General features: G+C 46.5%; 46 protein-coding genes and 3 pseudogenes. 19 read left to right on the plus strand and 30 right to left on the minus strand.

The genetic code is table 11. The features are described 5' to 3' along the window. Window positions 1-72: 72 nt before the first annotated feature. Genes QUA74_RS20895 through QUA74_RS20905 form a run of 3 tightly spaced genes read right to left on the minus strand, consistent with a single transcriptional unit; the run spans window position 73 to window position 1,594 of the window. Window positions 73-573 carry an ABC transporter ATP-binding protein gene (locus tag QUA74_RS20895; RefSeq protein WP_333333094.1) on the minus strand — a complete coding sequence of 167 codons (501 nt, stop codon included), beginning with the start codon at window positions 571-573 and terminating at the stop codon, window positions 73-75. Between the two features lie 29 nt (window positions 574-602). Then, on the minus strand, window positions 603-1,073 hold the full coding sequence (locus QUA74_RS20900) for a hypothetical protein (RefSeq protein ID WP_333333096.1): 471 nt from the start codon (window positions 1,071-1,073) through the stop codon (window positions 603-605). Window positions 1,074-1,090: 17 nt separating this feature from the next. After that, window positions 1,091-1,594, minus strand: a complete 504-nt coding sequence (locus tag QUA74_RS20905; protein WP_333333097.1) for a hypothetical protein — start codon at window positions 1,592-1,594, stop codon at window positions 1,091-1,093. A gap of 256 nt (window positions 1,595-1,850) precedes the next feature. Here QUA74_RS20905 and QUA74_RS20910 point away from each other — a divergent pair, with 256 nt between their 5' ends. Then, the gene (locus QUA74_RS20910; RefSeq protein WP_333333099.1) at window positions 1,851-3,227 is read left to right on the plus strand and encodes an ATP-binding protein; all 1,377 of its coding nucleotides are present in this window, start codon (window positions 1,851-1,853) and stop codon (window positions 3,225-3,227) included. 60 nt (window positions 3,228-3,287) lie between these two features. Here QUA74_RS20910 and QUA74_RS20915 read toward each other — a convergent pair whose 3' ends face one another. From QUA74_RS20915 to QUA74_RS20945, 7 genes are all read right to left on the minus strand, one after another. Continuing rightward, the gene (locus tag QUA74_RS20915; RefSeq protein ID WP_333333102.1) at window positions 3,288-3,521 is read right to left on the minus strand and encodes a hypothetical protein; all 234 of its coding nucleotides are present in this window, start codon (window positions 3,519-3,521) and stop codon (window positions 3,288-3,290) included. A gap of 176 nt (window positions 3,522-3,697) precedes the next feature. Beyond that, window positions 3,698-4,474: a DUF6816 family protein gene (locus QUA74_RS20920; RefSeq protein ID WP_333333104.1), complete on the minus strand. Its 777-nt coding sequence runs from the start codon at window positions 4,472-4,474 to the stop codon at window positions 3,698-3,700. A 253-nt stretch (window positions 4,475-4,727) separates the two neighbouring features. Then, the gene (locus QUA74_RS20925) at window positions 4,728-5,135 is read right to left on the minus strand and encodes a ChuX/HutX family heme-like substrate-binding protein (protein WP_333333106.1); all 408 of its coding nucleotides are present in this window, start codon (window positions 5,133-5,135) and stop codon (window positions 4,728-4,730) included. Between the two features lie 161 nt (window positions 5,136-5,296). After that, a complete protein-coding gene (locus QUA74_RS20930; RefSeq protein ID WP_333333108.1) occupies window positions 5,297-6,250 on the minus strand; it encodes a PhoH family protein in 954 nt (317 codons plus the stop codon). 357 nt (window positions 6,251-6,607) lie between these two features. Further along, on the minus strand, window positions 6,608-7,129 hold the full coding sequence (locus tag QUA74_RS20935) for a KH domain-containing protein (RefSeq protein WP_333333110.1): 522 nt from the start codon (window positions 7,127-7,129) through the stop codon (window positions 6,608-6,610). Next, complete coding sequence (rpsP, locus tag QUA74_RS20940; protein ID WP_333048223.1) at window positions 7,101-7,385, minus strand: 30S ribosomal protein S16; 285 nt, start codon at window positions 7,383-7,385, stop codon at window positions 7,101-7,103. Before rpsP ends, QUA74_RS20935 begins: the two co-directional genes overlap by 29 nt. A gap of 81 nt (window positions 7,386-7,466) precedes the next feature. Then, window positions 7,467-8,801, minus strand: a complete 1,335-nt coding sequence (locus QUA74_RS20945; RefSeq protein ID WP_333333113.1) for a D-alanyl-D-alanine carboxypeptidase — start codon at window positions 8,799-8,801, stop codon at window positions 7,467-7,469. Between the two features lie 362 nt (window positions 8,802-9,163). On the opposite strand from QUA74_RS20945, the gene plsX reads away from it, so the two are divergent. From plsX to QUA74_RS20970, 5 genes are all read left to right on the plus strand, one after another. Then, the gene (plsX, locus tag QUA74_RS20950) at window positions 9,164-10,213 is read left to right on the plus strand and encodes a phosphate acyltransferase PlsX (protein ID WP_333333115.1); all 1,050 of its coding nucleotides are present in this window, start codon (window positions 9,164-9,166) and stop codon (window positions 10,211-10,213) included. 164 nt (window positions 10,214-10,377) lie between these two features. Next, complete coding sequence (locus tag QUA74_RS20955; RefSeq protein WP_333333117.1) at window positions 10,378-11,379, plus strand: beta-ketoacyl-ACP synthase III; 1,002 nt, start codon at window positions 10,378-10,380, stop codon at window positions 11,377-11,379. Window positions 11,380-11,782: 403 nt separating this feature from the next. Beyond that, window positions 11,783-12,664, plus strand: a complete 882-nt coding sequence (fabD, locus tag QUA74_RS20960; RefSeq protein WP_333333119.1) for an ACP S-malonyltransferase — start codon at window positions 11,783-11,785, stop codon at window positions 12,662-12,664. A 243-nt stretch (window positions 12,665-12,907) separates the two neighbouring features. Beyond that, window positions 12,908-13,621 carry a PspA/IM30 family protein gene (locus tag QUA74_RS20965; RefSeq protein WP_333333121.1) on the plus strand — a complete coding sequence of 238 codons (714 nt, stop codon included), beginning with the start codon at window positions 12,908-12,910 and terminating at the stop codon, window positions 13,619-13,621. A 10-nt stretch (window positions 13,622-13,631) separates the two neighbouring features. Continuing rightward, the gene (locus QUA74_RS20970; protein WP_333333123.1) at window positions 13,632-14,576 is read left to right on the plus strand and encodes a phosphate ABC transporter substrate-binding protein; all 945 of its coding nucleotides are present in this window, start codon (window positions 13,632-13,634) and stop codon (window positions 14,574-14,576) included. A gap of 336 nt (window positions 14,577-14,912) precedes the next feature. Here QUA74_RS20970 and QUA74_RS20975 read toward each other — a convergent pair whose 3' ends face one another. Then, complete coding sequence (locus tag QUA74_RS20975) at window positions 14,913-15,608, minus strand: metalloregulator ArsR/SmtB family transcription factor (protein ID WP_333333125.1); 696 nt, start codon at window positions 15,606-15,608, stop codon at window positions 14,913-14,915. A 115-nt stretch (window positions 15,609-15,723) separates the two neighbouring features. Here QUA74_RS20975 and QUA74_RS20980 point away from each other — a divergent pair, with 115 nt between their 5' ends. The 6 genes and pseudogenes from QUA74_RS20980 to QUA74_RS21005 all read left to right on the plus strand — a co-directional run bounded on the left by QUA74_RS20980 (window position 15,724) and on the right by QUA74_RS21005 (window position 22,312). After that, window positions 15,724-16,626: an AraC family transcriptional regulator gene (locus QUA74_RS20980; protein ID WP_333333127.1), complete on the plus strand. Its 903-nt coding sequence runs from the start codon at window positions 15,724-15,726 to the stop codon at window positions 16,624-16,626. Window positions 16,627-16,912: 286 nt separating this feature from the next. Next, entirely contained in the window at window positions 16,913-18,052 is a 1,140-nt protein-coding gene (locus QUA74_RS20985) for an MFS transporter (RefSeq protein WP_333333129.1), read from the plus strand. A 69-nt stretch (window positions 18,053-18,121) separates the two neighbouring features. Continuing rightward, a pseudogene (locus QUA74_RS20990) lies at window positions 18,122-18,757 on the plus strand (FMN-dependent NADH-azoreductase). 181 nt (window positions 18,758-18,938) lie between these two features. After that, entirely contained in the window at window positions 18,939-20,576 is a 1,638-nt protein-coding gene (locus QUA74_RS20995; RefSeq protein WP_333333131.1) for an iron uptake porin, read from the plus strand. A gap of 409 nt (window positions 20,577-20,985) precedes the next feature. Then, window positions 20,986-21,624, plus strand: a complete 639-nt coding sequence (locus QUA74_RS21000; RefSeq protein ID WP_333333133.1) for a lysophospholipid acyltransferase family protein — start codon at window positions 20,986-20,988, stop codon at window positions 21,622-21,624. Between the two features lie 154 nt (window positions 21,625-21,778). Next, window positions 21,779-22,312 carry a hypothetical protein gene (locus QUA74_RS21005; protein WP_333333135.1) on the plus strand — a complete coding sequence of 178 codons (534 nt, stop codon included), beginning with the start codon at window positions 21,779-21,781 and terminating at the stop codon, window positions 22,310-22,312. A 267-nt stretch (window positions 22,313-22,579) separates the two neighbouring features. Here the strand turns inward: QUA74_RS21005 and QUA74_RS21010 are convergent, their stop codons facing one another. The 10 genes and pseudogenes from QUA74_RS21010 to QUA74_RS21055 all read right to left on the minus strand — a co-directional run bounded on the left by QUA74_RS21010 (window position 22,580) and on the right by QUA74_RS21055 (window position 34,481). Continuing rightward, a complete protein-coding gene (locus QUA74_RS21010) occupies window positions 22,580-23,125 on the minus strand; it encodes a GAF domain-containing protein (protein ID WP_333333137.1) in 546 nt (181 codons plus the stop codon). Between the two features lie 175 nt (window positions 23,126-23,300). Further along, window positions 23,301-23,891 (minus strand): YdcF family protein, encoded by a 591-nt coding sequence (locus QUA74_RS21015; protein WP_333333138.1) that lies wholly within the window; start codon window positions 23,889-23,891, stop codon window positions 23,301-23,303. A 722-nt stretch (window positions 23,892-24,613) separates the two neighbouring features. Then, window positions 24,614-25,444 carry a GUN4 domain-containing protein gene (locus QUA74_RS21020; RefSeq protein ID WP_333333139.1) on the minus strand — a complete coding sequence of 277 codons (831 nt, stop codon included), beginning with the start codon at window positions 25,442-25,444 and terminating at the stop codon, window positions 24,614-24,616. A 152-nt stretch (window positions 25,445-25,596) separates the two neighbouring features. Continuing rightward, window positions 25,597-26,739, minus strand: a complete 1,143-nt coding sequence (locus QUA74_RS21025) for a hybrid sensor histidine kinase/response regulator (protein WP_333333141.1) — start codon at window positions 26,737-26,739, stop codon at window positions 25,597-25,599. Between the two features lie 151 nt (window positions 26,740-26,890). Further along, window positions 26,891-29,557, minus strand: coding sequence for a GAF domain-containing protein (locus tag QUA74_RS21030; protein ID WP_333333143.1), 2,667 nt, complete (start codon window positions 29,555-29,557; stop codon window positions 26,891-26,893). 581 nt (window positions 29,558-30,138) lie between these two features. After that, entirely contained in the window at window positions 30,139-31,272 is a 1,134-nt protein-coding gene (locus tag QUA74_RS21035; protein WP_333333145.1) for a glycosyltransferase, read from the minus strand. A 693-nt stretch (window positions 31,273-31,965) separates the two neighbouring features. Next, on the minus strand, window positions 31,966-33,114 hold the full coding sequence (locus tag QUA74_RS21040) for an NAD-dependent epimerase/dehydratase family protein (protein WP_333333147.1): 1,149 nt from the start codon (window positions 33,112-33,114) through the stop codon (window positions 31,966-31,968). A gap of 110 nt (window positions 33,115-33,224) precedes the next feature. Further along, window positions 33,225-33,815 (minus strand): chromophore lyase CpcT/CpeT, encoded by a 591-nt coding sequence (locus tag QUA74_RS21045; protein ID WP_333333148.1) that lies wholly within the window; start codon window positions 33,813-33,815, stop codon window positions 33,225-33,227. 223 nt (window positions 33,816-34,038) lie between these two features. Beyond that, a pseudogene (locus tag QUA74_RS29920) lies at window positions 34,039-34,161 on the minus strand (helix-turn-helix domain-containing protein); the annotation flags it as partial. A gap of 107 nt (window positions 34,162-34,268) precedes the next feature. After that, window positions 34,269-34,481, minus strand: a complete 213-nt coding sequence (locus QUA74_RS21055; protein WP_333150720.1) for a helix-turn-helix transcriptional regulator — start codon at window positions 34,479-34,481, stop codon at window positions 34,269-34,271. Window positions 34,482-34,613: 132 nt separating this feature from the next. On the opposite strand from QUA74_RS21055, the gene QUA74_RS21060 reads away from it, so the two are divergent. The 3 genes from QUA74_RS21060 (at window position 34,614) to QUA74_RS21070 (ending at window position 35,648) form a co-directional block, all read left to right on the plus strand. Then, window positions 34,614-34,847 (plus strand): hypothetical protein, encoded by a 234-nt coding sequence (locus QUA74_RS21060; RefSeq protein WP_333333150.1) that lies wholly within the window; start codon window positions 34,614-34,616, stop codon window positions 34,845-34,847. 109 nt (window positions 34,848-34,956) lie between these two features. Continuing rightward, entirely contained in the window at window positions 34,957-35,277 is a 321-nt protein-coding gene (locus QUA74_RS21065; RefSeq protein WP_333333152.1) for a hypothetical protein, read from the plus strand. 29 nt (window positions 35,278-35,306) lie between these two features. Then, window positions 35,307-35,648 carry an HNH endonuclease gene (locus tag QUA74_RS21070; protein ID WP_333057379.1) on the plus strand — a complete coding sequence of 114 codons (342 nt, stop codon included), beginning with the start codon at window positions 35,307-35,309 and terminating at the stop codon, window positions 35,646-35,648. Window positions 35,649-35,799: 151 nt separating this feature from the next. Here QUA74_RS21070 and petL read toward each other — a convergent pair whose 3' ends face one another. Next, a complete protein-coding gene (gene petL, locus QUA74_RS21075) occupies window positions 35,800-35,901 on the minus strand; it encodes a cytochrome b6-f complex subunit PetL (protein WP_333139216.1) in 102 nt (33 codons plus the stop codon). 77 nt (window positions 35,902-35,978) lie between these two features. Here petL and aroB point away from each other — a divergent pair, with 77 nt between their 5' ends. Further along, window positions 35,979-37,073: a 3-dehydroquinate synthase gene (gene aroB, locus QUA74_RS21080; protein WP_333333154.1), complete on the plus strand. Its 1,095-nt coding sequence runs from the start codon at window positions 35,979-35,981 to the stop codon at window positions 37,071-37,073. 96 nt (window positions 37,074-37,169) lie between these two features. Here aroB and QUA74_RS21085 read toward each other — a convergent pair whose 3' ends face one another. After that, window positions 37,170-37,940: a tetratricopeptide repeat protein gene (locus QUA74_RS21085; protein WP_333333156.1), complete on the minus strand. Its 771-nt coding sequence runs from the start codon at window positions 37,938-37,940 to the stop codon at window positions 37,170-37,172. Between the two features lie 191 nt (window positions 37,941-38,131). Between QUA74_RS21085 and QUA74_RS21090 the strand changes: the two genes are divergently transcribed. Further along, entirely contained in the window at window positions 38,132-38,971 is an 840-nt protein-coding gene (locus tag QUA74_RS21090; protein WP_333333158.1) for a stomatin-like protein, read from the plus strand. Here the strand turns inward: QUA74_RS21090 and folP are convergent. The 4 genes from folP to QUA74_RS21110 all read right to left on the minus strand — a co-directional run bounded on the left by folP (window position 38,962) and on the right by QUA74_RS21110 (window position 41,584). Next, window positions 38,962-39,828 carry a dihydropteroate synthase gene (gene folP / locus QUA74_RS21095; RefSeq protein WP_333333159.1) on the minus strand — a complete coding sequence of 289 codons (867 nt, stop codon included), beginning with the start codon at window positions 39,826-39,828 and terminating at the stop codon, window positions 38,962-38,964. The two genes, QUA74_RS21090 and folP, sit on opposite strands and share 10 nt — an antisense overlap. Before the next feature lie 93 nt (window positions 39,829-39,921). After that, entirely contained in the window at window positions 39,922-40,482 is a 561-nt protein-coding gene (locus QUA74_RS21100) for a Uma2 family endonuclease (RefSeq protein ID WP_333333161.1), read from the minus strand. A gap of 122 nt (window positions 40,483-40,604) precedes the next feature. After that, a complete protein-coding gene (gene tpiA / locus QUA74_RS21105; RefSeq protein WP_333333163.1) occupies window positions 40,605-41,330 on the minus strand; it encodes a triose-phosphate isomerase in 726 nt (241 codons plus the stop codon). Between the two features lie 68 nt (window positions 41,331-41,398). Beyond that, the gene (locus tag QUA74_RS21110) at window positions 41,399-41,584 is read right to left on the minus strand and encodes a PCP reductase family protein (protein ID WP_333333165.1); all 186 of its coding nucleotides are present in this window, start codon (window positions 41,582-41,584) and stop codon (window positions 41,399-41,401) included. A 1,345-nt stretch (window positions 41,585-42,929) separates the two neighbouring features. Here QUA74_RS21110 and QUA74_RS21115 point away from each other — a divergent pair. Both QUA74_RS21115 and QUA74_RS21120 read left to right on the plus strand, forming a co-directional pair. Beyond that, window positions 42,930-43,943 (plus strand): PleD family two-component system response regulator, encoded by a 1,014-nt coding sequence (locus tag QUA74_RS21115; protein ID WP_333333167.1) that lies wholly within the window; start codon window positions 42,930-42,932, stop codon window positions 43,941-43,943. 242 nt (window positions 43,944-44,185) lie between these two features. Continuing rightward, complete coding sequence (locus tag QUA74_RS21120; RefSeq protein WP_333333169.1) at window positions 44,186-50,200, plus strand: PAS domain S-box protein; 6,015 nt, start codon at window positions 44,186-44,188, stop codon at window positions 50,198-50,200. A gap of 318 nt (window positions 50,201-50,518) precedes the next feature. Here the strand turns inward: QUA74_RS21120 and QUA74_RS21125 are convergent, their stop codons facing one another. The 3 genes and pseudogenes from QUA74_RS21125 to QUA74_RS21135 all read right to left on the minus strand — a co-directional run. Beyond that, a complete protein-coding gene (locus tag QUA74_RS21125; protein WP_333333171.1) occupies window positions 50,519-54,376 on the minus strand; it encodes a GAF domain-containing protein in 3,858 nt (1,285 codons plus the stop codon). A gap of 567 nt (window positions 54,377-54,943) precedes the next feature. Beyond that, entirely contained in the window at window positions 54,944-56,323 is a 1,380-nt protein-coding gene (gene psbC / locus QUA74_RS21130) for a photosystem II reaction center protein CP43 (protein ID WP_333333173.1), read from the minus strand. Window positions 56,324-56,480: 157 nt separating this feature from the next. Then, window positions 56,481-56,612, minus strand: a pseudogene (locus QUA74_RS21135) (photosystem II D2 protein (photosystem q(a) protein)); the annotation flags it as partial.

The following is a 56,612-nucleotide window of genomic DNA, read 5'->3' on the forward strand; positions in this document are numbered from 1 at the left end:
TTTTTGGCTGGCATTTTTGTAAAAATTGACTAAACTTAATTTTTATTATACCCTATTTAAAGGTACAACAGCTTAGCCTTTATCGTCTAAGTTCCTCGTTGGCTCGTCAAGGATGAGAAGTTGAGGATTTCCTGCCAAAGCTAGGGCAAAGTAAAGTCGCTGCTTTTGCCCCCCAGATAAATCAGTCGCCCAAGCATCTTCCTTGTGTGCGAGACTAACTTTATTCAGGATATCTTCGCTGGAAAGAGGGTTGGGGTAATAGCTTCGCAAGAGATTAACTAATTCTTTGACTTTGACTTTTCGGGGAACTTGAGTGTCCTGCAAAACTACCCCCAAACCAATTTTAGAAGAAGAGTTATCTGGGGGAAGTCCCATAAGTTTAATCTGCCCACTACTAGGTTTTAAGACTCCTATAATTAGATTAAGTAATGTAGACTTACCAGAGCCATTTTCACCGCGCAAAACAATGAAATCGTTTTGCTTTACAGTTAGATTGATATTTTTAAGGACTTGAGAAACGCCAAACCCTTTATAGAATGATTTAGAAACCTGAGCGAGTTCGACGAGATTCATATTATGCAAGTGATTTAAAATGTCAAAAACTAATGAAGTGAAATTTGCATCAAGAACCAAATTCCCATTGCCACAGCAACAGCAGGAATGAGCGGGACACCAAGCACGTTTGTGAGGATTATTAGAGTTGCTGCACCTCCTAAAGTTCCCCAAAAATTAATAGCAATAGATGCCGTAGAATCGGTCGTAGTACAAGTGCTGAAAAAGCAAAATTCGCTTCCTTTAGTTAAGAGAAAAAATGTACACGCAGTAGCAACTACTACAATTCCCAGCACAGCCCATTTACCGACTGAAATTTGCGAGCCTAAAAAGCTTAAAGAGAACGATGGGGGTTCTGGGCTGTTTGAATTTTGCTGAATTTGCTCAGTGCCAGAAGGAACAACTTGCGACTCACTATTTAAGGGACTATGCGCTAGGTTGGAAGATTGTTGAGATTGATTAGAAACAGGTTCCATTTTCAGTAAATTGCTGCTTAAAGGTATGGTGAGTAAGTTAGACAAGACTTTGATTTAGCTTTCTAAAGAGAAAGAGCTGTTCTGATAGCTAACCACAGAGCAATGCCAATTCCTACAGTAACAACTAAGGGTGCATTAGCGATAGCTGCACCAGTGGCAAAAACAATTCCAATAGTTGCTCCCGTAATATCGGGATGCTGTTTGGCAGATTCTTCAATTTCTTTTAATGATTCCTGAATCGGTTTGTTGGGTTGCTCCTCCCCTGGAGGAGGAGTTTTTTCCGATGGCTTCTGAACCCAATCAGGTTTCTTCGCCGGAGGGGAAACTTTGGTCTCGGTAATCACAGGTTTATTAACAACTTTGAGCTGCTTAGGTTGTTTAAATTGGCATTCTGGTGGTAACTCCTTAGACCAATCAATCATGGGATGACAGGAATTTTGAACCTGCAAAGTTTCCACAACTAGGAGCGGTGTCCAAAGGAAGAAACATATTAACAGAATAGCTTGAAAGCGATGGTTGCGCCATTTCTCAAGCCAAGGTTGGTAAAATTTTGTGATAACTTCCATGATCGTTAGAGCTTCTATTTACAGAAATTACGCACACTATATAGATATGAGGAAAACTATAGATAGAATTATTATAGCAGATTATATGATTTTATTTCGCAATACTTTCGATCAAATATGACAACTCAAAACGGTCGGATTTAGCATCCAATTTTTATAACCATCCTGAACCAATTTAGTATAATTTGGTAAAATTTACTTGACAAAGTAGGATTTAGTAGGATATAGTACAATCAACCTCACTCAACGCTGACCCATGAATGTTGAAGATGTTGTACAATGGGCGAATAATTCGATTTTTAATAAAACCGGAGAACATCTTACACCCCTACAGGAAGCAATACTGACGGGTGTTTGGCAAAGGCAAAAATATCCTCAAATAGCTAAAGAGTTTAAGTGTAGTGAATCTCACGTTAAAAAAGAAGCGGCTAAGTTATGGGAAAAGTTGCGTGAGGAATTAGGAGAAGACCTTAATAAATTTAATTTTCGTTCTAAAGTAGAAAAAAAATATAGTATTTCTCAAGTTTCTAATTTTGTTCAATGTGTAAAAGGCAATATTAATATTTGTAATGAATTTGTACAAACTAATGAAGATACAAAAACTCGCTCGCCCTTTCCCCCTGAATCTCCCCAAAATCAAGATCGATCGCCCATAATCGATTTAACAGACGCACCCGAACTCCCTTACTTTTACGATCGCACTTCAGAACTCTCCACCCTCAAACAATGGATTTTACAAGCCCACACCCGCTTGATTACCGTCTACGGCTTAAGCGGAATTGGCAAAAGCGCGATCGCCCTCAAACTCATCGAACAAATTCAAACCGAATTTGATTATATTATTTGGTTAAGCCTCACCAACACTCCGGCACTTTCAACCCTCCAAACCGAACTCAAGCAATTTTTTGGGCGATCGCAACAACCCCCATTACCCACAATCATCGATTATTTCCGATCTTCTCGCTGTCTAGTAATTCTTGATGACGTACAGAATATTTTTAGTAGCAGTCAATTAGCAGGTCAATATTTAGCAGGCTATGAAGACTATGGCAAATTTTTTAAACAAATTGCCACATCCTCTCATCAGAGTTGTTTAATCCTCCTCAGTTGGGAAAAACCCAAAGAAATCGCGAATTTAGAAGCCGAAAACCTCTCCACGCGAAGCTTACACCTCAAAGGTTTAGGAGAAGAAGCCGCAGAAATTTTCCAACAAAAAGGATTAGTCGATGAGGAAAAATGGTCAGACTTGATCGCCCTTTATCAAGGTCATCCTTCCTGGCTAAATATCATTGCTGCAACTATTTGGGAGTTATTTGATGGTAGCGTTTCCCTGTTTTTATCCGATGTAAATGATTTATTCTTAGGTGACTTACAACCCATCTTAGAATCTCACCTAGAGCGTTTATCAGACTCAGAAAAAAAGGCGTTATACTGGTTAGCCACTAAAAATGAAACTGTAGATATTTCCCGAAAAGCTACTGATAGTGAATTATCCCAACCAGAATTTTGGCAAGCCATACAATCTTTAGCGCGACGCGGCTTAGTGGAAAAAGTGTTAGTAGGAACGCGATCGATGTTTCTTCTCAATCCCGTATTCAAAGCATATATTCAGTGCAAGTTAAATCTTATATAAGCTAGGGGTAATTTCACCCGATCGCAACGCAATTAAGCCACCGAATTACTCTTTTCTATTCTACATCGATCGCATAAAAGCATTCACAGCATCATATTGGTCTGCCATACGCGAATAGAACTCGATCGATCGCAAATCCAACTCCGGCAACAGTTCACTCTTACTCACCAACTCATATCCCGTTGGACGCAAACAATAAACCGAAATTACACCATCCTCCCAAAACCAAACCTCCTGCACACCCACCCGACGATAGATTTCCCGCGTATCAATTCCACCACTCGTCACTGTCACAAGGAAGATGTTACCAAAGAACCGTGCATGGCGGAGAACAAAGAACCACCGAAGACACCAGCAACTCCCAACATAGCGACAGTTAAACTGATGAGGGTTATTAGCAAAGCTGATGTAAGGAGAGACAGGGCCGAACAAAGTCGATCGTTGCTAGGTAGATCGAGATGACAACTTAATTATGCCCGCACCAACTCCAACCGATATCGGTACAACGCTACAGGATGCCCCCCAGCAGCAAAATAATCCGGGTCTTGCGGCGACAAATAAATCGCTGTCACCTGATCGGCCTCAATTCTTTTACTCGCAAAATCGCCATTTTTCCCGCCTCCAAAAACTTGATAAGCCGTTGTTGTTTCCACCTCATTTAAATAAATATCAGACTCTCCCCGAAAAATTTGCTGAGAAATCTCTGTAGACACAAACTCGCCAGGATTCGGCGTCTCAGTTCCCCGACTGGTAACAATCGAAATTAATTGGCGTTCCCCTTTCAAAACAGTAATTTGGCGGTTGGGATTGGTCGGATCGACTTTCACCGAAAGTACGCCACGATCGCCTAAATAAGCCTTGGCAATATTCAAACCGTTAAAAGTGCGATCGGCTACAATCTTTGTAGCTTTTTTAGATGTATTTTTATAAATAAAACCAAGATTTTTTTCAGGTTGAAATCGTACTTTAAATAATACCGGCTGCTGCAAATACTGGCGGTTGTTTTCAAACCCTGGCGTGACAATATTTGGCGCTAAAGGAGCGGCTAAATCTACCAAAGTGCTCGCAACATTCCAATTCCCCGCCATCCAGTCCGGATATACCAAATCTCCCTTAGCTACAGCGATAGGAGGCTTGCTTTCCCAATTGGGAAAACTTGATATGCGATCGCCCAAAACCCCCCCTCTCGCAACGCCACCCCACAGCAGTACCGCCAAAACTAGACAAAAACCCCAAATTACCTTCATACCCAATTACATTCAAACAACTAACCTGATATTTCTCTTTCTCTTCTTTCTCTCTTCTTGGCGTTCTCTGCGCCCTCTGCGGTTCATTAATTCAAAAATTAGACAACAAATCAGTTAAACATCCTATTTTATACCATTTTCATAAACAGGCAAGATGCCTGTTGCACAAAAATAAATGTTCTGCTTGAGGGGAGTAGGGGTTGGGCATCAACCCGCCCCCAATATGCAATTCAAAGGTGGACAAGCCTATTTTTTAAAGCGCCTCAACAGGTGCCGGTTCCCAAACCTCCCCGTATTTTTCCTTCAATTCGTGCCAATTTTCCACCTGTCCTAGTTCGTATTCCCCCGGCTTTCCCCACTGCAAAAACGCGCTCAAAGCAGCCTCATTTTGTTCGTCCAGAAAACGGATTGCATAAGTAGTGAAATTTCCTCTTTTTGCCTCACCAGTTTCAAACTTCACCTGTTTTATTTTGTCCATATTCAGGTGAAACTCAAATATTTCGGCGTGCATATTGGCATACTTACCCTTCGGCAACTCCGCATAAAACAGCTTGTGAATTGAACCGCGCACTTCCAGCACCGCCGCGCTGCTAGTCACGATTAAACGCAGCGTTCCCAATTGTTCGCAAGCTTCTAAGAATTCTTTCAGAGTCGCAGTCATATCAATTTTGGATTGTAGATTGTGGATTTTGGATTAAATCGATAAGAATCAAATGGGAGTTAGGAAGTAGGAAAAGGAATTAGATAAAAAAAAGATAATTTTTCCTTCTTCCTTCTCTCATAGATAACTAAAGCCTTCCTTCTTCCTTCTTTCCTCTTCCTTCATGTTTCGTGCAGTTCGTAAGCAGCGACAATCCGCTGCACTAGAGGATGTCGCACCACATCCGCTTGAGAAAATTCACAGAAAGCAATGCCCTCAACGTTACGTAGAATGTTTTGGGCGACTGACAATCCCGACTGTTGGTTTGGCGGCAAATCTGTTTGAGTGATATCGCCCGTTACTACCATTCTCGATCGAAAGCCCAGACGAGTCAACACCATTTTCATTTGAGCAGGCGTCGTATTTTGAGCTTCGTCCAAAATTACGAAAGCATTGCTGAGAGTGCGCCCCCGCATATAAGCTAAAGGAGCTACTTCGATCAAGCCTCTTTCCATTAAATCGGCCATCTTTTCAGGGTCGATCATTTCTTGCAGGGCGTCGTAAAGCGGGCGCAAATAGGGATCAACTTTTTGCTGCAAATCTCCCGGCAAAAACCCTAATTTTTCGCCAGCTTCCACGGCTGGTCTTGTTAAAATCAGCCGTTCGTACTGCTTGCTCAACAGCGCCTGCACGGCGAAAATAGCTGCTAGAAATGTTTTGCCAGTACCAGCGGGGCCAATGCAAAATGTCAGGTCGTGCGTGCGTACTGCTTGGACGTATTGCCGCTGTTTGAAGGTTTTGGCTCTAATTTCTTCGCCGCGGCGGGTTCTGGCGAGAACGTCTCGCTGCAAGTCTTGTAAATCGCCTTGGCGGTTGTTATCCAAAGCTTGGCGCGCCGTCTGGATTTCAACTCCGGTAATATTTTTGCCGGATTTCCAATAGTCGGAGAGCGATAGCACTAATTTATGACACAATTCTACTTGACTTTTTGTGCCGGAAATCAGCAGTTCTTGCCCTCGCATTACCAGCATAGCGCCGGTTTGCTTAGAGATAATTTTCAGGTTTTCTTCTTGATGACCCGAGAGCGACATCGCGCTTTGAGTGCTCGGCAACTCTATTGTTAATTTTTCAGTCATGCCAACATAAGCTCCCTCCAAATAAGCAATTATTAAAGTTAACAATTAACAGTTAAATCGGTCACTTGTTGCAGACAAAAAAACGCCCCTTACTAGGTTTTACCTAGTATCTAAGGCGTCTTTTAGATTTAGTTGCCAAATGAGTTTGGTGCTTGAAATACAAATCAAATCTCCTTTCTATCAAGTCAGGCAACTTTAGATTTTAGATTTTAGATGTACCTCACCCGCTTGATTGGAAATTTTAAATTTTACATTTGTGGCCGATCGCAAAATCGGCAATTTCAAATCAAGCGGGGCTTGTAATACAAAGTTTACAACAGGCAATCTAAAATCTAAAATTGTTTTGGGGATATGCAGTTAATAACCGGGAGTATTTCTGCTCGTTCTAAACGTAGGTGTGTTAGTACGGCGAGGTTGTTCTCTCGGAGTTCTGCTAGCCAAGGGACTCGGCGACGGAGGCGGCGTCCGGGGTCGGAAGTCGCCTCGCGGCTCGCGCGAGCCACGATCCGGGCGGTCGCGATCCGGGCGGTCGCGATCCGGGCGGTCGCGATCCGGCCGATCTGGGCGATCGCCCCTGGGCGGCGAGGAGCCACGATCGCCCGCTTCGCCATCGTATATGTCTAAGTAGAGCGACTGACCCGCCGTCTGCGCCACCGCTTCGAGCGTAGTTCTAATGGCCTGAATATTGCGTCCGCCCCTACCGTAAACCCGGCCTTTGTCGGGATCTTCAAAAGCGAGCCTAACCCAGACCCGCGATTGGCGGGGGTGCAGTTCGCAATCAACCCGCAAAGAGCCTGGGGTCTCTAAAAAAGGCCCAATTAAAAACTTAACCAGTCCAGCGTAGTTGGGACTAGCTGACTGCTGTTGTGCTGGATTCAACGTTGGCTCCGGCTCCGACTTGTTCAAATACATGGGCTTTTCTCAGGATGTCACGCACAGTGTCAGTTGGCTGAGCGCCGTCTTGCAGGCGCTTGACAATCGCTGGAACATCCAGCCTGGTTTCGTTATTTCTGGGGTTGTAATAGCCGAGCTCTTCTAGGGGACGGCCGTCGCGGCGGGTAGAACTGTTCATCGCTACAATCCGGTAGCTTGTCTCGCGTTTTTTCCCGTATCTCTTCAATCGCAGTTTGATCATCTTCTTGCAGAATAGTCGTGTTTCAATTCTAAGCTATTATGTCAGCCGTCTTTGTGGGAACCCCAACTCAACCCCTATTTCTTAACCTCCCAGCAAAATCTCGCTGCGATTTGCTGCCCCCAAGGCAGGTCTGGCGCCGTCAATGTGCGGTGTAATAGCTAGTGGCAAAGTCAATGCAGTTCCCCACTGAGCCACCAATTTTTGCAAAAATATATCTTGCTGTTCTCTCAAAGAGTCCCAATCGGTGCCGCGATTAATAATTGCAAACCAGACTAAACCCCGATCGCGCGTGGGTATGGCTCCAGCCAAAGCAATCACGGTGTCCAAACTACCTGTTTTCACCACAGCCGATCGCGGAATGTGCCGGTGTTCCACAGTGCCTTTATCGCGCCCGGACACCGGAAACAAGTCAGCAATCGTCAGCCCAGTAGTCTGAAGGTTGCGGGCGATCGCCTGCATCATCCCACAAGCCGCCCTCGGAGACATCCGATTTTCCACTCCCAGTCCCGAACCGTTAACTAATTGAAGTTCCTCCTCCGGCACCCCGGCAGCCCAAGTCGCTTGCTGCTGCACTATGTTTGCCCCGCCCAAATCGTCGGCCAGCATCTGAGCCATTTCATTATCGCTGTGGACGTTCATCTGCTTGAGAATTTCCGCTAAAGGGAGCGATCGGCGCTTCAGCAGCAAACGCCCCGAACTCACAAATTTCTCAGCAATCACGCTGCCGGTAACAGTTACTTGCGGCTTTCTAGTTCCCGGAGCCATCTTAGAATACATTGCCACCACGTCCTGTGGCCAACTGCTCCCGTCGAGGGCTTGCCGCAGTATATCCCCCGCCACCAAAGGATCGGACTCGTAATTCATGCGGAAATTGCCTGTCACCACCAAATTGCCCGCCACCCGATCTATACCCATTTGATTGAGAGCATTGCCAACGGCGATCGCCTCCTCCCACACAAACAGCGGATCGCCCCCGCCGCTGACCACCAAATCTCCCTGCAATACACCATTGCTAATCGGTCCCGTTGCTAGGAAGCGCGTTTCAAACTGATAATCCGCGCCCCAAGTCTCCAGGGACGCCAGAGAAGTCGCAATCTTAGTTAGCGAAGCCCCAGGCATCAGCACTGTCCCCTGCTGACTTATCAGTGGCACCATTCCCGCTTGCACCCATATTCCCTGATTCCCATCAATCAGGTTCTTGTCTTTTAAGTCTTTTAAATATTCCCGCACCGTTGCTTCTGCGGGCAAGTCTGGATTTGCCGCATTTATTCGCCCAAAAGCCAAATCTTCGGCGACCACTAACCCGGGTATCCCTCCCCGCCAAGCCAGCACTGACGCAGCATTAGGCGCGACAGTGCCTACCCCAGCCATGTCCAGCCACAGAGACATCATCCCTGAGCTAAATAAATCCAGCATTTTTTACTCCTAAAGTCAATCGATTTTAGATTTTAGATTTTAGATTTTAGATTTCAGATTGAAGAAAGCGCTCCCACTGATAAATCCGGGGGCAAGTGATGACGATGGGAGCTTTTTTCTCGCTCCACGGATGAATCCGGGGTTCCCGGACTAAAGTGCTTGCGGTCATGTAAACTATTTCATTGATTTTTTCAATTTGCAGTCAAAAATAGTAAAGTAGGGACAACATAAGCTCTATCACAGTAGTCGGAAATAACAATTGTCCGATCGGGCGATCGCCAATTGTAATTCTTTATTCAGACTTCTGGATTCACGCTCCTGACTTCCTGGTAGAATTTTTAGTGTTTCTCAAACATTGGTCAATGGGATCGACACGCGCAAGAATTGCAATAGACGCTATGGGTGGGGATCATGCCCCCGCCCAAGTTGTAGCTGGAGCGCTTAAGGCACAAGAAGAATTAGGCGTAGAGATTTTGCTCGTGGGCGACCCACAGCAAATAGAAGACTCGCTCCGGCAACAAGACGCGATCGGCCGCGTCTCTACAGGTCAGCTAGAAATCGTTCCTTCTGAAGGAGCGGTGGAAATGCACGAAGAACCTTTGAGTGCCCTCAAACGCAAGCCCAACGCTTCGATTAACGTAGCGATGAACTTGGTAAAGCAGCAGCAAGCTGATGCTGTGGTGTCCGCCGGTCACTCCGGCGCGGCAATGGCTGCTGCCCTGCTCAGGTTGGGCAGGCTCCCCGGAATCGATCGCCCTGCGATCGGTGCGGTTTTGCCGACAATGGTACCGGGCACCTCTGTACTCATTCTCGATGTCGGCGCTAACGTGGACTGCCGCCCCAAATTTTTGGAGCAGTTCGCTCTTATGGGAACTATTTACAGCCAGTGCGTGCTGGGCGTCACCGAACCTAAAATCGGCCTGCTCAACATTGGCGAAGAACCTTCTAAAGGCAACGATGCAGCCGTGCGAACTCACCAGTTATTGGTGGACAACCCGAACATTCCTTTTGTGGGCAATGCCGAAGGCCGCGACGTGCTGTCGGGGAAGTTGGACGTGATTGTCTGCGACGGGTTTGTCGGCAACGTGTTGTTGAAGTTTGCCGAAGCGGTGGGCGAAGTCGTAGTCCAGGTGCTTAAGGAAGAGTTGGTCAAAGGACTCCAACATCAAATTAACGACCCTATGCTGCAAAAAAGCTTGCAAGGATTCAAGCAGCGGGTAGACCACGTTGAACACGGCGGCGGTTTGCTGTTGGGCGTTGCTGGAGTTTGCATTATCAGCCACGGTTCGTCTCAAGCTGCTTCAATTTTCAATGCCATTCGTTTGGCGAAGGAGGCTGTTGACAACCAAGTGCTGGAGCGAATTCGATCGTCCAATCAACAAAGCGCTCTGGAACAAGAAGCTGTGAATTAGAGGCAGTAAGTAGGAATTAAAAATTAAAAATGTAAAATTAAAAATGTCAGCTTAAACCAACTGTTTTGCTTAAAAAAAAGTAATTTCAGCTGTTTAAAAAATAATTTTAATTGGTAGTTTTTAATTTTTAATTTCTAGATGGAACAGCGAGTAAATGGAGAGGAATGTTGCAGCAATCAGGGTTCGGCATTGCCGTCACGGGTAGCGGTTCTTGTACACCGCAGGTTTCGCTTGATAATAACGGTTTGAGTCAGATAGTAGAAACGAATGACGAGTGGATTGGGGCGCGGACGGGCATTCGCTCCCGCAGGCTGGCGGACGATCGCACTTCTTTATGCGATTTAGCGTCGGAGGCATCGCTTCAGGCGATCGCAATGGCAGAAATTTCGCCGACAGATATTGATTTGATTATTTTGGCGACTTCCAGTCCTGACGATTTGTTTGGCACTGCAAGTAAAATTCAATATCAATTGGGCGCAACAAAAGCTGTGGCTTTTGATTTGACAGCAGCTTGTTCGGGCTTTATTTTTGGTTTAGTTACAGCCTCGCAGTTCATTCGGACAGGGGTTTATCAAAATGTTTTGCTGATCGGAGCCGATATTTTATCTCGGTGGGTGAATTGGTCGGATCGCGGTACTTGCATTCTATTTGGAGACGGTGCAGGAGCGGTGGTCTTGCAAGCTTCAGAAGTCGATCGCTTTTTGGGATTTGAAATTCGCAGCGACGGCACGCAAAATTCGTCTCTCAATTTGGCCTACAAAGCCGAGTCAAAAGAATTAATTGAGGGCGTTAGCGTCGCAGTGGGTGGATTTCATCCCATCACAATGAATGGTCAAGAAATCTATCGTTTTGCCGTGAAAAAAGTGCCGGAAGTCATAGAAAAAGCTATGTTTCGGGCAAATATCAACGTTGCTGAAATTGACTGGCTGCTGTTGCACCAAGCCAATCAGCGGATTCTGGATGCAGTTGCCCAAAGGCTAAAGATTCCCCCCGAAAAAGTAATCAGCAATTTGGCGAATTACGGCAATACCTCAGCGGCTTCAATTCCCCTTGCCTTAGACGAAGCCGTGCGTCTGGGTAAAGTTAAAGCGGGCGATACTATTGCTGCGGCTGGTTTCGGTGCAGGTTTAACTTGGGGGGCGACTATTTTTCAATGGGGAAGGTGATATTTCCCGACTGTAAACTTGCCCAGGTGATGGTCGGGATTTCGACCCTTGATAAATACAAATCCTTTAACACGCTATACACACAGGGTAAGGTGTACGGCTGCACCCCCGGAGGACAGGAGTTCTTGACAAGCGCGCCCTGAGATTAAAAATTCTCTATTCTTCGATCGACTTTTCCTGGCTTAAAGGTGGAAAATTTTGTTACGGCTATTAATCTGATTAAAGTAGCAAAAAAAATATAAACCTCGTAAAAAGCGCAATTATTATGTTATAATTGTGAGTCGCGAGTAGATAGTTCGTTAACCGAAAGATAGCGGATACCAGCGAGCGAACTTAGAAGCGGGAAAGAAAGAATTTTTGCAATCACCAATTAGCAACCACCAATTAGCAGATTACCGGAAAAATGACTAAAACAGCATGGGTATTTCCCGGACAAGGTTCCCAGGCGATCGGGATGGGTGCAGACTTATTAAACTTGCCAACAGCCAAAGCCAAATTTGAGCTCGCTAAAGAAATTTTAGGTTGGTCTGTCGCGGAAGTTTGCCAAAAAGAAGAAGCAAAACTATCTCGGACTCTCTACACCCAGCCTTGCTTGTTCGTAGTAGAAAGTATTTTGACCGACTTAATGCGAGAAAAAAGCGATCGACCAGCAGTGGTTGCCGGTCACAGTTTAGGAGAATACGTTGCTCTCTACGCAGCAGGCGTCTTTGACTTTGAAACCGGCTTGCGCTTAGTCAAACGTCGCGCCGAACTCATGGACACCGCCTCCGGCGGGCAAATGGTGGCTTTGATCGGGTTCGACAGGCAGGAACTAGAATTGCAAATTCAATACAGCCGAGACGTAGTGCTGGCAAACGACAACAGCGAAGCACAAGTCGTGATTTCTGGAACGCCCGCAGCAGTAGAAGATTTGCTTGCCAAAATCAAAGTCAAACGCGCGGTTAAATTGAATGTTTCCGGTGCGTTTCACTCTCCCCTGATGGCCGGGGTGGCGGCAGAGTTTCAACTAGCTTTAAAGTCTGCAAGGTTTTCCGATGCGAAAATGCTGGTGCTCTCGAACGCAGAACCGTCAGCCACTACCAGCGCAGCCACTTTAAAGCAGCGGTTGACTCAGCAGATGACTAAAGGCGTGCGGTGGCGAGAAATTTCCCTGCAACTGCCGCAACAAGGAATCGATCGCGTAGTGGAAATTGGCCCCGGCAAAGTTCTCACAGGTTTGATCAAACGGACAACTCCAGATTTAGCGCTGGTAAATGTTAGCAGTTTTGCAGATTTACCCGCTTAATCTATTTTTAGCCTGTTATTAAACGGCAGGTTATAAAATTTAGAGTTAATTGGCCCGAAGATTGCCGAAAAACAAATAGCACAACAGGCAAATCCGAATATTGCCTGTTGTGCAACTTGGGGATAGACGATTCAGGCATTTAGAAAATTTTTATCAAAAATGTAGATATCGATCGACTCTTGGGGGCGATCGACAAATCCTGATGTAAACTAGGCGTAAAAACCAAGCTTATCTGGTGTTTATATGAAAAAAGTTCTTTACTGGTTGATGGGCGACAAGGCAGGCAGAACCATAGTAGGTGCCTGGAACTGGATGTGGGGACTGCCCGTAGAATCCGGCGGCCCGGTGGCGGTGGCGGTAGCCGAAGAGTCGCTGCGATCGATGCAAGAATCCGTACAAAAATTGGCAGCAGCAGTCTCTACCCAAGTTGCAGCCTACCAGCGCGCCAAAACGAAATATGAAGAAAAAGTTAGGGAAATGCAAACCGTAGAGCGCCAAGCCATCACAGCCCAGCGCAACGGCAACGAAGAAGCAGCCCGCTTGGCAATGTCGAAAGTAATTCAGATAGAACAAATTCTGCCGCAGTATGAATCCCAAGTAAAACAAGCCGAACAGTTTGTGAACGCTTCCAAAGATAAGCTAAATCGAGAACGGATGAAGCTGGAAGCCTACAAAACCGATATGCAAAATATGAAAGATATGGCCGAGATTAACGAAGCCCTCCGAGCCATATCCCAAGTCAACAACGACCTCAGTATCGATTCAGCTCGATCGCAATTTGAGCAAGCCAAAAACGCCGTCCACAACCACCACCTCGAACAGCAAGCTTTAGCAGAAATATCTGAGAATCCCCAAGAAAGACTTCAGGCAGAATTAGAAAATATGACCTTAGACGATGAAGTTAATCGCAGGCTGCAAATGTTAGACGACTCCAACAACAAAGAACTTCCCAGCTAAGGAGAATTTTATGGCTAAGAGCGGGCCTCCCCCCATAGTTTTTATTCTGTTATTTCTGTTGCTCGCCGGTGGCGGTTGGTTCTTTTTTCTCAACAAACCAGCAGCACAGGATGCTAATAATACACCCAGTGCCACACCCTCCGCAGGTGGCAGTTCCAATCTGCCTCCAGTAGCGCCAGTAGTCGGCGGTGCTTCGCCTGTTGCAGCTACTTCTTTTGCGCTTCCAGCTTCCGTACCTGCGGGCACGGCCGTGAGAATTGACGGTTCTACCAGCATGGTGACAATCAATCAGAACCTCAAGAACGGCTTTCAAGGCAAGTTTTCCGGCACGACAGTCGATACCAAAGCAAATGGTTCTGCAAAGGGAATTCAAGATTTGGTGGCGGGAACAGCCGATATTGCAGCGGTATCGCGACCTTTGACGGCTCAAGAACAAGGTCAGGGTTTAGCAGCGGTGCCTGTTGCCCTAGATACGATCGCCCTTGTAGTTGGCGCGAACAACCCCTTCACAGGAGGTTTAACCTCGGCTCAAGTTCAAGATATCTTCAAGGGAACTGCTCAAGACTGGTCGAAAGTCGGTGGCCCGGCAGGCCCGATTAAAGTGATAAATCGACCGGCAGTTAGCGGCACTCACCAAACGTTTAAAGAACAAGTGCTCGGAGGTGGGGAGTTTGGGACTGCGCCAAATATTACCACGCTCGATCGAGATGCGACAACTCCCCTGTTGCAAGCTTTAGGCAATAACGGTATTGGCTATGCGACTTTCGCTCAAGTAGTAAATCAGAAAACGGTGCGCGTTGTTCCCGTCAACGGTGCGACGCCTGATGCTGGTAACTATCCTTACAAGCGGCAGTTGTACTACGCCTACAAAAACCCTCCTAGCCAAGCAGTTAAGGATTTCTTGGGTTATGCAACTTCGCCTGATGGACAAAAAGCGATGCTGGCCGGAAATTGAGCCTTTGCAAAAATTAGCGCCAGATAGAAAGAGACTGTTGGCGAATTAGCGGGGGGTGTTACCCATCCCCTCTGGAACGCAGCATTTGCGTTAGCTATTGGTAGTTAACAGCTATATGGTCAATTAAAAATTTAGTCAAGAACCACCATTTTTAGGGGTGAGTGGTGAAACCCCTTGTTGATTAACCAATAGTCTCTTGAAATCTGCGCTACACAAGCTTGTGTCCGCCTGCGCGGACTTGATTTTTTTGTGGCTTTCAAGGTTTGTAGTTGCGCTTGGGCGCTTTGATCTCAACAACCAACCTCAAAATCGCTTAATTACTTAGGACTTATTGATTTAAGTGTGACGCGCAGGCTTTAGTCCTGTTTGAGTTGAAGCTGTTACCAGAGCCACCCGATAAACGCAGCGCAGATCGCCCGCCAAAATATGTTCAATGCGCTCGATCATCACATCTTCACCCAACGCAGCTTGAAAAATTTCTAACTCCATCCGACACAAGCCTGTACAGGTAGTCGCCACCGCACAAATGGGACAATGCTTTTCGGACAGTAGAAAAGTGCCATCGGTTTGAGCTACAACTTCTGCCATGTAGCCTTCCTCGGTTCGCTGCTGTGCTAACGCTTCTAGCCGCTGCTGAAGTGAAGCGTCATCAGGCACGATCGCCTGATATGTCTGAATCTGTTCGCGAGTTCTGACCTCCAGCAGCCGAGCGATTCCTGCCTCACCGAATGCCACTTTCATGGAGTTAATTAAACCCAGCGTTAACTCGGCATAGCGATCGGGGAAGAAGCGATCGGCGGCGGGTGTAAGTTGCCACAGTTTAGCAGGACGACCCACTCGACGAGATTCTTCCTGGTAAGTGACTAATCCTTCTTTCTGCAAAGCATAGAGATGCTGCCGCACCGCCATCGCCGTGATATTGAAGTGGGAGGCGAGGGTTCCCGCATCCGTCGGGCCCTCTTGTTTGAGCAATTGGACGAGCGCCCGCCGAGTCCGAACGCTGGTTGATTCTGCTGGCTTATTGGTCTTCATAGCAAACAAGTTAAAGAAAAAGCTTTACAAAGTCAACCTGGATGTATATGATTATTCTAAAGCTTTTTCTTGAAAAATAAGTTTAGCCAAGTTTTGTATAGCAGTAAAGCAAGCAATGGTAGCCTCAGATATCTTGGTTGTTGACTTTGCTCAGAAGGACAATGTTCTGAAGCTTTATCCTGAACCACCGCTGCTTTCTAGCGATCGATCGGGATGGGACGGGATTCAACTTCAATATCACCGACATCAACCCCATAAACTTGCTGAGAATTATTCTAAGCAGCATCGCATTATCATCCACGATCGCAGCCCTTCGCCTCCATTAGTCGAGGAGATGATCGAGCATCGCTTCCAAACTAAGCAGTTTAGTTATGGAGATGTGACGGTTGTTCCGGCTAATGTACTCAATTCAGCTTGTTGGAACACAGAGTATGAATTCATTACCCTAAGTTTTGAGCCAAGTACGTTTGCGCGTTATACCTTCGATCTAACTGATGTTGCCGATGTTGAATTTATTCCCAACTTCAGCAAGCCCGATCCGCTGATTCACAGTATTGGGGTTGCACTTAAGTCAGAACTTGAGTTTAGCCCAGTTGGCAGTCGTCTCTATGTGGACTCGCTGACTGCTGCCCTCATGACTCATTTATTGCGGCACTATTGGGCCCAAAAGCCGATTGCTCAAACAGGTATCACCGCATTACCAAAAAGAAGACTACGGCAAATAATTGACTATATTCATCAGCATCTTGACCAAGACTTAGCCCTTGCGGAACTCGCGGCAATTGTGCAGATGAGTCCGAGCTATTTTTCAAGTTTATTCAAACAGTCAACTGGACTTGCCCCCCATCAATATGTGATCCAGTGCAGGATAGAACGTGCCAAGAAATTGCTGTTGCAAGGGGAACTAACGATCGCAGAAGTTGCTCATACGCTTGGCTTTACCCATCAAAGCCATCTCAGTCGTCACTTCAAACGACTGGTCGGAGTCACCCCTAAAGCATTTCTCAAAAGTCAGTAAGAATGTGTCCAAAATCGAAAGAACGTGCAAGACAGCGTTGATTCCAGCCTATAAAGTTAGTTTATAAAGATTTTTATTGAGAAATATCAAACAATTGCAGCGATACAGTTGCCATATTTCTCATCAGCAAGCGAAAAAGTCAAATTTTGCTGCAACTGTTGAGTTGCTGATGCAAAGCTCAATCTTTTTTGATGAATGTAACCTGTCATTCAAGAGCCTGAACGATGAAATTTACGATCGCTATTGGCTGCTTTATGTTACTGACTTCCACCCCAGGGAATGAACAATGAAACGATCGGTACTGATTGTGGCGGTAGCCATTTTTCTCATCACCCATGCAGCGAACTTGCAAATTCCACTGTATGGCACCTATGCCAAGATGGCAGGTTTTGGCAGCGGTATCTCCGCGATCGCCTTCTCAACTTACGTCGCAGGGTTACTACCCACGCTGATTCTGCTGGGTGGAGTTTCTGACCGGATTGGACGCAAAACTGTAATTCTAGCGAGTTTGCTATTTGCTTGTGTCGCAACGTTTTTGACGATCGCTCAACCAAATATCTACACGTTGTTTGTCACACGAGTTCTGCAAGGAATTGCCGTTGGCTTAATTACTGGAACCGGAACGGCATATCTATCGGCTCTGATGCCACAAAACGCTACCAAGGTTGCCGTTTACGTCAGCTTAACTACCTCTTTGGGATTCTCCAGCGGTGCTCTATTTACGAATGCTGTGCTGTCCTACAGTAATTCACTGGTGCCGTTCAGCTATTGGGTCGTCTTCATTCTAATTCTTGGCTGTATTGGTTTAGCGATCGGCATCCCCGAACAGCCCACTACTTCAGGAACATTGATTCGGTTGCCTAGCTTTCCACCGGGGGCAATTTGGTCTGGGCTGGCGATCGCCTTGGCATGGTCGCTGGCTGGCATCGTCGGTATCATTTTACCTGCCCAATTAGCGCAATACGGATTGCCGAACTGGTCGGGGCCGATGTTATTCATCATCGTAATCGCGGGGGTTCTGTTTCAACCCGTTGCTCGGCGGTTGGAAGCGCGACGATCGCTGCAAATTGGCGCTGTATTGCTTGTCTTGGGCTATCTCACCTTCACCTGCGGAGCGTGGCTCGGTAGCTTGAGTTTGGTGTTGGCTGGGGTGGCGATCGCGGGAACTGCGTGCTACGGGTTCACCTACCTGGGTGGATTGGCTGATGTGGTGCGGTTGGGTGGCGCTCAAGCTGCGAGAGTCACTTCTGGATATTTTGTCTGCGCCTATTTAGGCTACGGCATTCCCGTAGTTCTAATTGGCTTCTTCTCTGATCGCTTTGGTGTTGTCAATACCCTCGTCGGGTTTGGAGCCATTTTGGCGATCGGTAATGCCTTACTGATTGCTGTCTACCAAAGATTCAAGCAAGAGAAACGATTGGTCTAATCACCTTAACAAACCCTCAGCAGCAAGTTGAAACGGACTGTATCAGCAAATAAAATGGGGATTCTTAAAATGGCACACATTTTGCATTTGGACTCAAGTCCAAGAGGCGATCGCTCTATTTCCCGTGCTTTGACAAAGCAATTCGTTGACCTGTGGAAACAGTTGCATCCAGAAGATGCGATTACATATCGCGATTTGGGACGACACCCAGTTCCACCGATCGACGAAGCCTGGATTGCCGCAGCATTCAGCCCGGACGATCGACTCACGCGATCGTTGGAAGCTGCCCTGATGATTTCGGATGAGTTGATTAATGAACTGCTGGCAGCAGATATCTTTGTCTTCGGTGTTCCTATGTACAACTACAGCGTACCTGCAAACTTCAAGGCATACATCGATTAAGTTGTGCGGGTGAGGCGGACGTTTATTGTAGGTGCAGATGGCTACGAAGGATTGTTGAAAGATAAAAAAGCGTTGGTGATTACAACGCGGGGCGGAAGTTATGCGGGGGAACCGCTCGATTTTCAAGAACCCTACTTGCAGGCAATATTTGACTTTATTGGCATAACGGATGTCTCCTTTATCCATGCAGAAAATTTGGCGATGGGGGCTGATGAACGCCAATACTCGATCGGGGCTGCGAGCATTGCCATTCACCAAGTGGTTGCAACTTGGCAGCCCAGCTACAGCAAATTATCCGACTGATGGAAACCCCTAACACTTCTCGAACTTCTTGCGGTGGCATGGAGTTTTTGCTGCTGGATTGTTGTTGTTAACTATCGCTTTTACGGCTCTGTTAATCAGACGTAAACGTTACTCCCTTTAAAAATCTGTTGTTGGAGCATTGAAAATGATCTCGCGATATTACTTTACAAACTTTCATCTCATGGGCTGCTTAAGCCTTCTGAGCTTCGCCATCCTCAATCATTCAACCCCTGTTCTAGGCAAAACTGTTGAATCTGTAACTTTTGAGGAGAAGCAAGCAAGAGAGGATATCCCAACATTTTCTCCTGCAACTGGGATCGCTCAAACAACTCTTGAAAGTATTCCTCAAGAATCAGACTCAAATTTAGAAGGACAAGTAACTTCGGTAAATCAACTGGCTGATGTTGATCCCACAGACTGGGCGTTTCAAGCGCTGCAATCGTTGGTCGAGCGCTATGGCGCGATCGCAGGCTACCCAGATTCGACGTTTCAGGGCGATCGAACCATGACCCGCTATGAGTTTGCAGCAGCACTCAATGCCGCACTTGAACAAATCAATCTGTTCATCACGCAAGGAACTGAATCGTCTATATCAAATGAGGATTTAACAACGGTGCAGCGTCTTCAGGAAGAATTTGCAACTGAATTAGCAACCCTACGCAATCGCGTAGATGGATTAGAATCTCGCACAACTGAGTTAGAATCAAATTACTTTTCTACGACAACCCGACTAACAGGTCAAGTCATCTTTGCCGCGAACGCAGGAGGATATGAAGGTGACTCAATTGTGAGTCCTACGGGTGAAGAAATCACTCGTGACGATCTAAATACAACTTTTCTCTACCGAGTGTCGTTAAACTTGAGCACTAGCTTTACAGGTACAGATTTGTTGAGAATTGCATTGGGTACTGGGAGTAATGGAATTAATGATAACGTCACGGGTGTTCTAGAACCTAATTTTGGTAGCGTTCTTGATTTTTCAGCCAAGCCAGCACGAGATGGAGAAATTGGCATCGATCGCATTTACTATAGTTTTTCACCCCGAGAAGATTTAGAAGTCTCTATTGGACCTGAATTTATAGCAACAGATTACATCGATCGCAATAGCTACGCAAACTCAAGCGCTGTAGATTTCAGTACGCAGGCACTCGTCAACAATTACATTCTCATTCCGATTAACGGACCCAGTGCATGTGCATCAATTGACTGGAATCCTGGACAGGGAAACTTTTCCATTCGAGCGGTGTATGCTGCGGCGGCGGCGGCTAATCCCAGTCGTGAAGGAACAATCATCGGAGGAACTCTTTTCACCCGATTGCTTTATCCCACTGTTAAAGGCGATCGCGGGCTTTTTGGCGATACCTATCAAGGCATCCTTGAAGCAGAATATTCCCCCTCTTCAGACTTGGCGCTGCGTTTGCAATACAGCGGCGGAACCTTCTATGGCAATCGCTTTGATGTCTTTGGCGCTAACGTTGAACTGACCATAGCCGACCGAATTGGTCTTTTTGGGCGCTACGGTTACGGAAGCTACGCCGATACTGCCTTTGGCGATCTGAATCCCCACTACTGGATGGCTGGAGTTTCTGTGCGCGACTTTCTAGGAGAGGGAAATGTGATAGGGATTGCCGCAAGCCAACCTTTTATTGAAGGCGATTTAGGCAGCGCCACGCAAACTAATTTTGAAGTATTCTATTCGTTGTCTCTCAATGACAAGATCCGCCTTACGCCTGTGCTTCAGGTCATTACCCATCCTGGCAATCAAGATGCTAATGGCACAATTTTCACAGGTACACTCCGCACTGTCTTCTCGTTCTGAACGGATATACACAGTATGCGCCCTCTCTTAGACTCTGTAGGGCTTACTCTGTTGTACGGGTGCGGAATGTGGGTTCTAGGGCGGGCAATGCCAGCCCTGTCTCGCGTGCGGACACATCAAGTTTGTTGGGCCTTGCCCGCCCAGCCCTGTCTCGCGCGGGTGAAGAAGACCCTCAAACGCTCGAAATCTTGGGATCGGGCCATCGCTCGATCGGATTCTTTTATAAAGCAAGAGCCAATAAATCTGGTTTATTGTCGCGCGCCTTCGCCTAGAATGACGCAACTCCGTCAATCGCACTCAACAGCGGGCTGGCATTGCCCGCCCTAAAAACTTAAACAATATTGTTAATTTTTTATAGCTGAGCTGATAGGCTGATATTCAATGCAATTTACGGTAAATAGGTTTTTCTGTGAGCAAAAGTCGCGAACCAGTCGAAAGTTTACTTCTCTACTATTTATTCAAATGGTCAATTGTCAGCCCGATGCTGCACCTGTACTTTCGGGGCCGCATCTACGGTGCCGAAAATGTTCCCACAGAAGGGCCGCTGGTGGTAGTCAGCAATCACGCCAGCGATTTTGACCCGCCGATTTTGTCGAATTGCATGAGGCGGCCGGTCGCATTTATGGCGAAGGAAGAGTTATTTAAAGTTCCTATTTTGAAGCAGGCAATTACGCTTTACGGTGCTTATCCAGTGAAACGGGAAAGTGCCGATCGCAGTGCTATTCGATCGGCTATCAACTCTTTGGACAATGGATGGGCGACGGGTGTATTTTTGCAAGGAACTCGCACGCCAGACGGCAGAATTACTGAACCGAAATTAGGTGCTGCGCTGATAGCTGCTAAGGCTAAAGCGCCGCTGTTACCTGTTAGTTTGTGGGGAACTCACGCGATCGCGTCGAAAGGTTCGGCAGTGCCGCGTCCGGTGCCGCTGACGGTGCGAATTGGCAAGCTAATTGAAGCGCCCGGTTCTTCGGATCGCGAGGAGTTGGAAGCGCTGACTCAAAGATGTGCGATCGAGATTAATGCCATGCACGATTTGGGTCGCTGATTTTATAACTTTTGTTGCTGTTTTTCAGGTTATATCTACAGATAGATGAATGCTGAAGATAAACATCGAAAAATATCAATATAAGTGATTGAAAACAAGCGCAATAATTAGGCTTGAATGTGAGTTTAATTTGAGAGGAGATAAGAAGAAAGATATGGTAACAAGCAATCAAACCCGCGCGTTGGGATTGTTTTCTAACCGCGAAGAGGCTGAGCAAGCTCTGACAGAATTGAAATCTTCCGGGTTTCCAATGGATAAAGTTTCGGTTGTTGCTAGGGATGCAGGCGAGTCTGTAGGCGATACTCAAACGATCGCTCAGGTGGGCGATAAAAATCTAGACACAGGAGCAGGAGTGGTAGCAGACACTCTGACAAATAGTGCTTTAGCCACCGTGCTAGTGGGTCTCGGAAGTTTAGCTATTCCCGGAATCGGGCCGATGATTGCAGCGGGGACTTTGGGCGCCGCACTGGTGGCTAGCGTAGCAAGCACTGGCGTCTCGGCGGCGGCTTTCGGTGGAGTGGTGAAGGCTTTGACTGACTTGGGAATTCCCGAAGAAACAGCTAGAATTTACACCGATCGCCTGCACGCCGGCGATTATTTGGTGGTAGTAGATGGCGCTGAGGATGATATTAGTCGGGCTCAAGGGATTTTCAGCAGTCGGGGCATTCAAAATTGGGGCGTTTTTTAAACAAGAATTGTGTACCAAACTCTATCTGTAGGGCGATGCACACCCCACCATGGGTGATAACTCTTAGCTCGAATTTAGTACCCGAATTTTCTGTGAAAATTAGCGCATCGATCCCCCCTAACTAAAAAAGGGGGGAACCGGAAATGGTCTTTCGTCTGCCGGAAAGGGGATTGAGATTCGGCTAAAACCCAGATCGAGACCGGGTTTTAGTCTTAAGTTTACATTCATTCATTGCCCACCCCCTCCCTACAAGTCAATTAATGATTTTTATGGCTCATCTTTTGATGCTGAGGCGGTGACATAAGCGACAGCTAAAGGCGAAATTTTTTCTGTAACTGCTGCGATAACTTGGCGGTCGAACTCACTCCACACTCTGGGGCGATCGAACATACAAGGCTGCAAAACCCCCCACAATAAGCCGTCAGCACAAAGGTGAGCGTGAATCAAAGCTCGATGTCCGAACTCTTTTGCCTCAAAATTTTTGTTGACTACTTCAGGATTTGCTGTTTCAACATCCTCAACAAAAATCGACGGTTCAGTTCGCAAAGCTGCTGCAAACAAAGGGTCTTCTTCCCCTAAAGATTCTGGTTCTTTTTTCCATTCCGCGTCCCAAACCTCGGGATAGTTTGAGTTGCGACGCCAGCAGTAAGGTACTCGGCCAATTTGGGTTTCAGGACTGCGGAGGTAGAGAAAGACGCGATCGCAATTTAACACCTCGCCTAAAGCCGGCACCAAAGCCGAAAAAACAGCATCGGGCGTTTTGGTGTCACTCAAAATTTTATCCAGAACTTGCGACAGAATTTGGTCGGTCATTAACTTTAGCTTTTGAAGTTCATCTACTAATTTTAAACTACTCCTTCTCTTCTGTTCTCTTCTCTTACGCATTTATCATCAGCATCTTCCCAGTTCATTAAATAGTTATAGAAAACAAGTTTTAAAACCAGAGAAAATGGCAAAAAATTAACACTTGCTCAATGCTTTCCTTGGTTTATTCAATTCTGGCTTGGCTGAAGTTAGCACCTGTATAACCGGTTGTCAGCCACAGAATAGCCCTAGCGCCGTCGCGAACAGCTTTTTCCACCGGTTCGGGGGTTCGCCCAGACGGAACTGCCACAGGCTTAAAGCTAATGCCTCGACTGCCAAGCACGATTTCGCCGATAATCTGAGCTCGCCGCATATGATCGTCAGAAGTGATCAGATACACGCTCTCAATCCCTTGAGCTTTCAATTCATCTACCAGGGTGGTAAAATTTGTTACCGTATCCACTGCTCTGTAGTCTAAGTGCAGGCGATCGGACTCAATTCCCGCTTCGGAAAACACCCATTCTGCGAACTCTGGATTGCTCCCAGAGGACACCCAAATCGGCAATTCAGGATGCGATCGAGCAAATTTGGCGGCAAACAGCTCTCGCTCCGTAGCCCCACCTAGAACTAACACAGCTTGGGGTTTCTGAAATTCGCTCTTAACCTGCTGATAGCCAAACCAGCACGCCATCAAAAGCCCTACTAGGAACCAAAAACTGCGTGAAGTGTTCAAACGCTTGTAACGCCGCGTGTTTGAATGGATTCTTAACCACATCTAAACCTATAAAAATTTTATGTAACTGACAAAGGAACCATAACAAAAAATACCGCACGTATAGCCCACTAACAGGAATTAAAAATTAAAAATTAAAACTGGGTCTGGGGATCATAGATTTTAGATTTTAGATTTTAGATTTTAGATTGACTCTACGCTTATGTTGGGGGCTTAAACCGGGGATTTTAGATTTTAGATTTGAGAGGGACTCTATAGGGCTTGCTGAATAAGTCCTCGTCTTCCAGCAAGTATTCGTCTGTGGGCCAATTCCTGAGCGGATATGCAAAAAAGAGGGGCAAAACTTAGGCTTACCCCTCCTGCTTTTAATTTTTCTTGATTTTTAACGGGACTGGCCGGGTTCGAACCGGCGACCTAGCGCTTCAGATTTGTGTGAGTTTCCCCACTCTCTGGACTATACCTTCACCATAGGCTTGCAGCCTTTAGGTGGTGACCGTCTAGTCTCTAAACCTTCCTGATTTCAATATAGGCGGTCGTTTAATCGCCATGAACTCAGGCTTGGCTTGGTATTGCCTTAGAGCCATAGGAACCCATGAACTCTTTAGGTTTCACCAAATTTGACCACATTCACTCCTAGAGTTTCCTCGCAGGGTGCCCGATTCTTCAGGAGGCGCTTGCTCTATCCATCTGAGCCACAGCCCCAGTTGCTAAACCGTTTTGATTATAGCAGTTAATGTCGATTTTGAATTTTTTATTTTGGATGATTAGCGATCGCCAGTTGCAAGTTTCGCAGCGATGCGGGCCAAGTTTTCTGCTGCGGTGAGTTTACCCGCACCGTAACAGGCGCGCTGTCTCCATGCGGTGACGGGTAGATGTCCGGCGGGAGCATTTTCGTTGAAGGAGAGCTCGCTGTAATATTTCCAATTTTCCTTGACTCGCCAGCCGACTCGATCGCAAAATTCAGTATAATTTGCCTCGGTACTTTCCCAAATCTGCTGCTGCACGCTCAACCCGAACCGCCCGCTGCTGTATTGTTGCCAAAGTTGGTCGATCGTGCGAAGGTCTGTAGCAGGAAAACTGTCAATATCGGCTGCACTCAGCCAGCCTTCGTCTTCTCTGACAGCGATTTGCAGCAAGATTTCCCAAGTGTGTTCATCAGCTTTGCGCCATTTTCCGGTTTCTAATAGCTTTGTCAGTTGTCGGTAGTCCATCCCCACTTCGGAGATAGCCGGAGGTGAGTCAGGTATGGCGCCGATTTTGTCTTCGAGTCGCAGTAGAGTGCTGACAATCAATTCGGGGTTCAGTTGTTCGAGGCGGTACAGAACCCATTCTAACTGAGATTGAATGTATGTGCGGGCGATCGCACCTTCCTGAAATTCGCTCTGCAACTCATCAAATTTAGCTGACCAATGTTGTTGATTGCGGGTCAATTCCCACATTTGTTTTGCCCACTGCAATCTAACTTTTTCTTTTTTTAAATAACTTTTGGAAGGTTTAGCACGCTGCGGGTAGGGAGTCAAATCCCAGCCGCAGATTGAGCAAAACTCTGCTTTTTCTTCTATGTATTCAGCACCGCACACTGGACAGTTAGACATATTGCCATAAATTCGGTTGCCAAGTAATTATATGACATCGGGTAAGTTAACCATAATTCGAGTAGTGCGGACTTCGCACCTTACAATGAGAGTTAATTATCAGTGGTAAGGTGCGTCCTGCGCCACCGAAAGTTAGAGTTATTTATACCGCTCTAACAAGGCAAGCGAATAGTAAACAAACTGCCTTTGCCCAAATCTGATTTTACTTCGATCGTGCCGCGGTGAGCTTCGACTATTTGGCGGCAGAGGTGTAATCCCAAACCTGTACCGGATTTCTTGTGAGTTCCGGGCCCAAACCTTTCAAATAACTTTGCTTTTTCGGTGGGAGAAATGCCTGCGCCGGTGTCTTGGATTTCTATGATTACCCATGCCAGCGGTTGGTTTTTGAAGCTAGTATAAGCAGGTGAATTGGCCGCTTTTAAGCTGACATTTATTGAGCCGCTGTCGGTGAATTTAATCGCATTTCCGATTAAATTTGTCAGCAAGCGGTGCAGTTCCAGACGATCGCCCGGATACTTCGCAATCGGTGCACTTTCTGCACTTTCTGTCAAGTCTAAATTCACCGACAAACTTTTAGCATCGGCTAGGGGAGCTAGTTCTTCAGCTACTTCATTAATGAGCTGGCGCAAGTCCACGGGAGCAAAACTTAGGGATTTGCGGCCTGCTTCGTAGCGGTATACTTCCAGCAACATATTTACCATCGCGATCAGGTTTTTGTTGCTGCGAACCATCGTCCCGAAAGCGTCGCGCATGGGAAGGGAAATTTCTCCCAAAGCTCCCTGCTGCATTAAAGTTAGCATTCGATCGGCTGCTACGAGGGGTGTTCGCAAGTCGTGAGCGAGTCGGGAGACAAAATCTTCGCGCTGGAGGGCGATCGAATTGCGCTCATCTACGCTGTGTTTTAGTCGCAGGAGCGATCGAACTCTCGCCAGCAGTTCATCCATTTCGACTGGTTTGCGGATGAAATCGTCTGCTCCCATGTCCAATCCCTGGACTACGCTCGCACTGTCGTGAGCCGTGATCAGCAAAATCGGGATAAAGGGCAATTCCTTATTTTGTCGGATTCGTTTAGTGACTTCGTAACCATCCATTCCCGGCATCATCACGTCTAGCAGTACCAAATCTGGGGCTGACTTGTCAATTTGACTCAAGGCAGAAAAGCCGTTTTCTGCCGTGCTAATTTCGTAACCTTCTTCTTCTAGGATTGTTTGTACCAACAAAACATTATCTGGTGCGTCGTCTACCACCAGAATGCGATCGGCTTTTGTGGCATTCGGAACAGATAAATAAGTCATTTAATTGCTAGCCTGGAAATAAATACTAAACTTTAATATGGCATTCGATTTATGTTTTCATATTTTTACACTTGTTAACTCTGTCATAAGGAAGATCTCACAACTTTATCAAATCTTTTTACTTTTGAGCCCTCGGATGTAATATAATCTACTACTTGGTTGTCATCGTATGCACGCCGTCCCAATCATCGGGCGGGGGTACTTCCAAATAGCTTAGGGATCGATCGAGGTGAACTTCCACAGGTCGATCGCTCGGTCGCATTGCTAAAGCCGCTTCAAAATAACTAATAGCTTTCTGAAAATTTCTAGCAATATAAGCCTCCCTACCGTTACTGTAAAGTTCCATAAACCGAAGGGTTTCCCCGTCGATGGGTTCAGAACTATTTTGCAACAACTCGTAAATGCCCACCGGCTGATTTTTGCCCTTAACCCGCACCTTGTCCAACTCTCGCACCCAAATCCGTTCGCTGCACAAACTGTATGTAAATTCGCTCAAAATTATATCGCACCCGTACTCCTTTGTAAGCTGTTCCAATCGCGAACTCAAATTCACCGCATCCCCGATTACCGTGTAATCCATCCGCTTTTGGGAACCAATATTTCCCGAAACCACCTCTCCGGAACTAATCCCAATTCCGAAGCGAAACGGAACTTCGCCGGGGCGAGAATCATTAAACTCTTTCAAACGCCGGCGCATATCTAAAGCCGACTGAACCGCCATCCAACCGTGACTTTCCGGGGGATTCAGCGGCAGGGGCGCGCCGAACACCGCCATTACAGCATCGCCGATAAACTTGTCTAAAGTGCCTTCGTAGTGGAAAACGGCCTCCACCATCGTCTCAAAATATTCGTTTAGCAGGGATACCACCTCGGAGGCTCCCAGATTTTCGGTCAGCGTGGTGTAGCCGCGAATGTCGGAAAATAAAATAGTCACTTCTTTGCGTTCGCCCACCATCATGGCGCCTTCACCTAAAGCCATCACTTTATCTACGACTCCAGGAGTCAGGTAGCGGTACATCGTATTTTTCATCCGCTTTTCGTGGCTGATGTCTTCGAGTACCACTAAACCACCGCGCACGCCGCCTTCTGGATTGATTAGCGGGTTGACAGTCAAATTCAAACTACGTTCAATTACTTTAATTCGAGAGGCGGGGATGGGCAGCGGACAATAAGGGTGATACAGGGCAGAATTTCGCAACGCAAATAGAGATTGGGCATTAGCTAATTCTGCCAGCGCTACTTCCTCAGTCCACGCGCGGTTTTCGCCCCAAGCGTAATATAAATTCGGATCTGTGCGATCGGGCACGGCCAAAATATAACTTTCTTCTTCTTCTTCTTCTTCTTTTTCTTTTTGTTGGGAATTTAGCGTTTTTTCCACCAACAATCCCAAAGTTAAACTTTGTTCGGGAACGTAATGTCTGGCAGCATTTTTGAGACTGTCTTCTAGTCGAAATTGCAAATTGTCGATCGGCAAAACTTCCCAAACATAGCGATTCACAAGTTTATCTTCCCAACTCTGGGGATTTTGTTTGCTTTTAGGTTGATTTACTGGACACCCCAACAATTCTAGGGCTGCTTCGTTGATCGTCACAACTCGCCCCTTTAAATCCGTGGAAATCACTGCATCAGAAAGACTTTGCAGCATATCTTTCTGATACTGCTTTTCGACCATCACGTTCTGAAACAGTTGAGAATTTTGCAACGCCATTCCCGCTTGGGAATTAAACGCTCGCAAAAACTCTTCGTCGGAAGGGGTGAAAGTACCTTGGTTCTTATTAATTAGCTGAGTCACCCCGATCAGCTCACCTTTAGCGTTATGCACCGGCATACACAAGACAGTGCGAGTGCGGTATCCCGTTTGCCTGTCAGTAGAGGGGTCAAAGCGGGGATCGTCGTAAGCATCTGTAATATTTAGAGGTTGACCAGTCGAAGCCACGTAGCCAGCAATTCCCTTATTAGCAGGAATGCGGAGATCTACCATCGTTTTGCCGTCGGCCTTGGCGACTTTTGTCCAAAGTTCGTTAGTTTCCCGATTTAATAAAAATAGCGTGCTGCGATCGGCTTGCATCAAGTCGCGAGCTTGATCCATGACAGAGCGCAAAGTTGTTTCCAAGTCAAGACTTTGACCCAAAGTCGTGGTCGCTCTCAGCAGTGCGGCAACCCCTCGCTGGTTGCGGGCGACGACGTAGAAAGACTGACAGCTTTCGAGAATAATCCCGATCGAATCTGCAAAAGCCTGGAACTGCTGTTCGTCTTCCTCGCTAAAGGAAACATTGCCAGCTTTATTTAAGAGTCTGACCACCGCTACGGGTTCGTGTTGGCTCTTGCTGCTAAAAATCGGCATACAGAGCATGGTCTCGATCTGATAGCCCGGTGGTTCGTCTACTTCGGAATTAAAATGCTCGTGCGATCGAGCTTCGGTGACATTGATCGATTTTCCGGTTGTTGCTACGTAGCCTAAAATGCCTGCATCCATCGGCAAGCGTACTTCTACATCCTCGCCCGTAAGTGGATCAACTGTTTTGTGCCACAGTTGATTTTTGTTGGAGTCAACCAAAAAAATTGTTGTCCGGTCTGCTTGCAGAATCTGACCAATTTTAACAGTGAAGGCATCTAACAGTTGCTCTAAGAGAGTTTCGAGTGCTTCATTGTTAATCAGGTCCATCGCCCGGATAAATTGCTGAAATTCAGCCGTGATAAAGTCCAGCAGGCACACTAATTCAGGAACTGGCAGGCTCTTAACACGGGAGGTCAATGCCCCCATAAAATTGACTTGAGTCAGTGTAGCCAGAACGCTACCAGTATTGGAGAATGTCATGATTAACTGCTTGCTCAGAGGGGTAGACTGACCGCAGGTCGATCTGCGCGAGATTCGCCGGCGGTGCAAACTCTTGAATTTGTTTGCAAGCGCATCGGCACTCGCTTGTCGCTTTGATGAATCGTGAGTTCAAAAGTGGCGCACGCAACTTCAGTTTGCTTGTTATGTATGCTCGATCGATCTTTTTTACAACCTGGATACTGATGAGGGTTCGTCAATTAAAGCTGAACTTGAGTTCGGAACCGTATCCGCCGGAAAAGTAGCTCCCAGACTTTCGTTCGATCAAGAGTGCAAGGTAGATTTGACGCTCTGTGCTCGACTGCAGCGCGCGGTGTGACTGTTTTAGCGCACTCGGCGACCGTATCCGGTCAGGTAAAGGGCGCTATGAAAGCAGCGCGCAAGGCATTCCTACAGAGCTACTCATAGTTTAATGGTAAACGCAACAGCAGGATAGCGACGGTAATTTATGCAGCAAAAAAGTTTGATCAATCTTTGAGGACATCCCTCCTCACTACCAACTGACGATCGAACAGCGAAGCTAAGCTGGCGGTGATGTTTAGAGGTGCTAGAGCTCCTGACATTTAGGCCGCTCTGGGCATGGACTCGGCAAATACCACTGATTGATAGTAGCGCTGCAGTTGTGCAGCGGCGGCGGCCCAACCCCAGCGTTCGGCTTCTCGGCGAGCGTTATGGCGCAAGGTTTCCCGTTCTTCGGGATTGGCAAACAGACGCTTGGTGGCGGCTAGTGCTCCTTCTTCGTCGGCGGGGTCAAATAAATATCCGTTAACACCGTCGGTGACGATATCAGGAATTCCGCCACTGCGCGCCGCCACTACGGGCGTCCCCGCAGCCATTGCTTCTAGGAGCACTAAGCCTAGGGTTTCGGTGCGGGAGGGAAAAATGAAGGCGTCGGCGGATGCGTAAGCTGTTGCGAGTTCTTGCCCCTTGAGGTAGCCGACAAAATTAGTGGGGGTACCGGCAAAATATTGTTCAAGGGTTTGCCGATGCGGGCCGTCTCCCACTAGGGCGAGGCGGGCGTCGGGAATCGCTGCGAGGACTGGTTTGATGCGTTCGATTTCTTTTTCTGCACCGAGGCGGCCGACGTACAGCAGCAGGGGACTGTCTGGGTTATTTTCAGAAAGGCGCGATCGCATTTCTCGACTTGCCAATTCCGGGACAAACATTTCAGTATCTACGCCCCGCTGCCACAAATCTACTCGCTCAATGCCGTGGGTTCTCAATTCCTCCACCATTGCTGTAGAAGTACACAGATTCACTTCTGCTTGGTTGTGCGCTCCTTTGAGCAATTCCCACAATAAAGGTTCGAGGACTCCAAAACCGTAATGGTGCAAATATTTCGGCAAATGCGTGTGGTAAGAAGCCAAAATCGGAATGTTGAACTTTTTGCCGTAATATATACCCCCCAATCCCAAAATAGCGGGATTGACAACGTGAATAATATCCGGTTTAAACTGCTCTAATTGGCGACCGACAGCCGGAGAAGGAAGTGCCATTTTCAGTTCCGGGTACATCGGCAAAGGCAAACCCTCCACACCGTAAACCCGGGCGCCTTTGTATTCTTTAATCCCGTAATCTGGAGAAAATATCAGAACTTGTTCGCCCGCGCGCTGCAAATGATCGACGGTGTGAATCAGTCTGGTGACAATGCCGTCTATTTTCGGCAGGAAAGTTTCAGTGAAAAGAGCGATTCTCATAATAAATTGTTTAGGAAAGCGATGATAATCCTAGCCTCTGGAAGAAGTCAGGGTCGATGACAGGATACACTGTCTCGCGGGGAGTAAGTCATTGCGTGCGATCGGCTGCTGTTCAACGCTTCTTCTTTCTGTTTCACTGCCACTAATTCCGAGGGAGAGGTTTTTGGGGTAATATGCAAGCAAATTCCCTAAATGCCAATTGATAAAATTATCCCACCTAAAAGCAATCCCCCACCTTCGGCAAAGCAATTAATTCTGTGAATTTCCTCTGCTGTTCTGACAATGGATATTTCTGTTTCAGTGGTAGATGGGGCTTCGCTAACTCGGCGCTAATTTTGATAACTCGCCGTTAATGCAGCCCCTTCCGATATTAAATAATCATTACAAACTGCACTCGCTGTACATCCAGGCAGAACCACCAAAAGCAACAGAATGAGAATTCGACTTTTCACGGCTTTATTCCCAAAAAGTCAGCAGCAAAAACCTTATGCCATTTTGCAACTAAGCGCAGAGGACGCAGAGAACACAGAGCAAAAGATCAAAAAGATAGATATGAAAAAATTAATTTACAACGAAATCCCTTGTGAACTTGCAAACATTTCTCCTCTCTTCCCTTCTGTTCTCTTACTTAGCGCTCTTCGCGCCTTCGCGGTTCATTAAAAAATCTCTTATCCCGCAGGTAGATACCAGAACTTACTTCCAAGAAACCTTCGGCAAAATCTGGTTTTTATCGACACGGTGCTGATATTTTGTAGCAAAATTCAGCAGAGAATCGAGCAGGGAATCTGAGAGATAGTGCGGTTGCAAACCGAGGTCTAGCAAATTGGTGTTTTTGGCATTGAAATAATGTTCTTCTTTCTCGACTCTGGGATTTTCGATGTTGTTGATTTCTACTTTTAATCCCATTGCCATGCCCGCTTTTTGCACCAAGGAGGCTAAGTCGCCGACGCTGAATTGTTCGGTGAATTGGTTGAAGACGCGGAATTGTCCGGCTTCGGCAGGGTTGGCGATCGCCAATTCCACGCACCGCACGGTATCCCGAATGTCTAAGAAGCTGCGGGTTTGTCCGCCAGTGCCATAAACGGTCAAAGGATGACCGATCGCAGCTTGGATGCAAAATCTGTTCAATGCTGTACCGAATACTCCGTCGTAGTCTAAACGGTTGATCAACAGTTCATCCATGCCGGTTTCATCTGTGAGCACGCCGTATACTACGCCCTGATTTAAGTCGGTGGCCCTTAAACCCCAGATTTTGCAAGCAAAATGGATGTTGTGGGAGTCGTGGACTTTTGACAGGTGGTAGAAACTGCCCGGTTGTTTGGGATAGGGTAGTGTATCCTTGCGACCGTTGTGTTCGATCGTAATGTAGCCTTCTTCAATGTCAATATTCGGCGTGCCGTATTCGCCCATTGTCCCCAATTTCACTAGGTGACAGTCGGGGAAGTCTTCGCGGATGGCGTACAGCAGGTTGAGTGTCCCGACGACGTTATTGACTTGAGTGAGGACTGCGTGTTCGCGATCGATCATTGAGAAAGGTGCCGAACGCTGTTCGCCGAAATGGACTACAGCCTCTGGTGCAAATTTTCTCATGCTTTTGCTGAGAAAATCGTAGTTGGTGATGTCACCGACGAACAAGTCGATCGACTTGCCCGTTAAATCTTGCCATCGCTGGAGTCGTTGCTGAATCGGTGCGATGGGAGTGAGGGTGTCGCTGCACAGTTCCAGATCCCAGTGCCGCCGCACGAAGCTGTCGAGGATGCCAACTTCGTAACCTTTGTTAGAAAGGTAGAGTGCGGTTGCCCAACCGCAATAGCCATCGCCACCAATAACCAGGACTTTCATAAATCAACGGTGAATCTTGCTTGCCAATACTGGGTTAATGTACCAGGTATTGGTGCATTCTGAACCTTTAATCAAGCGTGTTCGCCCAGGAGGGACTCTGTTTTTTTGGATTAAACCGGAATTTCGTCGGCGAAACTGGCCCGGCGGGTGAATTCAAAAGGGCCGGCAAGGGCTCCCCAGACGTGGGCATCGGTTTCGGGGTCACGTCCACGATCGTGGCTAATAAACTTGTCTTGGTCAATCTCGAATTCGCTGTCTAGATAGGTTTTTTTGCCCTTTCTGACCACCATGCAGCCTTTTCCGGGTTCGACAGACCCTTTGAAGCTGTTGCCCGTCCACTGCGTAATAAAGGTGCAGCCGGGAAGCAGTGTCAGTTGTGCTTTTTTGATTTCTTGCAGCCGTTGCGGGTCGCGGGAAGCGCCGTAGAATTGTTCTTCGTTTTCTATGGCATAATTTTCGATGTCGATTCGATCGCCCACCGGGACTAATTTCAAAACTCGGACTCGGTACGGGACGTGCAGTTCGATATCATAGGCTTGTTCTAGGTACAAGCTGAACCCATCCAGAACTTCGACCGGCAAAGGCCTCATGCAGACGCGGATGTGGGCGAAGAAGGGCGGGTTTTCAAAGGCTTGGGCTTGGTTGCTGAAATCGGCGGCCATCCAGCGGGCGAGGGTGACGATATCGGTGGAATGAGTCATTTCGATTTTAGATTTGGGATTTTAGATTTTAGATTAAGGGGAGTAGAAGTTATTTTAGGGGAAAGCGGGCGATCTGCTATAGAAGGTAGTTATATGCTTTACGAACAAGTAAAGAAACGGCGGCGATAAGTACGGCATTAATCAACGTATCCCCTTAGCGAGATTGCCCTTTTCTTCTACCAGATATCGCATTTTTAGTGAAACTCGCCCCATTGGTGCGCCCTCAATCTTCCAAAATCTCGACCAAATCTTCCATTGTCACGTCGAAGGCGCGGGCAATTTTGTAGACAGCAGAAAGATCGACTGTATTCAAAGCATCGCGCCTCCCGTAGCTTTTTACCGTGTTGTAGTTGACTCCGGATCAATCGGCAACTTCTTTGAACGTCCAACCTCTTTGCTCAGCTAGTTCTCGAATCCGCAATCTAACATATCCCATTAGCGCGATCGCCCTTACTATTCCAAAAACTCGACCAAATCTTCAATCATTACGTCAAAAGCAAGGGCGATCTTCTGAACGGCACTCAGATCGACCATACTCATCCCATCATCGCGTCTAGCGTACCCTTTAACCGTGTTGTAATTAACCCCAGAGCGATCCGCCACGTCTTGCAGCGTCCAGCCCTTTTCTTCTGCCAACTCTCGAATTTTTAGTCGAACTCGCCCCATTTTGCCCTTGACAACAGGTTAGATTTAACCTTAAAATGTAAAAAATTCAAAACGATCGCCCTCAGAGCCTGGAAAACTTAAGGGCGATCGCCTTTTCTATCACACCCCGCGTTTGCGGGGAAGGATTACCCTATGATACCAACATCAAAGCCCAAATTAAACACTCATCCCTGGTGTATCGTGCGGCAATTGCCAAATATGCAGCGATTGGTGGTTGCTCGGTTCCACCGCCGAGGCGATGCTGAGGGATATATCCAGATTTTACAGCGGTTGTTGCCGACTGCTCAACACGCGATCGTTTTTGATACGACTGGGGCTGAGAAATTGACACAAGTGCGATCGACTCAATTAGAACGAATCGTGTAATTAATCAGGAGCGATCGTGTTTTATAGCAAGTGCGATCGCTCCTGATTAATTACACTTAACAACGGATAAGCTACAATATTCCAAGAGTATCTGAGAGCTGTTATTCCTATGAATACTCAATTAATGGTAAAACCTTCTTCTTTGATGCCCCAAGGCATCAAAATGGTAGAATTTGGGAATATTTACTTATTCAGATTTACCGACGCTCTCCAATCTCGCATGGAAGAACTGCTAGAGAGAAAAAGACTAGATTTGTTAACTGTCGATGAAATTCCAGAATTAGCTGGCATCATCGAACTATCCCGAATTTTTACCTTGATTAACGCCCAACTTTCCACCCAAGCTAAATGGTGTGCGATCACACTCGACAATTTATACGACAACGAGCTAAATATCTCTGCGAATACTGCCACTCTCCAGAATATCTAAGCCCAGATCGCTTTACCATAGATCATCTCATGCCCAAATCTCTCGGCGGATCTGATGACAGTGAAAATTTAGCATTAGCTTGCCGTCGCTGCAACGAACGCCACTACAATTTTACCAACGGAATTGACCAGGAAACTCAGCAAGAATGTTTATTATTTAATCCTCGTCAGCAGCAGTGGTCAGAACATTTTATCTGGACAGCAGATGGTCTAAATATTGTCCCTAAAACTCCCATAGGTCGAGCAACTTGCAATCGGCTTGACCTTAATGATGAACGTTATGATGAAGAGGATTCGATTCGGCGATCGCGCAGGTTTTGGGTAGAAGGTGGTTGGCATCCACCTGCTGAAGATGCTCGTCAATTAGAATAAGCACGATCGTTCAATCCAAAAGTTTTATGAAATGAAGCATTTGCGCCGTCAATCTACAGATAAACCTAGAGATTTTTGGCGCAAATACGTTGTAGAACTGATACTTTTGCCAGAGATTAAATCCTCTGGTTGAGACATCTAAATTAGCAAATTAGATGAGTTTGACAGCCCGCAGACCAAACATCAGGACTGTCGCCAAGCCGATCATGCCGCCAAAAAGCCCGAAATAAGTTATTATTCCGCTAAGAGTCATTGCAATTTCTCCAAAAAAATCAATAAAAAGACCTATAAGAACTATAATCTAAAATCTAATATCTAAATTAGATAAATATGCAATCCATAATTAAAGTTGACTTGGGGCCACAATCTTACAATGTTTGCGTGCGATCGGGCGGTTTAGACGAACTCGGCAGTCTGATGGGCGATCTAAGCTTGGGCAAAAAAGTGCTGCTGGTGTCGAATCAGTCGATTTTTCGGCAGTACGGCGAAAGAACAACCGCAGCCCTCGAATCAGCCGGTCTGGAAGTCGGTACCTGCATTTTACCACCGGGAGAACAGTACAAAACTTTAAATTCGGTGCAGAAAATTTACGGTGCGGCTTTGGAAAACCGTTTAGAACGTTCCTCGACAATGGTCGCTTTGGGCGGCGGGGTGGTGGGCGATATGACGGGTTTTGCGGCCGCGACTTGGCTGCGGGGAATTAATGTCGTGCAGGTTCCGACTTCGCTGCTGGCGATGGTTGATGCTTCTATTGGCGGCAAAACGGGGGTAAATCATCCTTTAGGGAAGAATTTAATCGGGGCTTTTCACCAGCCACGTTTGGTATTAATTGACCCGGATGTCCTCAAAACTCTGCCGGCGAGGGAGTTTCGTTCGGCGATGGCGGAAGTCATCAAGTACGGGGTGATTTGGGATGCTGAACTTTTCGGGAAGTTGGAGAATTGCAAGCGCTTGGATCAAATGCGCTATGTGAAGGCGGATTTGTTGGCAGAAATTTTAAGCAGGTCTTGCCAAGCTAAGGCTGAGGTGGTAAGCAAAGACGAGAAGGAATCGGGTTTGCGGGCGATTTTGAATTACGGGCACACCATCGGTCATGCTGTGGAAAGTTTAACCAATTACAAGGTGATCAATCACGGGGAAGGAGTAGCAATCGGCATGGCTGCGTCAAGCCGATTGGCTGTGGAGTTGGGAATGTGGGATGCTGAGTGCGATCGCCGCCAGTCTGCTTTGCTTGAAAAAGCGGGTTTACCTGCCAAATTGCCGGCGGGTGTGGATGTTGAGGAAATTTTGCATACTTTGCAACTGGATAAGAAGGTGCAGGATGGCAAGGTGCGGTTTGTGCTGCCGGTGCGCTTGGGTGAGGCCGCTGTGAGCGATCGGGTGGATGGGGATTTGATTATACAAGTTTTGAAGGAAATGCTTTAAATGCTCGTTTTTGGGGTTGTTTAACCGCTGCTAAAGCCTGATTAACGCCGATCGCTAAAGATGTTTTTTCTTTCAATGTGCGATCGGCGGTTGAGTTTAGGAACCGCTCGACCGCGAATTAATTTCCTCCAAAATTTTATCGACTCTGTTAGCCGATTGAGTTCTGCCTTGCTTGATAAATAACTCCTTAGCTTTTGTGAGGCTGGCTACTGCCTCAGCTTGGTTTTCCTTGTCTCCTTGCTGGTACAAACCGACTCCTAAATTGTTTAAAGCATCGGGATATTGATCGTTAATTTTAACGGCATGTCTCCACTGAACAATTGCCTCGGGCAACTGCCCCTGACTTGCCATCGCCACGCCTAAATCGTTGTGAGCTTTGGCGTGCTGCGGGTTGACTTCAATTGCTTTTTGGAATAGAGCGATCGCATCGCTCATTTTACCTTGCCCCGACAGCATACTTCCCAACTTGTAATAAGCATCCGCTTGTTTGGGATAGCGAGCCATTAGTTGCCGGTACAAAGCTTCGGCATTGACAGCATTTCCTTGACCGTAAAGGTCGTTGGCAGTTCTCAAGCCCACCGTGTAGCCTTTACCTACAACTTGGCACTTTTTCTCGGAGTTGCCTTCCTGCTTGCAAATCCTGAGTTCGTCTCCCTTCATTTCGTAGGACATAACTTCCCGAACAGCAGGGCCTCGGCGCGGGGTCTGCAAGTTCTGCGACTGCAAGTTTTGCGAGAGTTGCAGGGCGATTGGCTCAGCTTGTGCCGGTTGGGCCGCTGCTGCATTCCAGATTCCTGCACCCACCAAAATGCTTGGGGCGATCCACCTCAAGGGTTTGAACAAGCGAAACTCTCGATCGTTTTTCATGTCTTTTGTGGAAACGTGTTGTTGATATCCTGGGTTTCACTAGCGCCGTAAGAGTCGGAGCCGATGGGGCCCACCCGATGAAATAGTTAGTTATTAACAGTCGAGATATTTTAGCACTGTGTGACCGAGTTTGAGTTAAATTAGAGTAGAATTCCGATCGATTCTCAGTCAACCTTAGCAGGAAAATAGAAATGGGGCAGTCTATTCTTACCATGCTCTTTGCGCTCATCCTCGGCTACGCTGTTAACTCAAGCGTCAAAATTGTCAGTGGTGGCGACGAAGCTTTAGTGGAACGTTTGGGTCAATACAAGCGCACTCTAAAGCCAGGATTCCACTTTATCAGTCCCCTGGTTGAAAAAGTCGTCTGCGTGGACACAAGCCGTGAAAGAGTTTTAGACATTAAACCTCAGTCAGCAATCACGGGAGATAATGTGGCTCTCGAAGTCGATGCCGTTGTGTATTGGCGGGTGGTGAATTTACAGAAAGCTTATTATGGAATCGATCAAATTGAAAATGCGATCGCCAACTTAGTTTTAACGACGTTTCGCGCTGAAATTGGTCGATTGCCCATGCAAGACATCTTGGGTTCCCGAGATGACATGAATAAAAAGTTACTCAAAAAGTTGGACGAAGCTACAGAAACTTGGGGCGTCAAAGTAATTCGCGTAGAAATTCAAAGCATTACACCTCCTAAAAGGGTGCAAGAAGCTATGGAATTGGAGCGCGCCACGAAGAGCGAGTGGCAAGCAATGGTCAATAAGGCGATCGGCACTAAGGAGTACATGAGGCTCTTAGTTGAAGCTTTAGACTCCCATCCCAATAGCACGCAAGTTTTGAATTACTTAGTAACCGAAAAATACTTAGACGCTCAACAAAAATTGGGCGAAAGCGACAATGCCAAAATTCTGTTTATGGATCCGAGAAATATGTCAGAGGCCCTCAACAATTTGATGGAGTCTATCCCTGATATCTCTCCGGGAGATGGCGGCGGGGAAATGAAAGTTATCGATACTCAAACTTCTCAAGACTGATATCGGAAGATGGCGTCGGCTACCTGAGAGACATCACGCATTTCTCTGACATCGTGAACGCGCAATATATCTGCCGAATTTGCGATCGCACCTGTACAAGCCGCCGCTGTCCCCCAAATTCTTTGTTTCGCTTCTGGCTGATTCAAAATGTGACCGATGAAGCTTTTGCGCGATACTCCGACTAAAATTGGACAGTTTAAAACACGGAATTTGGGCAACTCGCGCAGAATTTCTAAGTTTTGACTGTAATTCTTAGCAAAGCCAATACCGGGGTCTAGAATAATTTGAGATTTGTCAATCCCCGCAGCAACTGTCGCCGCAATTCGACTCTCGAAAAAGTCCCGAATTTCCCCAATTAAATCCCGATAATCTGTGAGTTGTTGCATCGTCTGGGGAGTACCCCGAATGTGCATCAAAATTATTGGCACTTTTAACTTAGCAACGGTTGACAGCATTTCTGAGTCAAAAGTTGCTCCCGAAATATCATTGATGATATCAGCTCCCGCCTCAACCGCAGCTTTCGCAACCTGCGCTCTGGTAGTATCGACCGAAATAGGAACTGAGCCAAAAATCTCCGCTTTTTGCCGCAGTATCTGTACGAGAGGTATAACGCGATCGATCTCCTCTGAAGAGGATATTTCCGCTGCACCGGGCCGAGTAGATTGACCACCAATATCAATAATATCTACCCCCGATTTTACCATATTTTCCGCTTGCACTAAAGCAGATTCTAGGGTAAAGAAATCTCCGCCGTCGCTAAAACTGTCAGGGGTAACATTTAAAACGCCCATTAAATAAGTGCGTTTTCCCCACTCGAAAACTTTATTTCTAATTGTAATTTTTTTGTTATTTATCATATCACCTCATCACTCGGCGATTGAAATTGATTCTTGTTAAACGGAGTCTCTCTCTAAGAGACTAAAGAATCAAGCAGAAGCGCCATTGTTAATTCAACCAAAACTTAACCAGCTAAAAACAGTATCAACTGTCAATTCTAATTCAATTTTATCAATGATTGGCAACAGAGCTGCACCTTTATACAGTTCTACTTTTTGTCCTGGAAATACTGCCAAAATACTCTCTTCTTCTGGGTATAATAACCACCCCAACTCAGTTCCGTGTCGCGAACAGTGAAGTAATTTACTCAGCACTTTTGTTGGATTTTGACTTTGGGAGAGAATTTTAATCGACCCGTCTGGATTAATTTCAAAGCGGTTAGCAATTCTACCAGAGGGCAAAAAAGGAATTCTTTTCCATCGGAATACTGCTACATCTGGCACGATTGATGCGCCACCAAATGTGCAGTATAACTCTGGAAAAGCACGGGCAATTTTCTGAGTTTTTGTTACTTGATCGATCGTCTTGCAGAGTTCACCTTGAAGGACGCTGTGCTCACCTTGTGGCATGGGTTTCTGAATGATTTCTCCGTCAAGAAATTCTGAGGCTGGTTCAGTTTCAGGAAGTTTTAGGAACTCCTCTAAGGTGGGTTTTGGTTTAACGCTCGCAATCATAGGTCAATTCTCCCGATCGGAGAAACACTCAACGGCACATCACAATTGTAGGCGATAGCTGTTTAATTCCCGCTGCCCTTGTTCCACTTACCACTTAGCAATTACCTATTAGCAATTACCTATTACTGATAATTGACAATGCGCGAGAAACTCGCAGCTTCCAAACTAGCCCCGCCTACCAAAACCCCGTCAATCTCAGGCATCGCCATAACTTCATCAATATTCTCCGGTTTAACAGAGCCGCCGTACTGAATTGGCACGCCAGGATTAGTCAATTTACTGCGAATCAAACCAATAACTCGGTTAGCTTCCTTCGTTTCGCAAGTATCGCCAGTGCCGATCGCCCAAATCGGCTCGTAAGCAATTACCAACTTATTTTGGTCAACATCAACCAAATCTTTTGCCAACTGAGAAAAAATGTGAGCTTCTGTTTCGCCTGCATCTCGCTGCTGCTTGGTTTCCCCAACGCACAGAATCGGAATTAAATCGTATTTCTGAGCAGCTTTCAGCCGCAAATTCACCGTTTCGTCAGTTTCCCCAAAATATTGGCGTCGCTCGCTGTGGCCGATGATGACATAACGGACACCAAGTTCACTCAGCATTGGCCCGGAAATTTCCCCAGTAAAAGCTCCCGACTCTTGCCAGTGAACATTCTGAGCACCGAGTCTAATCCGGCTGCCGTGCAAATTTTTCGAGAGGACAGCCAAGGAAGTGAAGGGAACGCAAAGCACGACTTCCCGTTCCTCTGGGGTTTCCGTCAGACAGGACATGAATCCTTGAAGAAACTCTAGGGATTCTGCCCTAGTTTTGTACATTTTCCAGTTGCCAGCTATAACTATTTTGCGCACTATTTCTTTAAGTCCTTGTCCTTACAACGCAATTAATAGTCTAAAGCTTTAGCGTACATTTCGATCCTTCATTGTCCAAACTCGATGCGAGCTTGCTCAACTAAGTCAACGGTGACGACTTCGGTTTCGGCTTCGCGGGCCAAGTGCTCGATGCGGGCACGAGCTTGTCCCCGAACAAAATAGGGAATATTTTTTAGCTTAGCCTTGGCTTCAGGCGTCCATTTTAAATCATCTGAGAATTCGGAATCTGGCATGGCGTATCGGTCGATCGACTGTAAGCGCTCAGTTCTTTACTTTGACAAAAGTCTGTCTGATTATTGAATCTATCATGTTCAGGAGCGCTCGGTGCGATCGAGTTCCCGTTTGCAGCAGCCCTCAGCAAAGCCGATTTGCAGCTAGGAGTTGCTCCGTGTGCATCCTAGCACCCTAGTGAGCCAAATCATTACTGATATCAAGTCCGCGTTAGAAACCCCCTTAATGAGACTCGGCGGTTGAAACCGCTCCTACACACACTTTTGTCCGTCTTCACCGACTCTAGAATAAAAGCGGGTATTAAAGCCGGACTTGGTATGAACCATCTTTTGTCACTGGGGCGACAGTATAAAGCTAGGCAGCAACCAAATCTATAACGACTCTCTTACTTAAAAAAAATCCGAAAATTATTCATATAATAGATTAAATTGCCCCCTCCTCCTCGCCTCTCAAAAATCTCACACCCTTCTAACCAAAGTTTAATTAAACCATAATAAATCTCCTCTAAAATAATCACTATTAAAAAGTAATTGAGCGTACTTTGTCAATTCCGAACCTTCTCCCACTCAGGAAACGGTTGATATTTATCTGTTGCAATTAACCGCGATTGGTTATTTACTTTATCCGTTTGAAACTGAGTGGACTCATCGGCAAAAAAATGAGCCGATTGAGCGTCAGCACTTACTAATAGATAACCCTTCTAAACAGTTTCTTAGCACTGGTCAATCCTCGGATAATCCGTGAGTCGCTCATCAACCCACCATAACTCGTTCTTGACTGGCTTGAAGTCCTACTAACTCCCATTGCTCAAGCTATAATAAAGTTGAGGAACTTTGAGTTTAATATTTCCCTAAATATTATTCCTAATATAGCAATTCTTGCAGGAATCGTATTTTTTTTACCCCACCCCAACCCTCCCCTTAGTAAGGGGAGGGAGTAAGAAATTCACAAATGATGGGAGGATTGCTATATACCAAATGTTATCAATAAATATAGCAGAGTATCCCAGGGGCGAGCGCGGGAGAACGAGCGATCGTGCGAGGCGTAACAGGTGCTCATTCGTCAAAGCTCGCTCGGCGTTGTAAAAACTGTTTAACGTACCCAAAAATAATTAGATACCTACAAAAATTAGCGCGAGTTACCAGACTTTATATCTCCGAAAAAAAGGGATAAATTTTAAGCAGACTGTGGTCGTTAGTTAAAGAAACCTGACGCAGCGTCGGATTTTGCTGCGGAAGCTCAGCTTGTGTATCATTTCTGAGATATTTACAAAGTTTTCATTTTCCATTCCCAGCTCAAAATATGCTAGGCTAGAATGTTTCCAGAGCTTAAGATACACCATGACGTATGTATCAATCATTAGAAGAGTCAACCATTTTGACTACCCCATCTACGGAATCGTCCTCTCTAATTCTGATTGTGGATGACGATGCCTTGATGCGTTTGCAACTTCGACTGTATTTACAGAAGGAACAATACCGAGTGGCGGAAGCTAGTGATGGGTTGACAGGGCTAGCAGCTTATGAGGAACTACATCCAGACCTCATCCTGCTAGATGCAGTGATGCCTACTATGGATGGTTTTGCTTGTTGTCAAAAATTATCTGAAGTGTCTGAGAGCGATCGCCCACCTATTTTGATGATTACTAGCTTGGAAGACAAAGAATCTGTCGATCGAGCGTTTGCAGCGGGAGCGGCTGACTATATCACTAAGCCGATTCACTGGGCTGTTCTGCGACAGAGAGTGCGACGGTTGATTCAGCAATTCCACTTGCAACAGCAACAAACCATACTTTACAAGCAGCTAGAAGCCGCCAATCGACAATTAAAATATTTAGCGTCAATTGACGGTTTGACTCAGATTGCCAATCGCCGTCAGTTTGACCAACAGCTAGAGGAGGAGTGGCGACGCATGACCCGGCAGCAAACTCCTTTGTCACTAATTTTGTGTGATATCGATTTCTTCAAGCCTTACAACGATACTTATGGACACCAAGCAGGGGATGTATGTTTACAGAAAGTTGCCACAACTCTCAATCGCAGTATTAATCGAGCGGGAGATTTAGTAGCACGTTATGGAGGTGAAGAATTTGTAGTGATTTTATCCGACACAGAGCTTGAGGGAGCTGTCCAAATCGTTAAGCAAATGCAGGCTGGCATCCAAGCTTTAGCAATAGTCCATAAGAGTTCTCCGCATCATTACATTACGCTCAGCTTCGGTATTACCAGTGTGCTTCCTACCCAAGAGATCCGACCAGAAAATTTAATTACTGCTGCCGATGCAGCACTTTATGAAGCTAAAGACCAAGGTCGTAATACTTTTTGTACCAAGATTCATACAGTTAATAAATTCACCCGTTAAATCATAAGGTAAAAACTATGCCTCTCGTAATTGGGAATAATTATTTATTAAAAGTTTAGCGAAATATCAAGTCCTGCATGAGTAAGCCTTGATTTGAGTATTAAAGCCTAAATAATCGGTTGTGCGACCTTCATTGAAACTGTCAGAAATAGCACGAGAGTGTCTCTACAACGATTTTTTATCAAAATCAGTTTATATTCAGCAAGTAGCGATTCTAGAAGTTTATGGGAGGAGCTAGCTCAGTGCGTGATCAAAGATGGTTCGGTGCGATCGCCCTTCTCACTGGTGCGGCTTTTCTGGGCAACTATTTCAGTTTATCTCTTTTCTTTGGGGTTGATTTCCTCTTTGGCAGTATTGCAATACTGATTATTACTTACTACTTCGGCTGGGGCTGGGGAAGTTTGGCCAGTCTAATAGCAGGCAGCTATACTTATGTCCTTTGGAATCATCCCTACGCCATAATTATCTTGGTAATTGAGGCTCTATTTGTAGGGTTTCTTTGCAAGCGTAAACATCCGAACCTCCTTTTATTGGATGGGATTTACTGGTTCTTAATTGGAATGCCTCTCGTTTGGCTTTTCTACGGTCAAATGCTGCACATGGAGGCGGCTCAAGTCCTGCTAGTGATGTGCAAACAAGCAGTCAACGGCATTTTTAATGCCTTAGTGGCCAGCTTAATCATTTCTTATGCGCCGAGTCATCTGTGGGTTAGGCATTCAAAGCATTTCCAGACCCTCTCATTAAAACAAACTATTTTTCATCTGTTGGTTGCTTTTGTCTTTATTCCAGGACTTATCCTATTAGTTATTGATGGTAGATACTTGGTCGCTCAAATTCAGACGACTGTGCAAACTGAGTTACAAACAAAGGGGAGAAATCTCAGTAGCGGTCTATCTAGATGGCATCAGCGACATCTCTTAGCGTTGAATACATTAGCGGAAAAATCGGTCATTCCTGAAGCCGCCACTCCTGCTAATCAAGCGATTCAATCATCCGATCAACTGCAACAAGACATTAGCCTGCTCGAGCAGTGGTTTCCCGATTTCGACAAAATTTATGTGAGCGATTCATCTGGAACAGTTTTAGCGGCTTCTCCTCCTTTAAATCAAAAACGTCGGCAGTTGATTGAACAAAGCACCAAACATAAATCTCTAATTACCCTGGCTCAAGAGCGGTTGAGACCTTGGATGACTCCTATCCACAACGATTTATTAATTGACGAACCTCATGTAGGATTGAATGTTCCCCTGCAAATTCAAGGTCATTTCCTTGGCCTGATCCACGCTTCATTAGCATTGAGCCAGATCCAAGCTCTATACATTTTTCAGCAAAACAATCAGCAACTACGCATTACATTGCTCGATCAAAACAACCAAGTTATTGCGAGTAATCAATCCGACCAAAAGCTGTTGACCAGTGTCCAAGAGTCAAAGCACGGCAGCACTCGCACCTTAGAGGGAACCTTGCAGCAGTGGGTTCCTAGCAAGGGCAACTATCCGATGATCCGTTGGAAAAACTCTTTATATATACAGGAATTTACGATTACCCCAGACCTGAAATGGAGATTACGCTTAGAAATTCCAGCAGCTCCCTATATAGAAAATTTACAAAATCGCTACAAGATAGATCTGATTATTCTTCTCGTCATCACAATGTTGGCATTTTTGTTTGCAACGGTGGTTAGCGAACGACTGGTCAAGCCGTTATCCTTTTTAGCTCTGGCGACTACTGACTTACCCAACAAGCTTTCAGAAGAAACATTTGAATGGAAACATACCTCTGTTACGGAAATAAATGAGCTTGCTAGCAATTTTCAATTGATGGCGATCGCACTCAATCAAAAATTTAGCGAGATTAAACACGTCAACGCTACTTTAGAACAGCGGGTTCAAGAACGAACGCAAAGATTATCCAAAATCAATCGCTCTCTGAAAGCTGAAATTAAGAGACGTAAACAAGCCGAAGCTGAACTAAGAACAAGAGAGGCGGCAATACGAGCTTTATATGAAGTCACTGCTACCCAAAATCTCAATTTTGAGCAGCGCACCCAAGCGTTGATTGAGATGGGATGTCAGATATTTCGGCTTGAATGTGGCATCTTGGCTCGTGTGCAAGATAACCGTTATGAGGTGATGGCTGTGCGATCGCCCGATCAAGTCCTGAAACCAGGTGATGTCTTTGATATTAACCAAACTTTGTGCTGTGAAGCTTTAGACACAAATGAACCCCTAACCATCGAACATATAGGCACGTCCAAATGGCGTTACCATCCTGCCTATCTTGCCCTTGGCATAGAAGCTTATATGGGAACACGAGTTTTAGTTGCAGGCAAAGTCTACAGTACCCTCAGCTTTTCTAGTAAATCTCCGCGTGCAGACAGCTTTAAATCTGCCCATGTGGAATTGCTGAAGCTGATGGCTCAGTGGATTGGTAGTGAAATTGAACGGCATCAGTCAGAAGTCGCTCTGCAAGCCAGTGAAGAGCGGTGGCAACTCGCCCTACGTGGTAGTAATGATGGGGTATGGGATTGGAACGTCAACACCAATGAAGTATTCTTCTCGGCTCGCTGGAAAGAGATGTTGGGCTACCAGGAGCATGAAATCCCGAATCACTTTGATGAATGGAGTAAGCGAGTTCATCCCGACGATATCGAATGGGTGATGCAAGCCATTCAAGATCACTTTCAGCGCAAAACTCCCTTTTATATTACAGAACATCAAGTGCTTTGCAAGGATGGGAGCTACAAATGGATTTTGGCTCGAGGGCAAGCACTTTCGGATGCAGCGGGTAGAGTTGTGCGTATGACTGGTTCTCACAGCGATATTACCAACCGCAAACAGTTAGAGCAGGAAATTCAAGCCAGAGAGCAATTATTGAATGCTTTCTTTAAAGGAGCTTCCCTAGCAGGGGTGGGGCTGTGTATCCACGATCGGCAGTTTCGATTTTTACAAATCAATGAGGCATTAGCTGAAATTTATGGCCACTCTGTGGAGGCTCACTTAGGCAAGACAACCGAGGATATTTTGGGGGAATTTGCTCCTGATGTGAATGTCCTGTTACAACAGGTGTTAGCCACTGGACAACCTTCAATCAACTTGGAAAGGAGCCCAGAAGTACCCAGTCAAACCGGTGCCAACCGCTACTGGCTCGCTTCTCACTTTCCCATTTTCAAGGATGCAGACCAGCCTATAGCAGTGGGTTGCATCCTCATTGAAATTACCGATCGCAAACGAGCCGAAGCAGAACTACAACAAATGAGTGCGGCGCTAGAAAATGCCGTGGCAGGCATTTCTCGGCTGGATACTCAAGGACGCTATATCTCTGTCAATGTTACTTATGCTGCCATCACCGGATATCAGCCTGACGAAATGCTAGGGATGGAATGGCAAAGAACTGTTCATCCTGAAGATGTTGAGAAGATGGTAACTGCTTATCAGCAGATGTTGAGAGACGGCAGAGTCGAAGTAGAAGCTAGGGGGATGAGAAAAAATGGCTCTAGCTTCTATAAACAAGTGGTGATGGTTTCTGCTTATAACGAGCAAAATGTTTTTGTAGGGTATCACTGCTTCATGAAGGATATTACCGATCGCAAGCAGGCAGAAGAAGCACTACAACGACAGTTGCAAAAAGCCCTACTGCTGAAGCAAATTACCCAAGAAATTCGTCAAAGCCTCAATGCTCAGCAGATATTTGAAACGGCTGCTATTCAGATTGGGCAAACTTTTGGGGTCAGTCGCTGCTTAATTAGCACATACCAGGACAATCCGCAGCCTCAGTTTCCTGTAGTTACAGAGTATCTAGCAGTGGGATCGGCCCCTAGTGGCGAGTATGACATTCTGGTGGCGAGTCCTGCTTATGCAAAACAGTTGATGGCTCAAGATGAAGCTATCGCCTCCCCGGATGTCTATTGCGATTCATTGCTCACCTGTGCAGATTCAATTTTTACCCGCCTCAAATTGAGATCGACATTAGCAGTGCGAACCTCTTACCAAGGAGAACCGAATGGTGCCATTTGTCTGTACCAGTGCGATCGCTACCGTCATTGGACTGCCGATCAAATCGAGTTGCTAGAATCCGTCGCGGCTCAAGTAGGAATTGCCCTAGCTCAAGCCAAATTACTAGAGCAAGAAACTCGACAACGAGAAGAATTAACTCTGAAAAACTTTGCCCTGGAGCAAACTAGACGAGAAGCAGAAGCTGCGAACCGAGCCAAAAGTGAGTTTCTGGCGATGATGAGCCATGAAATTCGCACTCCGATGAATGCGGTTATTGGTATGACGGGACTACTGCTCGATACAGAACTCAAGGCTCAACAGCGAGACTTTATCGAGATGATTCGCAATAGTGGCGATACCCTCCTGAGCATCATCAACGACATCCTTGACTTCTCCAAAATTGAGTCGGGCAAGCTAGAGCTAGAAATGTATCCCTTGAGCTTGAGAGATTGCATAGAAGGTGCGATCGACCAACTTGCAGTTAAAGCAGATGAGAAGGAGATTGAGTTGGGCTACCTTATTTACCCTCAAACTCCTAAGTTCATTTTGGGTGATGTCACCCGTCTCCGTCAGATTCTAGTTAACTTGCTCAACAATGCGATTAAGTTTACCGAAACTGGGGAAGTTACCATTTCAGTGCAAGCCTCTCTAGTTGATTCTGACAAAACGATTTCTGAGCCTGAGAACTTGTCAGAAAGCTTGTATGAAATCGAGTTTGCCATTCAAGACACAGGGATTGGCATTCCAGCCAACCGCCTCGATCGACTGTTCAAGTCTTTTAGTCAAGTAGATGCTTCGACGACTCGGCAGTATGGAGGGAGTGGTTTAGGTCTGGCGATTAGTAAGCGACTTAGTGAAACGATGAACGGCATGATGTGGGTTGAGAGCCGAGGCCACGTCGGAGGAACCCCTTCACCCAAATGGCAAGCCGCTCAGGCTCCTCGAATCACAATGGGTTCTACCTTCTACTTCACGATAGTCGCACCCGCTGTTGCTACTGAGTTAGCGGAACCGATTGAAATGCTACCAGAACTATCTAGCAAGCGTTTATTAATCGTGGATGACCAGCCCACTAACCGACAAATTCTGACGTTGCAAGCCCAGACTTGGGGGATGGAGATTCGCGCAGCCCAATCGGCTGTGGAAGCGCTCAACTGGCTTCAGAGTGGAGAAACGTTTGATGTCGCTATTTTAGATATGCAAATGCCAAAGATGGACGGCTTGACACTCGCCTCAGAAATCCATCAGCTTCCTAAGTGCCACCGTTTACCACTGGTGATGCTGACTTCAATGGGCAAACCAGAAGGGAGTTCTTCAGCACTCTCGACTCACTTTGTGGCTTGTTTAAGCAAACCCATTAAACAATCCCAGCTTTATGAAGTGCTGACTCAGGCACTACAAGCTCAACCGACAAAAGTTCAACAGCGGCCCCCTAGCTCTGTTCAGGATGATATTAAATTGGCTCAGAGACTCCCGCTGCGAATTCTGTTAGCAGAGGATCATCTGGTGAATCAGAAGGTGGCACTGCTGCTGTTAGAGCGTTTGGGATACCGGGCCGATGTTGCTGCCAATGGATTAGAAGTCTTGGAAGCCCTGCATCGCCAGCCTTATGATGTAGTGCTGATGGATGTACAAATGCCAGAGATGGATGGGCTAGAAGCCACCCGTCGTATTGGTGAGGAGTGGCCGGCTCATGCTCGTCCCCGAATTATTGCCATGACGGCGAATGCCATGGAGGGCGATCGCGAGCTTTGTCTGGATGCTGGCATGAATGACTATATCAGTAAACCAATTCGAGTAGAGGCTCTCATCCAAGCGCTGAGTCAGTGTCCACCCAACCAGGAACAGCAGCAGGCCCAAAAAGATGAATCAGATAGCAACCAGCCAGAAATTGATGTACCAGCGGTTAACCTCACAGAACTGCAAGCCTTCTGTAGCAGCATCGATCAAGATTCAACCAAGATTTTGAGCTTGCTGGCGAACTGCTACTTGGAGGAAGCTCTAAAGTTGCTACAAGCTATGAAATTTGCGATCGCCCAAGCGGATACTCAAACCCTAAACCGAGCGGCTCATACCCTCAAAGGCAGTAGTGCGAACCTAAGCGCGGCTCCTCTGGCCCAGCTTTGTGGCAGGTTAGAAGTCATGAGTACCTCTGGTGAACTCGATCGAGCCTCAACCCTATTGGCTCAAATCGAGGGTGAGTACGATCGTGTCAAGAATACTCTCCAACAAGAACTACAAAAGAGCGAAACTAATTTATGAAAGTCTATTAAATAGGCATTTTTTTGCATCAGGACTTAGGCAACTGTCACAGGCGATGCCACAAGGTGGCTATGCGATCGCATACGCACGATCAAGCCTGATTCCAAATCTTTTAGCATCGGAATTATTCATATATCTCTTCTCTGCATCTGGGTGAATCAGCGTCAATCCCTTGTCATCTGCGGTTAATACATTCTCTTTTTTTAACCGCAGATGAGGGCAGACTAACACAGATTAACGCAGATTAATTATATCAATTATGGTTGCAGCGTCCGTGATTGTTGACTGTTGACTGTTGGCTAAATTTTACAAGAATGACTAATGACTCATGACTAATGACTGCTGCCGAAGCGGAATCTCGATCACAAACTCAGTACCCTTCCCCAATTCCGAATTGCATTTTAAAACGCCGCCGTGTTTTTCTACCACAATTTGGTAACTAATTGACAGTCCCAATCCTGTACCTTTCCCCACCGACTTAGTGGTGAAAAAAGGGTCAAATATGCGTTTTCTCATAGATTCCGAAATTCCCGTGCCGTTGTCAGAAATCCGAATCACCGCGCTAGGAAGATTGCCATTAAGTTGACCGACAGAAGTAGAGATTTTAATTTGAGGAGCCACAGATGGGTCAGCGAGCAACTTGTGCGATTCCAAAGCATCGATCGCATTCCCGATGACATTCATAAACACCTGATTCAACTGTCCAGCATAACACTCAACCAGAGGCAAAATGCCGTATTCTTTCACTAGCACAATGTTGGCACTGTCAGCATTAGATTTCAGTCGGTGCTGTAAAATTAACAGCGTGCTGTCAATCCCTTCGTGAATGTCAACGGCCTTCATTTGACTTTCGTCAAGACGAGAGAAATTCCTCAAAGACAAAACTATTTGCCGGATGCGATCGGCTCCCACCTTCATTGACAATAGCAATTTTGGCAAATCTTCTAGCAGAAACTCCAAGTCAATATCTTCACTCAATTTGTCTATTTCAGGACTAGAATCGGGATATTGCTGCTGGTAAAGTTCCAGCAAACTCAGTAAGCTAGCAGTATATTCAGTAGCGTGATCGAGATTGCCATAAATAAAATTAACCGGATTGTTAATTTCGTGAGCAATCCCGGCTACCAGTTGCCCCAAACCAGACATTTTTTCAGTTTGAATCAATTGAGCTTGAGTGTGCTGCAAATCCTTTAAACTTTGAGCGATTTGTTCTGCTTGGCGTCTGGTTTGAGCCAGCAAATCGGCTTGTTGGATAGCTACGCCTAATTGATTGGCAATCTGAGCTAAAAAGTTAACTTCTGAACTTTCCCAACTGCGGACTCCAGAATGTTGATACGCTGTCAGCAAACCCCAAAGTTCTTGTCCTACAAAAATCGGCGCGATCGCATAAGCCTTTACCTGAAATTGCTCTAAAATACCGACCACACACTGCGAGTGGCAAGCTTTATAGATATCGTCAACGGCTAGAGTTTCATTATTGACATACCTGCCGCCTCGGTTTTCCTGCAAATAAGTATCTTGCCAAACCGTACTGATACCTTCCCCTACCAATTTTATCCAGCCATCTTTCACAAACTCTGCCACATATTGGCCACCCCAATCAGGATTAAAGCGATAGACAGCAATTCTATCGACTTGCATAAACTGACAAACTTCTTGGGTTGCAGTCTTAAAAATTGCGTGGATATCGAGAGATTCTCGAATCTTTGCCACCACTTCAAACATTATCCGCTGTTGCTCGGCGACTTCCTGCAAATCGATCGTTTGCTGCCGCGTTTTAGCGAGCAAATCTGCTTGTTCTAATGCTACGCTCAACTGAGCTCCGACTTGCGTAGCAAACTGGATTTCCGAAGTTTTCCAATTGCGCGAACCGTCGCACTGGTGCACGCACAGCAAGCCCCAAAGCTCGCTGCCATTCATCAGCGGCATAATCACCTGAGATCTAATTTGAAATTGAGCTAAAATAGCAGCGTGGCAGTCTGAGAGTCCCGCACTTTCGATATCGGGCAACACTTGAATGCGTCCCTGGCTGTATTTATTTGCATAGTTTTCGCCAAAACAATGATCGCTAATTTTCACATCCATTGCCGAACAAAAACCTGGCAAAACATCTTCGGTAATAAAGTAGCCTTCATTAAACTTTGAGTCCGTATCGAAGCGATAAATGCCAACTCTATCTGCCTTTAAAATCCGCCGCAGTTCTGTAGTTGTCGTGCGAAAAATTGTATCTAAATCGAGAGATTGTCGAATCTTAGCAACTACCTCAAACAGTATTCGCTCCTGCTCTGCTGCCCGCTGCAACTCAACTGCTTGCTGCTGAGTTTGAGCGAGCAGATCTGCTTGTTCTAAGGCGATGCTGAGGTGAGCGGAAATTTGGGTAGCAAATTTAATTTCGGAAGATTCCCAGTTGCGGGGAGCCGAACACTGGTGTACGCACAGCAACCCCCAAAGGTCTTTGCCTTTCATCACCGGTGCAACTAAAGTAGCTTTGACCTGAAATTGCTCTAATAGTTGCTCATAGCAATCTTGCAGTCCGGCCTGTCTAATGTCCGACATTGCATGAACTCGTCCCTGAGAGTAGAGGCTGGCGTAGTTTTCTCCAAAGCAGCGATCGTACACTTTGACTGCCATTGTTGACACAAAATCTGGCAAAACATCTTCGGCAACGAATTCGCCGTCGTTAAATTCCGATGCGGGATCGAAGCGGTAAACCGCCACTCGATCGGCATTTAAAGCCCGCCGCACTTCCTGGGACATCGTGCTAAAAATCTTGTTCAAGTCGAGGGATTGCCGCATTTTTGCCACCACTTCAAACAGCACTCGCTGCTGTTGGGTCAACTGCTGTAGTTGAGCGGTGCGCTTTTGAACTTGATTTTCTAAATTTGTGTTAAGTTCCTCTATTTGTTGATCGAGTTGGTAGTGGTTAATAGCATTAGAAAAGTGGCTGCCAAAAATTTGGAGCAATTCAATTTCTTCTGTTTTCCATTCGCGAATTTGGGCAGTTTTTGACTGTTTCCACGCTTCAAAAGATATCCGAGATTGGGCGAGCCGCCCGTCGCTATCAAACTGTCTAGCCCAGAGAGTTTCGGTGTCAAATTCTTCTCGAAAAATGGTCAAGTAACCGAATATTTGCTGGCGGGTTCTGAGCGGTACGATTAAAATGCTGCGAATTTTGGTCGATCGAAATGCAGGTTGCAGGCTTCTCAAACTGCTAATTTGGTACAAGTCGGGAATTGCCCAAACCTGTTGATCGCCGGATTTAAAATATTCGTGCCACACGCTGTATTGCTCAACCTGCGCGTATTTTGCGGAAATTCCCATCTTCGGCCCTGAGCCGCAAGTGTAGACTGTGAGTTCCCGATTCGAGTTATCCGAATAGGGAAGTAGATTCGTAACCTTGCTGCTGTCGGAAATGAATGGCGTGGCGAAAATGCACAGCCTGCCGCCGGCTGCGTCTAGTGCAGCTACAGATTCTGCCAAAGCTGTTTGGAGTTCCATCGCCGGCTGGAAGTGAAGGGCTGCGGCGACGCGGTTGACTGCCGCTTCCCGTTGAGCTTTCGCCCTCGCTCGGGCGAGGAGGGTTGATTGGGCTATGGCGACGCCGAGCTGATCTGCCACCATCTGAACGCCTTGGAGTTCGTTTTCTGCCACACTCCGGGACTCGGAGTGGTGAGATACCAACAACCCCCAGAATTCTTCGCCGTGAAAAATTGGTACTACCAAGCAAGCCTTGACGCCGAGTGCAGTCAAGTATTCAGCGTGGCAGGGGTCGATCGCACGAAAGCGCATTTCGTCGGGCAGCAGTTGGCCGGAAACCGCGTCGAGGCGCGGGCTTTGACCTAGCTGCCCGGAATCTATATCGACGATCGATCGCACCTGTACTTGCGCGAACAGTTCGCGGGCGTGAGGGGGAATATCCTCTGCTGGAAAATGCAGTCCCAATAGGGATGGCAAGCGGTTGTCGTTAATTGATTCGGCAATCACTTCACCGCTGCCGTCGCTATGAAACTTGTATATTTTTACTCTGTCTGTTCCCAAGAAGGATTGAACTTCCGCTGCTGTTGCGCTCAGAATTTCGGGCAGTTCTAGAGAGCGGCGAATGCGGTGGACGATGCGATCGAGCAAATTTGCTCGATCAAACCTCACCTTGACATTTTCGATATTTAATGAGTCCATTATTAATCTTTTGCTTTCCTAGCAATAACCATAAGTGGCCCAAAAGTTTTGTGCTTGTTAAAAAATTCGGCAAGCACAGCCATTTAATAAAATATAAATATCCTGATGGCGATCGTCGATTAGTTTTGCACCTGTAGCGATCTGCCTTAAAATTGCAACTTTCCATTGCAACTTTCCATTGTGTGGGATTAAAACTTTGGTACTTTAAATATAAACTTTGTAGAGCCTGCCTTGCAAGCTCTTTACCCCAACGGATTAAAATTGTCAAGTTTCAAGACTTGCAGAGTCATTCACCGCCACCGATGAAGGTCGCACCGAAATATCTCAGTCCAGGATGCAAAAGCTCGCTCAGGAACGAGCTTACTGAAAGAAACAGTATTGTAATTCAAAATGTTGACTCAGAAACCGGGTTTGTACGTCTAGGATTGTATCTGCTGCTAGCGGGATCGGAGAACAGTCGATCGACAATCCGCAGCTTTTTCCAGATATTGGAGCAAAAAAAAGCTCCCGCCGTTAAGCAGGAGCTTTTTTCGATTAGACAATCAAATCAGAAATAAATTCGCTCGATTAGTCCAAATTAGGCATAGACAGCACTGGTTCATTTTCGCGATCGATACCCTTCTCAAAGCCAGCGACAGCCGCGCGAGCGCGACCAGCGTGCCACAAGTGGCCGACCAAGAAGAAGAAACCCATCACAAAGTGGAAACAGGACAGCCAAGAACGAGGAGAAGTGAAGTTAAACGAGTTAACTTCAGTCGCCACACCGCCCACAGAGTTCAAAGAACCCAAAGGAGCGTGAGTCATGTACTCAGCCGCGCGGCGAGCTTGCCAAGGCTGAATGTCATTCTTGATTTTGTTCAAGTCCAAACCATTAGTACCACGCAAGGGTTCCAACCAAGGGCCTTGGAAATCCCAGAAACGCATCGTTTCACCACCGAAAATGATTTCGCCAGTAGGAGAGCGCATCAGGTATTTACCCAGACCGGTGGGGCCTTGTGCAGAACCGACGTTAGCACCCAAGCGTTGGTCGCGGATCAGGAAGGTCAAAGCTTGCGCTTGAGAAGCTTCCGGGCCCGTCGGGCCGTAGAATTCGCTGGGGTAAGCAGTGTTGTTGAACCAGACAAAGCAGCAAGCGATGAAGCCCATCAGGGACAAAGCGCCCAAGCTGTAAGACAGGTAAGCTTCGCCAGACCAGATTAAGGCGCGGCGAGCCCAGCCGAAAGGCTTGGTCAAAATGTGCCAAACACCGCCAGCGATACAAATCAGGCCAAGCCAGATGTGACCGCCAATGATGTCTTCCATGTTGTTGACGCTGACAATCCAGCCTTCGCCACCAAAAGGAGACCGAACCAAGTAACCAAAAATCACAGCCGGGTTCAGAGTGGGGTTCGTGATAATACGCACGTCACCGCCGCCGGGAGCCCAAGTGTCATAGACACCGCCGAAGAACATGGCCTTAGCTACCAGCAGCAGAGCGCCGCATCCCAACAGAATCAGGTGGTAGCCGATGATATTGGTCATCTGGTTCTTATCTTTCCAGTCGTAGCCGAAGAACGAAGAGTATTCTTCGAGAACTTCCGGGCCGCGAACGGCGTGATAAATGCCGCCCAAACCGAGAACAGCAGATGAAATCAAGTGAAGAACGCCGACTACGAAGAACGGGAAGATATCCGTAACTTCACCGCCGGGGCCGACGCCCCAACCCAAAGTAGCGATGTGGGGCATCAAGATTAAGCCCTGTTCGTACATGGGCTTTTCTGGGATAAAGTGAGCGACTTCAAACAAAGTCATTGCACCGGCCCAGAACACGATCAAACCAGAGTGAGCGACGTGTGCGCCCAGCAGTTTGCCTGAGAGATTGATTAAACGAGCGTTGCCAGACCACCAAGCGAACCCGGAGGATTCTTGGTCGCGACCGCTTGCGTAGGAATTAGAGAGCGTTACCACCCGGTAGAACCTCCAACGATTTTAGATTTTGGATTTTGGGTTTTTTTGTTCCCCTAGTAGGGCACGGGAGTACCGCACCTGCGCCAGGGAATAGGGATTTGGATTTCAGATTAGTTTAAAAAAATTAAATTAATCTGAAATCCAAATCCAGATTTTTTTAAAGTGCGTTACCGCGAGGCAGAACTTCTTCAGGGAAGATGTAGTTTTCGTGAGGTTGGTCCGTAGGAGCCATCCAAGCACGAATGCCTTCGTTAAGCAGAATGTTCTTAGTGTAGAACGTTTCAAACTC

The organism is Microcoleus sp. LAD1_D3 (assembly GCF_036702135.1).
GTDB lineage: Bacteria > Cyanobacteriota > Cyanobacteriia > Cyanobacteriales > Microcoleaceae > Microcoleus.

Excerpts from the sequence above, each read along its gene's own strand:
- QUA74_RS20910 (WP_333333099.1), top strand. The coding sequence starts at position 1,851 with ATGAATGTTGAAGATGTTGTACAATGGGCGAATAATTCGATTTTTAAT.
- QUA74_RS21020 (WP_333333139.1), bottom strand. The coding sequence starts at position 25,444 with ATGTCTAACTGTCCAGTGTGCGGTGCTGAATACATAGAAGAAAAAGCA.
- QUA74_RS21090 (WP_333333158.1), top strand. The coding sequence starts at position 38,132 with ATGGGGCAGTCTATTCTTACCATGCTCTTTGCGCTCATCCTCGGCTAC.
- aroB (WP_333333154.1), top strand. The coding sequence starts at position 35,979 with ATGCAATCCATAATTAAAGTTGACTTGGGGCCACAATCTTACAATGTT.
- QUA74_RS21060 (WP_333333150.1), top strand. The coding sequence starts at position 34,614 with ATGATACCAACATCAAAGCCCAAATTAAACACTCATCCCTGGTGTATC.
- QUA74_RS21115 (WP_333333167.1), top strand. The coding sequence starts at position 42,930 with ATGTATCAATCATTAGAAGAGTCAACCATTTTGACTACCCCATCTACG.
- QUA74_RS20930 (WP_333333108.1), bottom strand. The coding sequence starts at position 6,250 with ATGACTGAAAAATTAACAATAGAGTTGCCGAGCACTCAAAGCGCGATG.
- QUA74_RS21035 (WP_333333145.1), bottom strand. The coding sequence starts at position 31,272 with ATGAGAATCGCTCTTTTCACTGAAACTTTCCTGCCGAAAATAGACGGC.
- QUA74_RS21085 (WP_333333156.1), bottom strand. The coding sequence starts at position 37,940 with ATGAAAAACGATCGAGAGTTTCGCTTGTTCAAACCCTTGAGGTGGATC.
- QUA74_RS21025 (WP_333333141.1), bottom strand. The coding sequence starts at position 26,739 with ATGACTTATTTATCTGTTCCGAATGCCACAAAAGCCGATCGCATTCTG.
- QUA74_RS21070 (WP_333057379.1), top strand. The coding sequence starts at position 35,307 with ATGCCCAAATCTCTCGGCGGATCTGATGACAGTGAAAATTTAGCATTA.
- QUA74_RS21015 (WP_333333138.1), bottom strand. The coding sequence starts at position 23,891 with ATGTGGTTAAGAATCCATTCAAACACGCGGCGTTACAAGCGTTTGAAC.
- QUA74_RS21110 (WP_333333165.1), bottom strand. The coding sequence starts at position 41,584 with ATGCCAGATTCCGAATTCTCAGATGATTTAAAATGGACGCCTGAAGCC.
- QUA74_RS20980 (WP_333333127.1), top strand. The coding sequence starts at position 15,724 with ATGGTAGCCTCAGATATCTTGGTTGTTGACTTTGCTCAGAAGGACAAT.
- QUA74_RS20970 (WP_333333123.1), top strand. The coding sequence starts at position 13,632 with ATGGCTAAGAGCGGGCCTCCCCCCATAGTTTTTATTCTGTTATTTCTG.
- QUA74_RS21010 (WP_333333137.1), bottom strand. The coding sequence starts at position 23,125 with ATGACCGACCAAATTCTGTCGCAAGTTCTGGATAAAATTTTGAGTGAC.
- QUA74_RS20905 (WP_333333097.1), bottom strand. The coding sequence starts at position 1,594 with ATGGAAGTTATCACAAAATTTTACCAACCTTGGCTTGAGAAATGGCGC.
- QUA74_RS21005 (WP_333333135.1), top strand. The coding sequence starts at position 21,779 with ATGGTAACAAGCAATCAAACCCGCGCGTTGGGATTGTTTTCTAACCGC.
- QUA74_RS21040 (WP_333333147.1), bottom strand. The coding sequence starts at position 33,114 with ATGAAAGTCCTGGTTATTGGTGGCGATGGCTATTGCGGTTGGGCAACC.
- QUA74_RS20965 (WP_333333121.1), top strand. The coding sequence starts at position 12,908 with ATGAAAAAAGTTCTTTACTGGTTGATGGGCGACAAGGCAGGCAGAACC.
- rpsP (WP_333048223.1), bottom strand. The coding sequence starts at position 7,385 with ATGATCAAACTGCGATTGAAGAGATACGGGAAAAAACGCGAGACAAGC.
- QUA74_RS20985 (WP_333333129.1), top strand. The coding sequence starts at position 16,913 with ATGAAACGATCGGTACTGATTGTGGCGGTAGCCATTTTTCTCATCACC.
- QUA74_RS20975 (WP_333333125.1), bottom strand. The coding sequence starts at position 15,608 with ATGAAGACCAATAAGCCAGCAGAATCAACCAGCGTTCGGACTCGGCGG.
- QUA74_RS21065 (WP_333333152.1), top strand. The coding sequence starts at position 34,957 with ATGAATACTCAATTAATGGTAAAACCTTCTTCTTTGATGCCCCAAGGC.
- QUA74_RS20925 (WP_333333106.1), bottom strand. The coding sequence starts at position 5,135 with ATGACTGCGACTCTGAAAGAATTCTTAGAAGCTTGCGAACAATTGGGA.
- QUA74_RS20945 (WP_333333113.1), bottom strand. The coding sequence starts at position 8,801 with ATGCTGGATTTATTTAGCTCAGGGATGATGTCTCTGTGGCTGGACATG.
- QUA74_RS21125 (WP_333333171.1), bottom strand. The coding sequence starts at position 54,376 with ATGGACTCATTAAATATCGAAAATGTCAAGGTGAGGTTTGATCGAGCA.
- QUA74_RS21030 (WP_333333143.1), bottom strand. The coding sequence starts at position 29,557 with ATGACATTCTCCAATACTGGTAGCGTTCTGGCTACACTGACTCAAGTC.
- QUA74_RS20995 (WP_333333131.1), top strand. The coding sequence starts at position 18,939 with ATGGGCTGCTTAAGCCTTCTGAGCTTCGCCATCCTCAATCATTCAACC.
- petL (WP_333139216.1), bottom strand. The coding sequence starts at position 35,901 with ATGACTCTTAGCGGAATAATAACTTATTTCGGGCTTTTTGGCGGCATG.
- QUA74_RS21045 (WP_333333148.1), bottom strand. The coding sequence starts at position 33,815 with ATGACTCATTCCACCGATATCGTCACCCTCGCCCGCTGGATGGCCGCC.
- QUA74_RS20920 (WP_333333104.1), bottom strand. The coding sequence starts at position 4,474 with ATGAAGGTAATTTGGGGTTTTTGTCTAGTTTTGGCGGTACTGCTGTGG.
- QUA74_RS21100 (WP_333333161.1), bottom strand. The coding sequence starts at position 40,482 with ATGATTGCGAGCGTTAAACCAAAACCCACCTTAGAGGAGTTCCTAAAA.
- QUA74_RS20895 (WP_333333094.1), bottom strand. The coding sequence starts at position 573 with ATGAATCTCGTCGAACTCGCTCAGGTTTCTAAATCATTCTATAAAGGG.
- QUA74_RS20955 (WP_333333117.1), top strand. The coding sequence starts at position 10,378 with ATGTTGCAGCAATCAGGGTTCGGCATTGCCGTCACGGGTAGCGGTTCT.
- fabD (WP_333333119.1), top strand. The coding sequence starts at position 11,783 with ATGACTAAAACAGCATGGGTATTTCCCGGACAAGGTTCCCAGGCGATC.
- QUA74_RS21055 (WP_333150720.1), bottom strand. The coding sequence starts at position 34,481 with ATGGGGCGAGTTCGACTAAAAATTCGAGAGTTGGCAGAAGAAAAGGGC.
- folP (WP_333333159.1), bottom strand. The coding sequence starts at position 39,828 with ATGATAAATAACAAAAAAATTACAATTAGAAATAAAGTTTTCGAGTGG.
- plsX (WP_333333115.1), top strand. The coding sequence starts at position 9,164 with ATGGGATCGACACGCGCAAGAATTGCAATAGACGCTATGGGTGGGGAT.